The organism is Sphingobacterium sp. GW821-FHT03E03, from assembly GCF_059420745.1.
This window is the reverse complement of record NZ_JBWKUH010000014.1, coordinates 1-57671: the sequence shown is the minus strand read 5'-3', so window position 1 is coordinate 57671 and position 57671 is coordinate 1. Positions and strand designations below refer to the sequence as shown.

53 protein-coding genes (1 of these 53 running past the window's edge) are annotated in these 57671 nt (G+C 37.2%); 31 read left to right on the top strand and 22 right to left on the bottom strand.

Annotation, left to right across the window (positions count from 1 at the left end; all coding sequences use genetic code 11):
• The 8 genes from AC07UV_RS15985 to AC07UV_RS15950 all read right to left on the bottom strand — a co-directional run.
• Positions 1 to 2779, bottom strand: partial view of a glycoside hydrolase family 2 TIM barrel-domain containing protein gene (locus tag AC07UV_RS15985; protein ID WP_495184470.1) — the 5' portion only. Its footprint begins 95 nt before the window's first position; only the first 2779 of its 2874 coding nucleotides appear in the window; its start codon is at positions 2777 to 2779; the stop codon falls past the left edge of the window.
• Between the two features lie 211 nt (positions 2780 to 2990).
• Positions 2991 to 4577: a RagB/SusD family nutrient uptake outer membrane protein gene (locus AC07UV_RS15980; RefSeq protein WP_495184469.1), complete on the bottom strand. Its 1587-nt coding sequence runs from the start codon at positions 4575 to 4577 to the stop codon at positions 2991 to 2993.
• An 18-nt stretch (positions 4578 to 4595) separates the two neighbouring features.
• Positions 4596 to 8018, bottom strand: coding sequence for a TonB-dependent receptor (locus tag AC07UV_RS15975; protein ID WP_495184468.1), 3423 nt, complete (start codon positions 8016 to 8018; stop codon positions 4596 to 4598).
• A 110-nt stretch (positions 8019 to 8128) separates the two neighbouring features.
• The gene (locus AC07UV_RS15970) at positions 8129 to 9274 is read right to left on the bottom strand and encodes a FecR family protein (protein ID WP_495184467.1); all 1146 of its coding nucleotides are present in this window, start codon (positions 9272 to 9274) and stop codon (positions 8129 to 8131) included.
• Between the two features lie 82 nt (positions 9275 to 9356).
• Entirely contained in the window at positions 9357 to 10004 is a 648-nt protein-coding gene (locus AC07UV_RS15965) for an RNA polymerase sigma-70 factor (protein WP_495184466.1), read from the bottom strand.
• 320 nt (positions 10005 to 10324) lie between these two features.
• Complete coding sequence (locus tag AC07UV_RS15960; RefSeq protein WP_495184465.1) at positions 10325 to 11980, bottom strand: hypothetical protein; 1656 nt, start codon at positions 11978 to 11980, stop codon at positions 10325 to 10327.
• 36 nt (positions 11981 to 12016) lie between these two features.
• Entirely contained in the window at positions 12017 to 12178 is a 162-nt protein-coding gene (locus AC07UV_RS15955) for a hypothetical protein (RefSeq protein WP_282253069.1), read from the bottom strand.
• Positions 12179 to 12508: 330 nt separating this feature from the next.
• Positions 12509 to 14023, bottom strand: coding sequence for a tetratricopeptide repeat protein (locus tag AC07UV_RS15950; RefSeq protein ID WP_495184464.1), 1515 nt, complete (start codon positions 14021 to 14023; stop codon positions 12509 to 12511).
• Positions 14024 to 14337: 314 nt separating this feature from the next.
• Between AC07UV_RS15950 and AC07UV_RS15945 the strand changes: the two genes are divergently transcribed.
• Positions 14338 to 14724 (top strand): helix-turn-helix domain-containing protein, encoded by a 387-nt coding sequence (locus tag AC07UV_RS15945; protein WP_495184463.1) that lies wholly within the window; start codon positions 14338 to 14340, stop codon positions 14722 to 14724.
• 69 nt (positions 14725 to 14793) lie between these two features.
• Here the strand turns inward: AC07UV_RS15945 and AC07UV_RS15940 are convergent, their stop codons facing one another.
• A complete protein-coding gene (locus tag AC07UV_RS15940; protein WP_282253072.1) occupies positions 14794 to 14973 on the bottom strand; it encodes a hypothetical protein in 180 nt (59 codons plus the stop codon).
• A 379-nt stretch (positions 14974 to 15352) separates the two neighbouring features.
• On the opposite strand from AC07UV_RS15940, the gene AC07UV_RS15935 reads away from it, so the two are divergent.
• The 4 genes from AC07UV_RS15935 (at position 15353) to AC07UV_RS15920 (ending at position 17384) form a co-directional block, all read left to right on the top strand.
• The gene (locus tag AC07UV_RS15935) at positions 15353 to 16108 is read left to right on the top strand and encodes an SDR family oxidoreductase (RefSeq protein ID WP_495184462.1); all 756 of its coding nucleotides are present in this window, start codon (positions 15353 to 15355) and stop codon (positions 16106 to 16108) included.
• Positions 16109 to 16200: 92 nt separating this feature from the next.
• Positions 16201 to 16557, top strand: a complete 357-nt coding sequence (locus tag AC07UV_RS15930; protein WP_495184461.1) for a DoxX family protein — start codon at positions 16201 to 16203, stop codon at positions 16555 to 16557.
• Positions 16554 to 16991 carry a hypothetical protein gene (locus tag AC07UV_RS15925; protein WP_495184460.1) on the top strand — a complete coding sequence of 146 codons (438 nt, stop codon included), beginning with the start codon at positions 16554 to 16556 and terminating at the stop codon, positions 16989 to 16991. The genes AC07UV_RS15930 and AC07UV_RS15925 overlap by 4 nt, the downstream gene beginning before the upstream one ends.
• 78 nt (positions 16992 to 17069) lie before the next feature.
• Positions 17070 to 17384: a hypothetical protein gene (locus tag AC07UV_RS15920; protein ID WP_495184459.1), complete on the top strand. Its 315-nt coding sequence runs from the start codon at positions 17070 to 17072 to the stop codon at positions 17382 to 17384.
• 396 nt (positions 17385 to 17780) lie between these two features.
• Here the strand turns inward: AC07UV_RS15920 and AC07UV_RS15915 are convergent, their stop codons facing one another.
• Both AC07UV_RS15915 and AC07UV_RS15910 read right to left on the bottom strand, forming a co-directional pair.
• On the bottom strand, positions 17781 to 19247 hold the full coding sequence (locus AC07UV_RS15915) for a S41 family peptidase (protein ID WP_495184458.1): 1467 nt from the start codon (positions 19245 to 19247) through the stop codon (positions 17781 to 17783).
• Between the two features lie 590 nt (positions 19248 to 19837).
• Positions 19838 to 20596 carry a type 1 glutamine amidotransferase domain-containing protein gene (locus AC07UV_RS15910; RefSeq protein ID WP_495184457.1) on the bottom strand — a complete coding sequence of 253 codons (759 nt, stop codon included), beginning with the start codon at positions 20594 to 20596 and terminating at the stop codon, positions 19838 to 19840.
• A gap of 355 nt (positions 20597 to 20951) precedes the next feature.
• On the opposite strand from AC07UV_RS15910, the gene AC07UV_RS15905 reads away from it, so the two are divergent.
• The 9 genes from AC07UV_RS15905 (at position 20952) to AC07UV_RS15865 (ending at position 27428) form a co-directional block, all read left to right on the top strand.
• Positions 20952 to 21122 carry a hypothetical protein gene (locus AC07UV_RS15905; RefSeq protein ID WP_282253079.1) on the top strand — a complete coding sequence of 57 codons (171 nt, stop codon included), beginning with the start codon at positions 20952 to 20954 and terminating at the stop codon, positions 21120 to 21122.
• Between the two features lie 30 nt (positions 21123 to 21152).
• On the top strand, positions 21153 to 21338 hold the full coding sequence (locus tag AC07UV_RS15900; RefSeq protein WP_282253080.1) for a hypothetical protein: 186 nt from the start codon (positions 21153 to 21155) through the stop codon (positions 21336 to 21338).
• 130 nt (positions 21339 to 21468) lie between these two features.
• Positions 21469 to 22455: a PDDEXK nuclease domain-containing protein gene (locus tag AC07UV_RS15895; protein WP_282253081.1), complete on the top strand. Its 987-nt coding sequence runs from the start codon at positions 21469 to 21471 to the stop codon at positions 22453 to 22455.
• 301 nt (positions 22456 to 22756) lie between these two features.
• The gene (locus AC07UV_RS15890; RefSeq protein WP_495184456.1) at positions 22757 to 23083 is read left to right on the top strand and encodes a hypothetical protein; all 327 of its coding nucleotides are present in this window, start codon (positions 22757 to 22759) and stop codon (positions 23081 to 23083) included.
• Positions 23084 to 23391: 308 nt separating this feature from the next.
• Positions 23392 to 24171 (top strand): hypothetical protein, encoded by a 780-nt coding sequence (locus AC07UV_RS15885; protein WP_495184455.1) that lies wholly within the window; start codon positions 23392 to 23394, stop codon positions 24169 to 24171.
• 670 nt (positions 24172 to 24841) lie between these two features.
• Positions 24842 to 25234 carry a hypothetical protein gene (locus AC07UV_RS15880; protein ID WP_495184454.1) on the top strand — a complete coding sequence of 131 codons (393 nt, stop codon included), beginning with the start codon at positions 24842 to 24844 and terminating at the stop codon, positions 25232 to 25234.
• 349 nt (positions 25235 to 25583) lie between these two features.
• The gene (locus AC07UV_RS15875) at positions 25584 to 25970 is read left to right on the top strand and encodes a nuclear transport factor 2 family protein (RefSeq protein ID WP_495184453.1); all 387 of its coding nucleotides are present in this window, start codon (positions 25584 to 25586) and stop codon (positions 25968 to 25970) included.
• Positions 25971 to 26351: 381 nt separating this feature from the next.
• Positions 26352 to 27113, top strand: a complete 762-nt coding sequence (ybiA, locus tag AC07UV_RS15870) for a riboflavin biosynthesis intermediates N-glycosidase (RefSeq protein ID WP_495184452.1) — start codon at positions 26352 to 26354, stop codon at positions 27111 to 27113.
• 48 nt (positions 27114 to 27161) lie between these two features.
• Positions 27162 to 27428, top strand: coding sequence for a hypothetical protein (locus tag AC07UV_RS15865; protein WP_495184451.1), 267 nt, complete (start codon positions 27162 to 27164; stop codon positions 27426 to 27428).
• 111 nt (positions 27429 to 27539) lie between these two features.
• Here the strand turns inward: AC07UV_RS15865 and AC07UV_RS15860 are convergent, their stop codons facing one another.
• A complete protein-coding gene (locus AC07UV_RS15860; protein WP_495184450.1) occupies positions 27540 to 27998 on the bottom strand; it encodes a macro domain-containing protein in 459 nt (152 codons plus the stop codon).
• Between the two features lie 314 nt (positions 27999 to 28312).
• Here AC07UV_RS15860 and AC07UV_RS15855 point away from each other — a divergent pair, with 314 nt between their 5' ends.
• Positions 28313 to 28759: a nuclear transport factor 2 family protein gene (locus tag AC07UV_RS15855; RefSeq protein ID WP_495184449.1), complete on the top strand. Its 447-nt coding sequence runs from the start codon at positions 28313 to 28315 to the stop codon at positions 28757 to 28759.
• Positions 28760 to 30060: 1301 nt separating this feature from the next.
• Here the strand turns inward: AC07UV_RS15855 and AC07UV_RS15850 are convergent.
• Entirely contained in the window at positions 30061 to 30633 is a 573-nt protein-coding gene (locus AC07UV_RS15850) for a hypothetical protein (RefSeq protein WP_282253098.1), read from the bottom strand.
• A 157-nt stretch (positions 30634 to 30790) separates the two neighbouring features.
• Here AC07UV_RS15850 and AC07UV_RS15845 point away from each other — a divergent pair, with 157 nt between their 5' ends.
• Positions 30791 to 31237 (top strand): nuclear transport factor 2 family protein, encoded by a 447-nt coding sequence (locus AC07UV_RS15845; RefSeq protein WP_495184448.1) that lies wholly within the window; start codon positions 30791 to 30793, stop codon positions 31235 to 31237.
• A 133-nt stretch (positions 31238 to 31370) separates the two neighbouring features.
• Here the strand turns inward: AC07UV_RS15845 and AC07UV_RS15840 are convergent, their stop codons facing one another.
• Positions 31371 to 31706, bottom strand: coding sequence for a hypothetical protein (locus AC07UV_RS15840; protein ID WP_495184447.1), 336 nt, complete (start codon positions 31704 to 31706; stop codon positions 31371 to 31373).
• Positions 31707 to 32908: 1202 nt separating this feature from the next.
• Between AC07UV_RS15840 and AC07UV_RS15835 the strand changes: the two genes are divergently transcribed.
• From AC07UV_RS15835 to AC07UV_RS15810, 6 genes are all read left to right on the top strand, one after another.
• Positions 32909 to 34087, top strand: a complete 1179-nt coding sequence (locus AC07UV_RS15835; RefSeq protein WP_495184446.1) for a putative Ig domain-containing protein — start codon at positions 32909 to 32911, stop codon at positions 34085 to 34087.
• Between the two features lie 157 nt (positions 34088 to 34244).
• The gene (locus AC07UV_RS15830) at positions 34245 to 34691 is read left to right on the top strand and encodes a nuclear transport factor 2 family protein (RefSeq protein WP_495184445.1); all 447 of its coding nucleotides are present in this window, start codon (positions 34245 to 34247) and stop codon (positions 34689 to 34691) included.
• A gap of 251 nt (positions 34692 to 34942) precedes the next feature.
• Positions 34943 to 35479, top strand: a complete 537-nt coding sequence (locus AC07UV_RS15825) for a DUF2975 domain-containing protein (protein ID WP_495184444.1) — start codon at positions 34943 to 34945, stop codon at positions 35477 to 35479.
• A gap of 1 nt (position 35480) precedes the next feature.
• A complete protein-coding gene (locus AC07UV_RS15820) occupies positions 35481 to 35687 on the top strand; it encodes a helix-turn-helix domain-containing protein (RefSeq protein WP_495184443.1) in 207 nt (68 codons plus the stop codon).
• Positions 35688 to 36234: 547 nt separating this feature from the next.
• Entirely contained in the window at positions 36235 to 36852 is a 618-nt protein-coding gene (locus AC07UV_RS15815; protein WP_495184442.1) for a hypothetical protein, read from the top strand.
• A 427-nt stretch (positions 36853 to 37279) separates the two neighbouring features.
• Positions 37280 to 37726, top strand: coding sequence for a nuclear transport factor 2 family protein (locus AC07UV_RS15810; protein WP_495184441.1), 447 nt, complete (start codon positions 37280 to 37282; stop codon positions 37724 to 37726).
• Between the two features lie 133 nt (positions 37727 to 37859).
• On the opposite strand, the gene AC07UV_RS15805 is transcribed toward AC07UV_RS15810, so the two are convergent.
• The 4 genes from AC07UV_RS15805 to AC07UV_RS15790 all read right to left on the bottom strand — a co-directional run bounded on the left by AC07UV_RS15805 (position 37860) and on the right by AC07UV_RS15790 (position 43500).
• Positions 37860 to 40631: a TonB-dependent receptor gene (locus AC07UV_RS15805; protein WP_495184440.1), complete on the bottom strand. Its 2772-nt coding sequence runs from the start codon at positions 40629 to 40631 to the stop codon at positions 37860 to 37862.
• Between the two features lie 3 nt (positions 40632 to 40634).
• On the bottom strand, positions 40635 to 41792 hold the full coding sequence (locus tag AC07UV_RS15800; RefSeq protein ID WP_495184439.1) for a hypothetical protein: 1158 nt from the start codon (positions 41790 to 41792) through the stop codon (positions 40635 to 40637).
• 427 nt (positions 41793 to 42219) lie between these two features.
• Positions 42220 to 42825, bottom strand: coding sequence for a hypothetical protein (locus AC07UV_RS15795; protein ID WP_495184438.1), 606 nt, complete (start codon positions 42823 to 42825; stop codon positions 42220 to 42222).
• Between the two features lie 246 nt (positions 42826 to 43071).
• Positions 43072 to 43500: a hypothetical protein gene (locus tag AC07UV_RS15790; RefSeq protein WP_495184437.1), complete on the bottom strand. Its 429-nt coding sequence runs from the start codon at positions 43498 to 43500 to the stop codon at positions 43072 to 43074.
• A 170-nt stretch (positions 43501 to 43670) separates the two neighbouring features.
• On the opposite strand from AC07UV_RS15790, the gene AC07UV_RS15785 reads away from it, so the two are divergent.
• Positions 43671 to 44117 (top strand): nuclear transport factor 2 family protein, encoded by a 447-nt coding sequence (locus AC07UV_RS15785; protein ID WP_495184436.1) that lies wholly within the window; start codon positions 43671 to 43673, stop codon positions 44115 to 44117.
• A gap of 111 nt (positions 44118 to 44228) precedes the next feature.
• On the opposite strand, the gene AC07UV_RS15780 is transcribed toward AC07UV_RS15785, so the two are convergent.
• Positions 44229 to 45260 carry a hypothetical protein gene (locus AC07UV_RS15780; protein WP_495184435.1) on the bottom strand — a complete coding sequence of 344 codons (1032 nt, stop codon included), beginning with the start codon at positions 45258 to 45260 and terminating at the stop codon, positions 44229 to 44231.
• A 390-nt stretch (positions 45261 to 45650) separates the two neighbouring features.
• On the opposite strand from AC07UV_RS15780, the gene AC07UV_RS15775 reads away from it, so the two are divergent.
• The 3 genes from AC07UV_RS15775 (at position 45651) to AC07UV_RS15765 (ending at position 48260) form a co-directional block, all read left to right on the top strand.
• Positions 45651 to 45800: a hypothetical protein gene (locus AC07UV_RS15775; protein WP_495184434.1), complete on the top strand. Its 150-nt coding sequence runs from the start codon at positions 45651 to 45653 to the stop codon at positions 45798 to 45800.
• Positions 45801 to 45901: 101 nt separating this feature from the next.
• The gene (locus tag AC07UV_RS15770) at positions 45902 to 47581 is read left to right on the top strand and encodes a tetratricopeptide repeat-containing sensor histidine kinase (protein ID WP_495184433.1); all 1680 of its coding nucleotides are present in this window, start codon (positions 45902 to 45904) and stop codon (positions 47579 to 47581) included.
• A gap of 13 nt (positions 47582 to 47594) precedes the next feature.
• Entirely contained in the window at positions 47595 to 48260 is a 666-nt protein-coding gene (locus AC07UV_RS15765) for a response regulator (protein ID WP_495184432.1), read from the top strand.
• A 235-nt stretch (positions 48261 to 48495) separates the two neighbouring features.
• Here AC07UV_RS15765 and AC07UV_RS15760 read toward each other — a convergent pair whose 3' ends face one another.
• Complete coding sequence (locus AC07UV_RS15760; protein WP_495184431.1) at positions 48496 to 48984, bottom strand: tetratricopeptide repeat protein; 489 nt, start codon at positions 48982 to 48984, stop codon at positions 48496 to 48498.
• Positions 48985 to 49216: 232 nt separating this feature from the next.
• Here AC07UV_RS15760 and AC07UV_RS15755 point away from each other — a divergent pair, with 232 nt between their 5' ends.
• The 5 genes from AC07UV_RS15755 to AC07UV_RS15735 all read left to right on the top strand — a co-directional run bounded on the left by AC07UV_RS15755 (position 49217) and on the right by AC07UV_RS15735 (position 53818).
• Positions 49217 to 51337: a phospholipase D-like domain-containing protein gene (locus AC07UV_RS15755; RefSeq protein WP_495184430.1), complete on the top strand. Its 2121-nt coding sequence runs from the start codon at positions 49217 to 49219 to the stop codon at positions 51335 to 51337.
• A gap of 12 nt (positions 51338 to 51349) precedes the next feature.
• Positions 51350 to 52303, top strand: a complete 954-nt coding sequence (locus tag AC07UV_RS15750) for a hypothetical protein (protein WP_495184429.1) — start codon at positions 51350 to 51352, stop codon at positions 52301 to 52303.
• Between the two features lie 5 nt (positions 52304 to 52308).
• A complete protein-coding gene (locus AC07UV_RS15745) occupies positions 52309 to 52869 on the top strand; it encodes a thermonuclease family protein (protein ID WP_495184428.1) in 561 nt (186 codons plus the stop codon).
• Positions 52870 to 53055: 186 nt separating this feature from the next.
• Positions 53056 to 53499 (top strand): hypothetical protein, encoded by a 444-nt coding sequence (locus AC07UV_RS15740; protein WP_495184427.1) that lies wholly within the window; start codon positions 53056 to 53058, stop codon positions 53497 to 53499.
• 31 nt (positions 53500 to 53530) lie between these two features.
• Positions 53531 to 53818, top strand: coding sequence for a DUF3892 domain-containing protein (locus AC07UV_RS15735; RefSeq protein WP_495184426.1), 288 nt, complete (start codon positions 53531 to 53533; stop codon positions 53816 to 53818).
• Positions 53819 to 54023: 205 nt separating this feature from the next.
• On the opposite strand, the gene AC07UV_RS15730 is transcribed toward AC07UV_RS15735, so the two are convergent.
• Complete coding sequence (locus tag AC07UV_RS15730) at positions 54024 to 55367, bottom strand: HlyD family secretion protein (protein WP_495184425.1); 1344 nt, start codon at positions 55365 to 55367, stop codon at positions 54024 to 54026.
• A 17-nt stretch (positions 55368 to 55384) separates the two neighbouring features.
• On the bottom strand, positions 55385 to 57604 hold the full coding sequence (locus tag AC07UV_RS15725) for a peptidase domain-containing ABC transporter (protein ID WP_495184424.1): 2220 nt from the start codon (positions 57602 to 57604) through the stop codon (positions 55385 to 55387).
• Positions 57605 to 57671 lie beyond the last annotated feature (67 nt).

Here is a 57671-nt window from a genome sequence, read left to right as displayed (position 1 = left end):
CCCCTAGTTGTTTTATGCTCTTGGAATTGTAATCTTGCCCCGACGAGGATAAATGTCTGTCTATTGGTGACCATATAAGCCCATCGATAGACGATTCCAAGGTATAAAGATACCAATCACTATCCTTCCCCCAATAAATCCGATAAGAATCTAAATCATACTTCTCTCCCAGATCAATAGAAATTGTAATCGGGAGTTTTAGCTTATCTGCTCGCCAGAAACTAGTGAGGTTTCCATCAGTTATTAGCTTTAGTGAGTCGATTGGGATTCCATCTATTTTAACGGTGGCAGTTGAAAGGTTTAGCTTTTCTCTTTTGTGCGCAAATGTTGCGGTATTTCTATTTTCAGTATGAGGATTATCATACTCATTCACCCAGGTATACCGCTTGCCGTCGGGGACCTGATTCTTATTTTTAGGAATACTTGCTATTATACCGGTTGCGGATTGTAATCCTTCACTGCTTGCATTAATAATAATTTGACCGGCTTCAGTCGTTGTACGAATAAGTACATAGGCTATGCCACCTTCAGTAAATTGTGGAGAAACCTTTGTATGAGGATTATTTCCACCTATCAGACGACCTTTTCCTGAGACAACCAACTTAATTGGAATTGCATCTGCTTGGTCAGGTGAGCTTACCAAATTTCCTTTTTCATCACAAATTTTAATATAAACCGGTATCATATCTGATCCTCCTGCATGGGGAACGATGCCTTGATCAGCGAATTCTATTTGTAGATGGTGGGGTGACCTGGCAGTTGAAACACGATGGGTACAAACGACTTTTCCGCCCAATATTCCCTCCGCTTCCAGTTCTCCTGATTCGTAATCTGTTAGTTCAAAACGAAAATACGAGCTGCCTCCCTTTTTGTAGATAAATGGCGCTGTTACCGAATTGTTTTCTCTGTTTTTTTCGCCCACAAGTTTGTTATTTCGAAAGAGCCTGACGGTGTCACAATTTGAGAATACGATGATATTAGCATCCAGATCTTTCCTTGCATTGTGACTTGCGATATGTACAACAGGACCATAAGCGGGATTTCTGGCATCCTGCATCGCTTTCATTTGATAATAGCCAAATTTTGGGTATCTATCCAAATCAACTACTCCACTGAACGCAGTGACCGGATCATAACCGCGGGTATAATCGTTGAAACTCCAAAGGAAATATCCACTTATTCGAGGGTTTGCGTCCAGACCTGCATGATCCCAATAGCCTCCGAGAGATTCTTCTTTTTCCCCATTGAGTGCATTCTGTCGTAATATTGATTGGTTGATTAATCCTTTATCGCCGTAAAGCCTCGAAGCACGGAGTCCATTTTCTTTACTTGGATCTGCAAACCATGCATCGCCCCATTCCCTTGTCAATGAAGGGCTTTTGGGGAATGGGTCAGTTCCATCAGGATCAACCACCTTATAAAATACGTCGTAGAAAGGTTGGCTTCTACTATTAAGGTCATCGGCTGTAAATAGTTGATCACCGGGTAACTCATCGTGAGCGATCTTTACCGCCTTCATCATCCAGGACGCTGGAGTAGGAGACTCGTTGAGCGATGTTTCCCATAAAAAAATAGAAGGATGATTACGGTCTCTCCTGATCATTTTGCGAATATCACGATATGTACGTTCGATAAATAAATCATCTTCATTAAAATATTGCCACCCCGGTTGGCATTCGATCACCAATAGACCTAGAGAATCACAAGCATCAAGAAATGCTGGCGATGGTGGATAGTGCGCGGCTCTTACCGCATTGAACCCTCCTTTCTTCAAAAGCATAACATCGCGATATTGCATCGAATTGCTTGCCGCATCCCCTACATAAGGGAATGCCTGGTGCCTGTTGGCACCCCGAATGTAAAGTTTATCGCCGTTTAAATAAAAGCCATCGGCTTTGCCGGTAGGAGAACGAAAGCTGAATCTCCTTATACCTATCCATGTATTTACCTCATCAATTAAAATATCGTTGTCATAAATGCGTGAAACCAGTTGGTATCGGAATGGATGATCGGGAGACCATAACTGCGGATTAAAAACCTCGAGCTTTTGGACAAAAGTAGAATCACCGGGAGAGATATTTGTTCTGCTATTGGTCTCTGAAACGATTTTCCCGGTATTATCTAATAGTATTGTCTCCAAACGCAATTTGGATATCAAATGGGTATTGCTGTTTACGATATGCGTTCGGCAGTTAACTGTTGCCTTTTCTTTAGTAACCGCCGGAAAGCTTACCAGAATTCCACCTCCAGCAATGATATCCGTTTCCATAGGATCCGAAATATAGGTTTTATCGGTAATGATCATTTTTACTTCCCGATAGATCCCTCCATAATAATTAAAATCTAGTTTCTGCATAGGTTTGCCGGGGGGCGTTGACCCGTCATCCTTATTGCTGACGCGTATTGCGAGCACGTTATCTTTATCATATTGGATGTACGGCGTTATATCAACCACAAAGCCTAGGTATCCGCCAGCATGTTCTGCAATTTTTTTTCCGTTAAGAAAGATTGTACAATTAGTTTGGACGCCTTCAAATTGAAGTACGGTTCTTTTATTTTGCAGTCCGCCGGAAAGACGAAAATAACGGCGATACCATCCCGTACCTTGAAATACGCCGCCGCCGTTGTGTTTTGCCTCCAAACGCATAACATGCGGAATATTTACCGCTTCCCATTTGCTGTCATCATAATCTATCTCCATCGCCTGGTCCATATCTCCTCGATAAAATGCCCAGTTGGTATTCATATCAAGTCGTGTTCTTGCAGAGTGTTTTTTCATTGCAAACAGCGATGAACATATACCCCACAATATTAAGGCAGGCAAAATGTACTTTGTTTTTTTCATGTAAAAAATATAGTCCACTTTAGTTTCTGCTAAAAGCTGTCAGCAAAGCACTTTATTAGTGGCGAAAAATGTAAGATTAGTCTATTTTTCTTTATAAAAAATTAGCCATCAGCACTAAATATTTTAAGCTGATGGCTACGATTTATTAATTTGGATAACCTGGATTTTGAGTTAGATTAGGATTTACATCAGTTTCTTTTCGAGGGATTGGCCAAAGGTAATCCCTTTCATTTGAAAATGTCCTAGACTCCACCTCTATATGGTCACCAGTAAGCATTATCGATCCGTTTTTGGAATCCACAGTACCGAGTCTAGTGCCATACACTTTCCCTTGCCGTACTTGTGGCCCTATTTTCCAGCGTTTTATATCAAACCAACGTAAACCTTCCAATGCAAGTTCAACGCGGCGTTCTCTTCTTACCAATTCGCGTAAAGTTGTTTGATTAGCATAAATAGATCTATCAACTTTGGGCATTCCGGCCCTTTGTCTTACGGCATCAATAGCGTCATACACACTGTTGTCGATGCTTGCACTTTCTATTTTTGCTTCAGCATATGTCAGCAATATCTCCGCATAGCGTATGAGAATCATATTTAAACCCGTATTCCATAAATCCGGATAGTCAGATAGATTAGACGTGTATTTTTTATATAAATAGCCCGTTTTAGAATTATTACTTCCGTTATAGTAGTCTCCAGAACTTCGTTCAATTGGATTATAATATTTTCCTTCGTAGAACTGTCCCGGATAGACGATAGATGCTGTAAGACGAGGATCCCTATCTTTATAAGGATCGTTTTTGTTATAATTGGCACCTGGATCATCGATCGTTTTTCCATTGGCCATTTCATAAGCGTCTACCAAAGATTGCGTCGGATCAATCGAGCCCCATCCACCAAAAGTTGAGGATGGCATAATGCCAATGTTGCCGTTGGAATAGTCATTTTCCTTATATTGTATGTCAAGGATAATCTCATTGTTATTCTCATTCTGTATTCGGAAAACGTCTTGATAGGAGGAGAAAAGGGAGTAGCCCATTTCCATGACTTGCTTGCTGGTAATGACACAATCTGCGTATTTACCGCTATACAGCTCTAAACGTGCTTTGAGCGACAAGGCCGCTCCTCGGGTAATTCTGCCCACATCGTTAGCAGAATATTTCACAGGAAGTTCTGGCGTGATCGCCTTCAATTCATCGAGGATATATTTCTGGATCTCAGAGACAGCTGTACGACTTACCGCATTTGCTTCATCTTGGCTAAGTGTTTTAGTGACAAGTGGGACATCACCGTAAAGTTGGGACAAGGTAAAATACTGATAAGCACGTAGGAAACGTGCTTCCGCTTTCATTCTGGTTTTCAATGCTTCGTCCATAGGGGTTTTATCCACGTTTTCTAGAAACCAGTTGGATTTCTGGATCGTGCTATATGACGGAGACCATCTATCAGTGATCCAAGTGTCTGAAGGACTCCCGGACCCATTTCCCAAGCTTGTATAACCTTCCCAATAATATTGGCTGTACACATTGTCCGATAAAGCATCCATGTAAAGCACATGGTATCCGTCGCTCCAGGAGTTATAACAACCATTAAGGGCTACTAGTGCATCATTCTCCGAAGACCAGAGCGAAGAATTGCTGTAGGCATCCTTGGGATTTCTGTCCAGAAAATCTTTCTGGCAAGCCGTAAATGTTATACTGAGAAAAAGAGATAATATTAAAGTTTTTTTCATGTCTAATGCGAATAAGAGTTAAAAAGTGACATTTAGGCCCAGCGTATGTACTTTGACCTGAGGATAATAATATATGCCACTGCTATAAGAAGCCTCCGGGTCGATCCAGTCTTGAAGTCCGCTGAAAGTCAATATATTTTGACCGCTATAATAGATACGGGCACGGCTGATTCCCAATTTTTTGATTGAGCTGGTGAAGTTATATCCTACCTGTAGATTTTTTAGGCGGATATAGGAGGCATCTTTGACCCAGAATGAAGAAGGATTGTCTATTGCATTATTCTGATTTTGGGAATAAAGGATCCTAGGAAGTGACGCTCCGGGATTTTCGGGGGTCCAAGTATCCAATAACGCAGATGTAGGCTTTCCTGCGGCGTCGCCAACTTCGCCTAGCTTTCCTTCCAGATACGTTTTTACACGAGCGGCCCCTTGAAAGAACAGTGTAAGGTCGATATTCTTATATGTACCGCCCAATGTTAGTCCGAAAGTGGTCTTGGGGTAGTAATTGCCTAAATATTGTTTATCGTCGCTATCAATTACTTTGTTGCCGTCAATATCACGGTATTTTAAATCCCCGGCTCCGGTCCGGTTGCTTTGAACAGCATGCTTTTCTACCTCTTCTTTCGTTTGGAAAATTCCGTCTGCAATATAGCCATATAGCGAATTGATAGGATAGCCTACCTCTTGTATCGTAGTATTTGTTAGGTAGGGACCAGTACCATACAGATCTGTGATCTTATTATCGATAAAAGAGATGTTGAACGAACCATTGTAGGCAAAATCTCCCTTATTGTCTTTGTATCCAAGTACAAATTCCCAGCCTTTGTTTTGTACAGCACCAGCATTTCTCGTTGGGGGTTTTAATCCATATACGCCACTGACGGGTACATTCAGTATAATGTCATTTGTTTTCCGATTAAACCAGTCGACCGTCAGATCCAGTTTTCCTTTGAAGAATGACGCATCGATACCTGCACCATAAGTTGTCGTGCTCTCCCAGCGCAGATCGGCATTGGCACCACTAGTCGGAGCTACGCCCGTTGCTATAATAGGGGAGGCTCCGCCAAACGTATAGTTTTGATCAGAACTGATCACGGTGATGTATGGGTAGTATGGCGCACTAGGAAAGTCACCATTCGCTTTGACTTCCTGATTACCGAGTTTTCCCCATGATCCACGGATTTTTAAAGCAGATATAGATTCCTTTACTGGCTCAAAGAAATTTTCTTTGTTCAGATTCCATCCAGCTGAGAATGAAGGAAAAGCACCCCAGCGGTGTTTTGGTGAAAAACGAGATGTTCCATCATACCTCAAATTAGCTTCAAATAGGTACTTACCTGCAAAATCGTAATTTAATCGACCAAAATAAGAACGCAATGCCATTTCATATCCATAACCAGAGGCAGTTTGTCCGGCGGTCGATCCGAGATTGATTTCACTCAGCTCATTGTTGAGAAAGCGCTGTCTGTAAGCACTATTTTCAGTATATTGTGTAAGCTCTTGAAAATAGCCTCCCAATACCTTTATATTATGATCTCCAAAGCTTTTTGTATAATCTAACAAGCCCTGGAGTGTTGTCCTTCGGAAGGTTGTATTTTTATCAGTAAGTTTATTTGGTCCTTGATAGAAGGTTTTGTCTCCGGCTGCATTGTAATACTGAATGTCAGCAATAAAAAACTTATTTTGTGCTATAGAAGATACAAATCCCAGTGTAGGTTTAAAATGGAGGCCTTTTAGGATTTCCCAGTCAGCACCAACATTTCCGGCAAAATCATAATAGTTTTCGCGGTTAAAAGACGGTGATTCAAGCCAGGCAAGTGGATTTCCATCGGCTATACTTCCATAGTGACCATTTTCATATTTATAAGGAATCATTGGAACAATTCGGTTAATTTGTCGCACCACCTGAGTGAATCCCGATACCCCTGGCATGCTTGATTGCGGTTCCAGTAATGGCGAGTAAGTATAGGCGAGATTGCCGTGAACTTTCAGTTGGTCATTGACTTTTGATTCTAGATTAAAGCGGGAAGTATAGCGCTTCGCATTTGTTTTTTTTATAAGACCATTTTGATCGAAATAACCAAGGGAGAGCATGTACCGGGACTTGTCGTTTCCACCATTTACGCTCAAGTAATGATTCTGTTGTATCCCGTTGCCCCTATAGGCTAGATCCAACCAGTCCGTATTGGGATAATTATAGGGATCAGATCCATTCTTAAATTTTTCAATTTCTTCTTCCGTATATCGAGGTTGTTTTCCTTCATTGCGGAGAGCCTGATTATAGAGTCCCGCGGCTTGCCAAGACGGCAAATAATCAAAAAGCCCGGTTGCACTTTGTTTGCCGACATAGGTGTTATAGGTCAGGATAGTTTTTCCCTTCTTACCTTTTTTCGTCGTGATTAAGATTACCCCGTTGGCTGCCCGAGATCCGTAAATAGCAGCAGATGCTGCATCTTTCAATACCGATATACTTTCTATATCATCAGGGTTGACATTGTTCATAGTAGAGATCATTCCATCAACGACAACCATCGCACCAGCATTGTTGAGTGTTCCAATGCCACGCACACGTATGGTGGCCGCATCACGTCCGGGTTGTCCAGAATTTGCAGCAGTAACTGTGACTCCTGCCATTGTTCCCTGTAATGCATTTCCAACGCTTGTAACAGGACGGTCGATCAGTTGTGAAGCACGAACGGTAGAAACTGATCCCGTTAAATTTTCTTTGCGCTGTTGGCCAAACCCGACTACAACTACTTCCTGAAGATTTTGCTGATCCGATAGCATCGTAACCTGAAGAGCGTCTTTGCCATCGGCTGCTACCTCTTGTGGTTTATAGCCTATATAACGGAAGATAAGAACACCTTCGTGAGGTATTTTCAGTTGGAATTTTCCGTTTGCATCGGTCGTTGTTCCAATTCCATTACTGCCTTTTAACATGACATTTACCCCTGATAAGGTTTTTACCGAATCACGTACGGTACCCGTAGCAATTAGTTGCTGAACCTTAGGTTCAAATGATGCGACTTCCCTCATTTGAATCACAATGGTATTGTTTTTTAATGTATATGTTATAGGCTGTAGGGCAAGACATTTGTCAAGCGCTTCACGAAGCGGCATATCGGTCACGTTGATATCTATTCGTTTACTTTTCTCCAATACGTCATTTTTGTAGACAAAGTCGTAACCAGTCTGCTGTTTAATCGCGTTGAATATAGTCTGCAGCGGGGCCTTTTCCATATAGAGTGTTACTTGCTGACCATTGGCAGCCAAAGACGATTGCAGAAAGGCAGCGGTTAGAATAATACAGGTTAGGTATATTTTCATAAAGCCTTTTTTTAAAATAGATCCAGATGTTCCATTTATTAGGTTATAGTAACCTGATGTGTTAGCAACATTGGAATAAGGGGAAAGATCTCCTTTGGTATTAGTAAACATCATTTTATTTTTAGGATTAATCAATTAAAATTAATTTGGTCAGGATTCTAACTGTCTAAAGGTATATGTAGTATTCGGTCACTATTTAGGAGAATCCATAGCTTGTTTTTTATCTACGGTTTGATCATAATCCTCCTTCCTTTTAGGTTAAAATGAATACCGGTCAGTTTGAGTACGTCCAATACTTCCTGTATATCTTTTGAGCGTGAGATTGACCCGCCGAATTTTATTTTACCAATATTTTCTTCGTAGCTAACCTCCACGTCATACCAGCGCGAAATCTGTCGCATAATTTCTTCCAAAGGCATATCATCAAATGCAAAATCGCCTTGCTTCCAGGCAATAGACTGTGAAGCACCCACCTGCTTGAAGGTTAGATTTTCATTATTGAGGATACTCTGTTGCCCGGGTTTTAATATTATCGAAGTATTTCGATCAGTTGGAGATACCTTTACGCTACCTTCTATTAATGTTGTTTTGACGGTTTCTTCGTCCTGATATGCATTAATATTGAAAGTTGTGCCTAATACCGTTACTATCTGCTTATCTGTCTCTACGATGAAAGGGAGTTTCTCGGCTTTCGTCACCTTTTTAGTAACCTCAAAATATCCTTCCCCCATTAATTTGACCCGTCTCTCTTTACCTGAGAAATTGGTTGGAAAGCTCAGTGATGAAGAAGCATTGAGCATTACTGAAGTACCATCTGCGAGCAGTAACTTAAACTTTCCACCTTTTGGGACTGTAATCGTATTTATTCCTTCGTCATGTGGTGTTCCGTTCCTAAGTGTGTAACTCAAGATTCCTTTTTCCAACATCTGGATAGCGCCTCCGGTAGCAAAAGATAGATTCTCCGATGTCGTACTGTCCAGGTACATTGTACGTCCATCTGCAAGCTGCAATATTGCCTTATCTGAACCCGGGTGAACGAGTATAGCTTGTGGTTCCCGAATTTCCAGTAGGTTTTGAAAGTTCATCATCAGGACTACAGCTAAAAAAATAGCAACAGCAGCAATCATCGATGGTCTAAAAAGAAATTGAAATGGCTTATCTATTTTTTGTTTATCAGCAATCGTTTTATCTATTTTTTTCCATATAATATATTCGCGTATTTTTTTATTTCCATGTTTAGTTTCGTCCCATTCTTCTGTTTGAGATTCAATATGCTTGTAGAATGAAAATAGTTGATCTTCTTCTTGCTTGTTTGTTTTCTTTTTAAGGTATTTGCTGATGATACGCTGTATGGTCTTTCTATCTTTCATGTCTGTATTATAATTGTATGTGCAAAAAAAAAGCACCAACCCCTAAGAGTTGATGTTTTTAATTTTTTTAGCTCAACGTGATCTATCGGAAAATATTGAGGATTGTTAATAAGAAAAGCGGTAAGGTCCATGGAGAGAGGTATTTTCTCATTTTTTTTATGGCAATGGTAATTTGGTTTTCTACGGTTTTTATTGAAATATTGAGGCGGGCTGCTATTTCCTTATTGGTGAGATGCTCCTTTCTGCTCAAGTAAAAAATTACACCGCATTTTTCGGGCAATTTTTCGATGCCTATTTTTAAAGCTTCTTCGATCTCTTTGTGATGCTCCTGAGAATCAAAAAATGCTGCTGGCAAATTAACTAACTCCATTACAAAGTTATTTCTACATTTTTTTTCGTTTATGCACCTGAAGACCTGAAAACGTACTGCTGTAAATAAATAAGATTCCAGATTCTTTATCGACAAGGCCGAACGTCTGATCCAGAGCTGCGAAAATATCTCCTGAACAATATCCTCACACAATTCCCTGTCACGGAGAATATTGTAAGCTGCTAGATAAAGCCTGTCCCAAAACAGGGTATATAATTTTTCAAACGCGACCTTCGATCCACCATAAAGCGCTCCTAACAGGATTGTATTTTCATGTTGTTGAGTAGCTCTCTTTTCCGAATCTGATAAATTAACATTATGGATAATTTCCATATTATTATAGTGGTAATTTTTTGCCATATCCGTTGGTTCGAAAATGCGTCATTATTGAGATATTAAATCTCTACGCAGGTTAAATTGGTAAGTAATTCTTTAGTTGAGTGGTAAACTATGGCTACATTGATACACTCCCTTTGACGTGAGGATTATTATTGGGCGTTCTGCTTTGTATAATTGGTTTAGGAATACCGTTTATCAGACTCAATATATTTTAATCTAATTGAGAATTTTAATAGCTAATAAAAAGCAACCTATTGATAAATAGGCCGCTTTTTACCATTATCTGTCAAGAACGCCTCCCCGTCAGATAACTATATTATCCATAAAAAAGAACGCACAAATTAATTTCTTACACAACGGACATTTTTCAACTGGGTTTCTACTAAATCCACGCCAATTACCGACACATTGAGTAAGCTAGCTGTAAGGTCGTCATTGTGAATATTGAAAGCGCCTCTTTCGGCATGATAATACCATGCGCCAAAACCAAAAAGCCCACCAAGGTTTACTCCTGATGTACCCGTCCATAATTCGGCACGGTTACCATAATTGGCCAGATTGATCTGTAAGACACCATTTACAAAAGCGAATGAATTACTACCGCCGTTAAAGTTGAAATGAAGCTTGTTGCTCGGATAAGGAGCCGCTGTTCCGCTGGCATCATATTCAAAGTAACCACGGTTATTGACTGACCCGTAAGTTGTTTGCTTACCGCCAACCCCTAATACTCCAGTGAGTTTTCTAAAGTCGCTTTCACTCGCTTGGCGCCAAACGCCAGTAGGATACACCTGGGCACAAGGGTCACTATTTACGCCAAATTGATCCGGAACCAGGCCTTTGAATGAGAAATATGTATTTCTTGCATTGGAGTGCGCGTACGTATGGTGAAAACGGTAGGGGTTGTGTCCGGCTTGGTAATAAATATTTTGTCTAGCCCATCTCGTTCCTTCAACAGTCAATGGTGATTCTATTAAATTGACTAGCAAATGGTGGCTATTTCCTAATACAGGCGTGATGTTGAATGCGAAATTGACAGGAGTAGCTGAAAATTGGCGGGTGGAGTTGTCATCAATCTTTAAAGCTAAATTGGAGACACTCACTTTGATTCCGCCTGATACCGCTGCCGGATCGGCTGTGTAGGTATAGGCAATTTTAGCATCTTGATAGAGTGCATTGATGTCCTTAAAATCGACAAATGGAATTTCGTGATCTGCAGCTATAAGATCACTTAAGGCGCCGCTGGCGATATCAATCGAAGCCGTTTTTATTCCGGCTACAGCGACTTTTGCACCTGTCATATTTGCAAACATACCTTGTGTATTCAATTCTATCCCAAGTCGTGAAAATTTGTGACTGAACATGATATTAATAGGCACGTTTACGCTACTGCCACCAGTAGGCACCGATACCTCGCCCGAAGTATATAAGATATCTTTTCCTCCCGGAAGGCTGATTTTTGTATTTGCAGAAGTCACGTCAGGGACATCATCAGTTGTGTTGTAAGAAAGGGCCACCCATTTATAGGTTTTCCCTTGCGTTACATCAATAGTTCCTTGCGTTCCGGCAATAAATTGCTCAGATGAAATTAATTGTGTTCCATCTTGCGAAAACAAGTATAGACGGTATTTTACACCATTTTCTATAGCGGCAGCTCTTGTAGAGCTACCGTTATTTGAAGCTGCTTTCGTTAAAGATTGTGCTGCCGTGAATGGTACGATGTTATCTGTCTGTAGGACCGCATCAAATTCTGGAAATTCTAACACTTTTGTATTCCCTGAGCTTGATTCAGCTACTTTTGCTTGCGAACCTTTTGTCGATATATTTTGATTTTCATTAATTCCCGACACGTTCAACATTAATTTTGTCCCCTCGACTTTGGCTGTTTCTTCGATTTGTTCCCTGTCTTTCGAGCAACTCGAAAAAGTGCCGCTCCCTACTAGCAACAATGCAATAGAAACGGCCGTCCAGTTTAATTGGTTTTTATATAATACTTTCATAAGAAATCTTGATTTTTAGTTCTTTAATAGCCTATTTTACAAATCTCCATTACCACTACCATCCGAACCATCGCCCCAGTCACCCACCCCTGGGTTGGGCGTTCCTGTTCCTCCCGAACCTGCAGCAATCCCTTGCTCTAGTTCAATAGTAAGCACGTTAATAGCTGGTGCTTCATAATTTTTCTTTTCTGTTTTCATTTTTAATTTTATTTAAGTTTAAATCACTATTAAATGATTAGTGTTCGGACTACCTGACATTGACCCAAGCTTTTCAGAGAGCGAGGAAAGTCATAATAGAATCCGATACAAACTTGAATATTTTGTGAAATAGAAAAGAAAATTTATCCCCCCCAAGAACTACTCTTGTGTTTTTAAGGTGTTGATTTTAAGTGTTTTAATTTTGTTTTGAATATTCTAGGTAAGCTTTAAATTACAGTGTTTTTTATAGATTTCATGAAAATAGCATTATCTGTTATGACAATAAATGTTATAGAAAAAAAAGATAAATTGATTTTTAAGAGGTGCTTCTTAACTTGTGGTTGGTTGGCTGTCGTCCACATGGTTTCTCAGCCAGAGGATGAAATCCTCTTCCGGAGCGAGTCCTAGCTTTTTTCTCAGGTTATAGCGATTGTTTTCAATTGTTTTTGTTGCTTTGAACGTATAGTCAGCAATCTCTTTTGTTGAGAAGCCAAGATAGATATAAGCACATAGGATTAACTCAGATGATTTGAAATTTGCGTCAATGCATAACATCCTTTTTAAAAATTTAGGGTGAACCTCTTGGAAACGAGCCCAAAATGTTGGTGAATTTTTTTTCGCTAAAGCTATAAGGTCTGAAAATGATTCATTTACTTTCAATTCCAGTGTCTCGATGAGCTGTTTGTTTTGCGCTATTTCAATTTCCTTTGCAGAGAGTAGTTTCTTCTTCTTTAATTTGTATTTCCTGTATTTCCATAACAATAGTAGTAGTGTGACCAAAAAAGCTATGGCGAGCAACATGTTTAATAGCTCGTCTCTATTTTTTATTATTAATTCTTGTTTTTCAATATTGTCTAATACTGCTTGTACCCGTTTTCTATTCTTGTTTTCGTCAATTAATCGTTCAGAAGCAGATAGCTTTAGGTACTTTTCCTCGTTATCGTACTGTTGCAATTTGCCATAGCTTTTCGATATTTTTAAATACAAGTCCGCAGATGTAGATCGGTTGCAAGTTCTTTTTTGTTTGTCAGCTAGGGCAAGTAAATAATACTCGATGGCTTTTTCCGTGTCTCCGGTCTGCATATAATAATCGGCATACAATTCCAGAAAAAGGGTACGTTGCTTATTATCTATTAGAGCCTGTTTGTAAGCAAGCTGGATAAAAGGAAAAGCTTCATTAGGCTTAAACTGTTCTATGTAGATCATCGCCCTATAATAAAATAGATTTGCTTTTACTTTATAGATTTTTTTTAAGCGATTATAAATAGAGTCGGGGACTGTTTCTACATGTTCCAGAGCTAATTCACTATAATGTTGGGCGGGTGGATAATCGTTGATTATGGTGTAAGAAATTCCGAGGGCAGCGAGACTCAGTGCTGCAGTCATCGCAGATTCAGGATCTTTTCTTGATAATGTCAGATCAATTACTTCCTGGTGCTGTTTAGCTTGCTGTTTATAGAGATGAAGTCGAGAATAATGAAATCCTTTCAAGGCCAGCAGACGCGCTTTTAGCGGCTTGTACGTCTTTGATGCATTTTCGTTGAGCCCTTTTTCGATATATGGATATGATTTTTCATATTCTTCCAGCATGTTGAGGCAATAAGCTATATAATAATAAGTTTCTGCTTTACGTCTAGAATCTGTTGTTTTATCGGCGATGATACTGGCCTTTTTTGCATATTCTAAAGATATGAGGTAATTATTTTCGAGTGACTGATCTGCTTGCCGCAGGAGAGAGTCAATTGTTGATTTGTTGGCCTTATCTCGATCACAGGAATGTAAATTGACGATACAGAAAAATAATGATAGAAATTTCAAAAGGGTCCCTAAAATACTGTTTAACATAATTAGTAGATTAATATTCTCAATATTATATAATACTTAAGAAGAGAAATTAATAATTTTTATTCCTAAGACGTGTCAAGTGTAAGAAGCTAGGTTTCGTTCGGAAAGTAATTATTCAAACGTCGGTCAATTATATAAAGATATAAAAAAGACCGTTGTAGAAATCTTTCATTTTACAGCTTACTAACAAGACCTTGGCCACTATGTTGTATTAAAATTTCAATAATGGATTACATTTTTTTGTAAATTGTTGTCATTATGGGTGGCGTAGGTTTTAATTTTTTAATATTATTTAGTACATCTTAGAAAATCAGATGCAAGAAAACAAAAATGAAATCCTCAAACGAGGTACAGAAATTACCCAAAGATATTTTGAGTTTTTGAACCAACATATTGATGACGTTGTGTCGGGTAGAGTCATAGAATTTATGGAAATTAACGAGATCGCGAGCGCATTGTTTCTTTCGCATACCCATTTAACCGATACAATACAAAAAGAAACAGGAAATCATCCTTGTTATTATTATGATTTAAAAATTATAGATAGGGCAAAGGAGCTACTTTCATCATCCGCTACCCCTATAGCGGAGATTGCACGTATACTGACTTACGATCCTTCTAATTTTTCCAAGTTCTTTAAAAAGTTTGCAGGGAAAACCCCTGGACAATACCGCAAGAATCTAAAAAACAAAGAGGCATAAAGACTAAGCATAAAATTTAATAACTCGTTGCTATTAAAGTACCCTGTCCTATCGTTGAACTAAATATTGCTAGTTCAAGTCATTTGCACTATTTCTTACATGCTCTCTTAACCACGTTATAATTGTTCGCCTATCGAGAATATTATATTTTTCCATTGCTTCTTCGAGGAATAGTTCCCCTTTTACGATAGAAAGAACAATAAGTTCTTTATACTCTTTGGAATAGCGGTTAGCAGAATTCTTTTTCATAATTTTTAGTTATAGTGTTAAATAATCAGTTAAGCCTTCATATCAAATTGTAAGAAGACGGAAGTTTGAAAAATTCCGGGAAGTATCACATACCTACTACAAACTTGAAAAGTATTTTTTAAGAATTGAAAAAACTTACCCCCCAAGAACTACCCTCTAAGCTAATTAATCATTTAATATTTGGTTATTTAAGACTATATATTAAAAAAATGTAGTGTACTAATGATCGTAAAGAGTGAAGGATGATTCACAAGGAATAACGGAGGGAGCAAAAGTTAAAATCAGCGACAATTGAAATTCCGAAAAGCTCACCATAAAATCTACAAATGGGATGAACATCTTTGTACTAACAATTTTAAAACATTAAATAACGAGAAAAATGGCAAGAAACGATTTAAATGGAAAAGTAGTTTTAATTGCGGGTGGCGCAAAAAACTTAGGGGGCTTATTAAGCCGGGATTTTGCTTCAAAAGGAGCAAAAATTGTTGTTCATTACAATAGTGAAAGCACAAAAGCGGACGCCGAAAAGACTTTGGCAGATATCAATAACGCAGGCGGTGAAGCATTTTTATTCCAGGCCGATCTGACTGATGTCAAGAATATCGTAAAGCTATTTGATGCCGCAATCGAGCGGTTTGGAGGAGTTGATATCGCTATTAATACAGTTGGAAAGGTTTTGAAAAAACCATTTGCCGAAACGACAGAGGAGGAATACGATAGTATGAGTAACATTAATTCCAAAGTGGCCTACTTTTTCATACAGGAGGCGGGCAAGAGATTAAATGATAATGGAAAGATCAACACAATCGTAACCTCCTTGCTTGCGGCATTTACTGGATATTATTCAACCTATGCCGGAGCCAAAGCACCAGTAGAGCACTTTACACGAGCAGCATCCAAAGAGTTTGGCGCCAGAGGTATTTCGGTTACAGCAGTTGCGCCGGGACCAATGGACACCCCATTTTTCTATGGTCAAGAAACAGATGATGCGGTAGCTTATCACAAATCAGCTTCAGCATTGGGTGGACTAACAGATATTAAAGATATCGCGCCACTTGTGGAGTTTTTGGTAACTGATGGTTGGTGGGTGACAGGGCAGACTATTTTCGCAAATGGAGGTTACACCACACGATAATAGAAGATATAGCGGCAAGTAATTTAGTTATTTGCCGCTTTGTTAATAGAAAGATAAAATTGTTTTTGCTTTAATACTAAATAGTGGGATATATGATTCTGAAAATTATCAATTCAATTTTAATCCTTGTTGCCATATTTATGGGATTGAAACAAGGGTATGCCATGTTTTCAGGCAAAGCTGAAATGATGGAAATGTTTGGTAAATGGGGCTTTACCAGAACAGGGCTAACAGTCAATGGCATAATCACCATACTCGGATCCGTACTGATTTTATTTCCCAAAACATTTATGTGGGGCAATTTTATCATGGCTGCTGGGATTTTGTTGATTATTTGTTTCCATCTGTTAGATAAAGATATAAAAGGAATAATGATAGAAGTCCCATTTCTATTGTTAAATCTGATTATAATCTATTTGCAGCATCCTTTAAAATCCGTGTCATTATGAAATTAAAACATTTTATGACCATTGGAGCTGTAATATCAACATTATCTGCATGTGGACAAAAACAGGATAGCACAACCCCATCATTATTAATTCATAAAAACGAACAGAAAATGGATTTATCAAAACTAACAAATACACAGGTGAAGCAAGCTATTGAATCCTGGCAACAGGGTGATAGGGAGTTTTTTATTTCTTTCTTTACCGCCGATCCGACATTGACGGACGACGGTAACCCGCGTGATTTTTCAAATTTTGTAAAAATTGCCTGTGGTCATGAGTGGTTTACAAGCATAGACAAAGTTGAGAACAATGGGCTGGATATCTATGGAAAGTTTCATACTGAAAGCTGGGGGGATTTTAAGACATATTTTAAGTTCCATTTATCTAAAGAAGGTAAATTTGATGGCTTGGACATTGGACAGGCGAAGTATTAATAAATGTAGAATTAGTGCCGGGGAAAATTCTTTTTATAAAAGTTTCTGCCTTATTGAAATGAAAAAAATAAACTGATTATGCACCACAGTTTGCTACTTATCCTCGGCTTATTGTTCGCCGTATTTTTACTGGTGATGGCCATCAATATGGAAAAGATAGCTTTTACAGTGGATATGGATCTCAATGCCGGACAACCATTGCAACGACTAATAAATTATATTGATACAACATTGGACGTAGGCAATTATGGAGATCCGATTGCGTATAAGGCCACTTATTTAAAGAACCATCAAATTTTTATAATTCATGTTAACCATTTCTTTGTTTCTTATTTAACCTATTTTTTAATTCGTCGACAAACGGAACGTGCCCAGACAGAATTTTTATTGTAATAAAAATATATAAATGTTGTAAGGCTGCGTAGTGAGATGTGACTTTTTTACGTCAAAAGGGCCTGATTCTCATCAGACCCTTTCTCTTAGCGTTTATTTGTACAGTAATTTTTATGTTTCTTATCGTTTCCTCTTTTTTGTTTCGTCATCCAACGTACTTTGAATACTATTGGATTTTCACTGTACGACGCCAATTTTTATGTTGGTCCTTTCTTTCGAAAGGTAGCTTGTAGCCGTTTTGTATAATAAGAACAACAGCCGATTTGAAATAGTTTTATAAAAAATATCTTTTTTCAAATCAATTGTTGAACGGATTTTTCTCGTTTATATATTCCTTATTATACAACAAGTAGTTCTGATTCCAAGTGGATTATCTAATATCTCAGACATAGACCATCATTTTAAATTTTCCACGACAAATCCAACCCAATCTTTTTGGGGTATTGAAGGGTCGAGGTAGTGATCTGGCTGTAGGCCCACATTGTCTATTGCCATTTCTGGGATCCGGTAGCTTTTCGACCTGCAGTACCACAGCTGAAATTCACCACTTGGCGAATTTACATGGTGCATATTTGATATATCCAGAGCACCATAGGTGCTTTTCCCATAAAGTTTGACCTTGGCACTCTGTTTTGCCTCGAGCAGAAACTGTTCGGTAGTACTACCACAATATTCGTTTATCAATATGGCTACCTTTTGCGGAAACGGAAGAATTCGATCCATGCTATCAATAGAGATAATATTTTCTTTAACCCGAACGTATTTGCCAAGGTTTAAGTTCAGCTTGTCATAGATATCTTTAAATTCTTTCCTTGACTTTTCATCATATAAGGTATCCTTAGAGAGCGCCAACAATGCAGCGTTGTTCAACTCTGTGGAAAGCAATTCCAAACCTACCGTTCTAATGGGATTAGTATATAGGTAGGGAATCAATGAAGAATATGCATCATCAGATCCCCCTCCGTTGTTCCTTAGGTCAATGATCAGATTTGGCGCGCGAATAATTTTTTCATGGTTTACACGCAGAACGCTGTCGATGGACCTTTTATTAGACATATCGAAACTTGGTATACGGACATATACTGTCTTGTCTGAAATTTGTTCAAAGTAAGGACCACGGGAATATAAATAGTTTATATAACTTTTGACTAGAGGTGTATCTTTAAATGATTTGGACTTACGTACAAAAAAAGCCATACCATTGATATGGATCATATTGTTTCCGATAAATTCCACGGATACATTCTCTCTCGCGTTAAAATTTCTCATCCAGATTGTAGCTCGATAGTTTTCTCCATTCTTATATAGCTTGAATTTTACCTGACCCTTATTCCAAGGGGTCTCTGGAGCATCCAGCACAATACCTGTATAGCCACTATCGGTAGGAACTATACCAACTTTGTAAGGGGCGCTTTCCCATATGCCAATGGGTGAGGGCTCGCTTTCCTTATCAATTAGACGATTGAGCTCTTTTTCCTTTAAGGTTAATCTTTCATGCTTTCTGATTTTATTTTCATCTGGTTCAACGATTTGTACGGGTTCAGGTTCCTTTTTTAGATCAACAATTCCAAGATGTCCCTTCCTAAAGAATTTAAACCATTTATAAATCAAATTTATACAGTCAGCTTTGTTCTTGGCTGCTTTAGCCATTTTCATTATTTCATCTGTGTGAAGGTCGTAGGCTTGTTGTCCTTTTTCCTTCAATATGTACTCAAATCCAGCGTCGTTTTTTTCGAAAGTGTTCTTGATCCATGTAAATTCAGCATGGCAATCGCATTGAGATCCGCCTCGTACCTTATTAATAGAGAGCAAAAAGGAATTGCACAGAATAAACCAAAATAAGAAGTTTTTAATGACTTTCATAATGACTATAAATATTAGGTTATTGGATGTAAATTTTTATTTCGTTTCAATAATACACGATGTCCAATAGTCGATCCATTTTGGTAACATGCTGATTTTAAGTAGTGAAATACAATGGATTGATACGGGAACTGTTCGGAAGCGGACATAATTGTTCGATAATGATCAGTAATAAAGGGATTCCACTCTTTGGATCGTTTGGTCAGATGTGAGAAACTAGTTGATCGCGAGCGTAGAGCACCGACATCCTTGAGGAGTCAACAGATTATAGGTTTGCTAAAGTAACTTTGAAATTTGAGAATTTTACCAAGGCTACCTGGTTAACTTGCGGCGTTTGGGCAATGAATGGAAGGTATCCAAATCGATCAATTCGTTTAAAAAATCTTAATAACTAGTGGTCTGCCAAACTAAGTTATAGGCAGACTACTAGTGAATTAAATATTTATTATAGCCACCTCGGGAGATCTGGCTTTTTTACGTCAAAGGGCCTAATGATGATCACTTACTTTCTCTTCACATTTTCTTGTACAGCAATTGTTGGATAGCCCTAGGGTTTTCAAAAGCCAATGTTATTATCTTGGGGGGACACCTTATTCACCTAATACCTTGACGATGGCCAAGCCTACAGCCTTGGCTGATTGCGGATTTTGGCCAGTGATCAATCTGCTGTCAACGGTAACATGCGACTGCCAAGGTTCGGATTTTTCATAAATCCCACCCATTGCCTTTAGCCTATCTTCCAGTAAAAAGGGGACTACATTGCTGAGCTTTACAAGCTCTTCCTCTTCATTGCTAAAGCCGTTGACTTTTTTTCCTTTTATCAAATATTCACCGGTGCTCAGTTTGATGTTGGTTAAGCCAGCAGGTCCATGACATACAGCTGCAACAACGCCATTTGCCTCGTATATCTTGCTGGCAATCTTGGCGATTTCCGAGTCGAAGGGCAGATCCCACATCGTACCATGTCCTCCGGCGTAGAAGATGGCTTTATATTCTTCAGGTTTTACCTGAGAAGGTTTGAGTGAATGAGTGATTTTATTGTGGTAGTATTTATCCTCCCAGAATTTTTTGTTAACGGGATCATTCAGGTCTAATCCATCCACAGGCGGATTCCCGCCCTGTGGGCTAAGGAAATCAATCTCATATCCAGCCGCTGTTAAGACCTCCCAGGGATGTGAGACTTCACCCAGATAATAACCTGTTTTTTCGCCTGTATTGCCTTTTGTATCGTGGCTAGTAACTACAAATAAAACTTTTGGTTTTCTATTTGTTGCATAGGAATGCATCACCACTAGGGTTAATAAAGCTGAAAATATTCCTATTTGTCTAAAGAGTTGTTTAGCTTTCATATCGTTTTGATTTTCTTTTTGTTGGAACAAATTTCCTGATTTCGTATGGTAATTTGCTGTGACCTACATCACAAAATTAAAATTCGCCTCCCCATTCCTGCTATCCGCCGAGTTTTCCTGTCCGTTGGTCTAAAGCCCATAGGCTAGGGGCGTATTGTGTCGTAGTTTTGAGTCAACAAATAAGAACAGATAAAAAAACTAACACAATAAAATAAAGACATTATGAACCATCATGAGTGTATTCAAAAGACACTCATGATAGCTTTATCATCAAATAAAAAACAAATAATTTCGATAAAAAACTCTAGTAAAAACATTCGCAGCAGCAGCTTTAATCGCAGTATCCACTTTTGCTATGGCCGCTGAAGGACCGGGTTCAAAATCAGCAAAAGCAAACGTTAACCTTTCCACAGCAGACTTTGCCCTTGGGCATTATGTTGCGGTCACTACCGAAGGTGAATCGGCAGGGGTGGAGCAGTTATTTGCCGAAGATTTCAACCGAAAGATCCAAGCTTCCAATAGGTAAAATCACAGCCGTAGCGCCGTAGTTAAACTATTGAAAAAGCAAAAAGGAGAGAAACTGAACTATGAGGTAAGCACAGACATCTTAGAAGAATCAGCTGCCTATATGGTAGCGAAAGTGACAATGAAATTTGAGAACTTCACCAAGACTGACCTGGTTACTTTGGAGCGTGTGGGAAGTGACTGGAAAATATCTAAATCAATCAATTCGTATAAATAGGAGCCATCTTAAATAAATATATGTTATGACACCACATCGATTGATGTGGTGTTTTTTCTGATAATAAGATTTTCTTTTGATTGCTAATTTTTTTTAGATTTTCATATATTTGAGAAATAAACCTTTATACATGGAGCAGCGTTTTGTAGAAATTATTCAGCTTATTAAAGAATCTCAATCTAAAGCTATTAAGGCGGTAAATACCGAGTTAATGAATTTATATTGGCGTATTGGAAAGTATATTAGCGCGAGGATTGAAACTTCCGAATGGGGACAGTCGGTCGTCAAAGAATTGGCTTTTTTCATTAAGCAGCACGAACCTGAATTGAAAGGTTTTTCAGATAAGAATCTTTGGCGAATGAAACAGTTTTACGAAACTTATCGCAGCAGTGAAAGACTCTCGGCATTGACGAGAGAGTTGAGTTGGACAAATAATGTTTTAATTTTTAGTCGTACCAAGACAGTTGAAGAAAAGGAATTTTATTTGAAGCTAACTATCGAGGAAAAATATAGTTCCCGGGAGTTGGAGCGACAGATTAATAGCTCCGTCTTTGAACGCACAATGATTGGAAATGTAAAACTCTCGTCACTGCCGAGAGAATTTGAAGTCGACATTAATAAAGCGTTTAAAGATAGCTACGTTTTTGACTTTTTAAATTTACCAGAATCCTATAATGAAGGAGATCTTCAAAAAGGGCTGCTTCGTCAGATGAAAGATTTTATTCTTGAGCTAGGGCGAGACTTCCTATTTATTGACCAAGAATATAAAGTACAAGTGGGAAACTCTGACTTTTATATCGATCTACTTTTTTTTCATAGAGGATTACAGTGCTTAGTGGCATTTGAATTAAAAGTAGATAAATTTAAGCCTGAGCATCTTGGTCAATTGAATTTTTATCTAGAGGCTCTTGATCGAGACGTTAAGCGATCCAATGAGAACGCGAGTATTGGTGTTCTATTATGTAAAGATAAAGATAGTGAGGTGGTTGAGTATGCTTTGAGCCGTAGTCTTTCACCAACGGTGGTGGCGGAATATAAAACACAATTACCGGATAAAAAGCTACTTCAACAAAAGTTACACGAATTATTTGAACAGGCTGATAATAGTGATATTTAGATTGTTATTTGCATACTATATATCTTCGGTGCAATCACCTCCCCATTCCTGCTATTCGCCGAGTTTTCCTGTCCGTTAGTCTAAAGCCCATAGGCTAGGGACTGATTGTGTCGTAGTTTTGAGTCAACAAATAAGAACAGATAAAAAAACTAATACAATAAAGACATTATGAACCATCATGAGTGTATTCAAAAGGCACTCATGATAGCTTTATCAGCAAATAAAAAACAAATAATTTCGATAAAAAACTCTAGTAAAAACATTCGCAGCAGCAGCCTTAATCGCAATCTCTACATTCGCTATGGCCGCAGAAGGTCCAGGTTCAAAATCAGCAAAAGCAACCGTTAACCTTTCCACAGCAGACTTTGCATTAGACCACTATGTTGCGGTCACAACCGAGGGAGAGTCGGCAGGGATCGAGCAGCTATTTGCAGCTGATTTTAGCCAGAAGATCCAAGCTTCCAACGCACAAACCCATAGTCGTAGCGCGTTGATCAAATCTTTGAAAAAACAAAAAGGCGAAAGCTTGAATTGTACAGTAACTACCGATATCATCGAAGAGTCTGCAGACTATATGGTGGCCAAGGTGACGATGAAATTTGAAGACTTTACCAAAAAACTGATCTAGTGACTTTTGTTCGTGAAGGCAATGTGTGGAAAGTATCCAAATCGATCAATTCTTATAAATAGTACCTTATCACCAGTGGTTTGCCAGTCATAAAAAGGCAAACCACTAGTGAATCATATGTTTATTTAAGGCCATGTCGTGAGATGTGGCTTTTTTGTTGTCAATTAATTCTGAAAATTAAGTTTTTTGTATAATTTTAGCTAGTATGGGGCGTAAATGTCAATTGACTGATTGCTGTCTTTATAAAAAATATCTGGTGTATTATTAAAAAATTAAGATAACCTAAAATTGATCTTAAATACTATTGTATGTGGTTTAAACATATCATTATTGGATACTGGATTTTGTCTGTTTTATTTTTAACCGCTGTAAACGGCCAAAGTATACACACAAGATTATCTCGCGACGGTGACCTTGTTTTTAACAAAAAGAATCTCGTTGATCACGTAGAAATTGAATCTATTCTCTATGGTCTTTCAGGAAATACTGAAACCAGAAAAGAGGTTCATTATTTCAATGAACAACAGAAAGCTATTAGGGGTCAGAGCTATTTTGTGGAACGCGGCTATCGCGGATCATATCAGAATGAGTTTAGAGATGATACTTTGCTGGTGAAAAAAAATGTATTTAACAATGGCCCCTATAATCAGAATGATAAGTCTGTTATAGCATATCACTATGATCGAAATAACTTTTTGATTAAACAGATCAAAACAGAAGGTGCGACAGATATTTATAAAGAAATAGAGTACTTAAATGATGAGAAAGGCAACCCGATCAAATTAGTAATAGATGGAGGGAAATATGGCTATGAAGCAGCATCGTATGATTATCCAAATAACATCCTCCATACATCAATAAAAAATACTCAGAATGAGATAATAAGCACCTCAAAAGGTCTTATCGACTATACCGTTAAAAATGCGAAATACAAGTATAACGAATATGGTGATGTTGTGGATGAGGATGACTATAAATTTAGCTATAAATACGATGATAAAGCTAATTGGATAAAACGAACAAGAAAGAATAAACAACGAAATAAAACCGATCAGGTCGTTACGCGTAAAATAATTTATCGGTTATAAATTTTAGATGTTATGAATGTTTTAGAAACAATTAAATTTTTGGAAAATCCAGAGCGAATGCTATGACCACTGGATTTGTGACAAATTTTGAAATTAGAAACGATTCTTTGCGGATTTGGGACCTTGAAAGAAAAGGTTGGCATACCTATTTAATAAAGAATGTAACAAAAGATAGTTTGGTCCTCTTTGATCTAAATATGCAATATGACCTCACTTATTTCTATTATAAAAATAGTGAGGTCATATTGCCAGTTATCAGGTTAATCAGGATATTGGAAAAGATATTTTTCTTGGTTTTAATCATTTGGATATAAATTTATTGAAGTCCGAATATATTGGTGGAGGCACTGGTGCATCTGGACATTACGCGATATCTTTTGTTAAAAACGGTGAAATAATCAAAAGAGTGATTGACCATCAGAATACAGCACCGGATGAACCTTTACAAGGTTATATAGCTATGATTAGCAAATTAAGGCAATCAAAGGGGTAAAATATAAGTGTTAATAACAATGTGTCAAGGTTGGTGAGCGAGGAGTATCGTTTTTTCTATCAAAAAATGGGGATAAAATAGATTACTAATTTCTGCTGACAAGGGAGTTGATTTCATGGGACTCAAGGTCGCTAAGACCGGAAACCCAGAAAATATGTTTATAAAAAAAAGTTATAAATGGAAGAGGTTAATCTAAAAGCGAGAATAAAAAGGAATATGTTAGATATCCTGTCCGGAAAATCATTTAGAGACGAAACTAGTGAAATAATTCAACATCTAAATAAAAGCGATGCAAATGCATTCGTTGGCATTCAAAGAGAAGATGGAATCTATACAATTATTGGCGCCGAAAAGATTTATTATATGACGCCTTTAATGACTAAAGGCGATATTCCGATCGGTGAATTTCTAAGTATTTTAACAAAAAATGTAATGACGCTCGGCAAAACTTCAACCTATGAGTTTGTCAAAATTAACGAAAACAGTGCCGTTTGGGTTATGAACGCCGAAACGATGAATGCTTTATGGAATACGATACTTTTGCTGGATAGCGTGCATAAATCATGCTGAAATCTCCTGCTTCTGGTTTTGCAGATCCTATAATTTTATCATTTGAATAGATGTTAGCAGTTGGATGTCTAGTTTTTTCACCTCCCCATTTCTACCATTCACCGAGTTTCCCAGATCGTTGGTCTAAAGCCCATAGGCTAGGGACTGATTGTGTTGTAGTTTTGAGTCAATAAATAAGAACAGATAGAAAAACTAACACAATAAAATAAAGACATTATGAACCATCATGAGTGTATTCAAAAGGCACTTATGATAGCTTTATCATCAAATAAAAAACAAATAATTTCGATAAAAAAATCTAGTAAAAACATTCGCAGCAGCAGCCCTAATCGCAGTATCTACTTTCGCTATGGCAGCTGAAACATCAGTAAGTAAATCGGAGAAAGCAAGCGTTAACCTTTCTACAGAAGATTTTGCACTTGAACACTATGGTGCGGTAACAATCGAAGGCGAGTCAGCAGGAGTGGAGCAATTGTTTGTCGAAGATTTCAGCCAAAAAGTTCAGGCTTCAAATGCAACTACCAATAACCGTGACGAGCTGGTTAAACTCTTTAAAAAACAAAAAGGGGAGAAACTAAACTGTACAGTAAAAACTGACATCATCGAAGAGTCGGCAGATTATATGGTCGCCAAAGTAACCCTAAAATTTGAGAACTTCACCAAGACTGATCTGGTGACCTTGGTACGTGAAGGTAATCACTGGAAAGTATCCAGTTCAGTCAACTCCTATAAATAGTCTCTAATAACTAGTGGTCAGCTCGATTACAAAAGTTGACCACTAGTGAATCATATGTTTATTTAAGGCCACGTCGGGAGATGTGGCTTTTATTTTTTTCGTATTATTGTGAGTTGATAGCCATGCCTATGGAAATGAGAGTATATAAATAATTAAAATGAAAAAAAATCAAATGCTATGGGTTGTTATAAAGTGTTGTTTGTTTTTATTTTCCCTTTATACTCTTGTAAACCTTTTTACAGGTGAAATTAAGTTTTCTGAAATTCCATTGTATGTACTAAGTCTCGTAATACGACTTTTTGTAAGTTTTTTTATGATCTCAATTATATATTTTATAATTGTTAAAGTATTCCGAATTAAATAGATTTTTAGTTGAGTAATATGGCACAATACGATATCAAATGGCTAACAGATAGATTTGAGAATGGAGATACTTCCAAATTTATATTCTTTTGGGGACATACAAATAAGCAAAATCAAGAGGTTGGGAAATTTGTGTTTAGTCAATGGTATGAAAGCCCGTTTACGGTTAATAATATAACCTATAAGACTGCCGAACATTGGATGATGGCCCAAAAAGCATTACTTTTCGACGATATAAAGAACTTTGAGAAAATCATAAACTGCAATAGACCGGGAGAAGCTAAAGAATTGGGAAGACAAGTTGAAGGTTATGACGATCAGATTTGGAACGAACGAAAGTTTGAGATCGTTAGGAACGGAAATATACACAAGTTTAATCAACATCCAGCGCTAGCAGAATATCTATTAAAAACAGAACATAGAGTTCTTGTTGAAGCAAGTCCCGTTGACGCCATATGGGGTATTGGACTGTCACAGGATGACGTTGATATTCAGAATATATATTGTTGGCGAGGTCAAAATTTATTGGGTTTTGCACTTATGGAAGCACGGGATTTTATACGTCAAATCGGACATTTTGAGCCTCTTAACAATGCCCTACATCCCCCCTGGTCTAAGTTTCCGAGTAAAGATGCTATGGATATGTTTTGGAGAATGGGTACAGGGGAAGAATATATCATCGAATTCTCTAAGTATTATGGTGATTTGAATGAGCGAGAAAAGACAATTTATCAATTAACCAACCCTCAACCATATCAATGGGAAGGTTTTTATTCCTGACGAGTTTAAGTACATTTCGAAAGATTTTTTATTAAAATACAATAAAAGATGTCCCAGTATTTAGATCTATATTATACCTCAGTTTCTGATTTTGTCTATCAGACCTTTTATTCAGATAATCACCTGCTTGAATATCTGGAGGGGCATGCTGATTGTGGTGATGGTAAGATGATTGTAGGTATTAAGGTAAAGGGTACAGAACCGTCAGACACCAAGGTTATTACCATCTTTAAAAAAATGAAAGATTATTTTAACGCCTATTTTGGATGTATTACTTCGGAAAAAGCTCCTCAACCCATTTACAAGCCTCTGTAAAGGTTTCAATTCCTAAATTGTTGAATATCCTGGAAATTATTCCATTATTGCTCGATATTTCAAAATCAATTACTTTCATCCTTTATCTCGATTTTATTGGCCATTGCATTTTTAGCTGTGGTTTTTGTAATTTTCTACAACGATAAGGTCAATGTCCGCATAGTCTTTACCAAGTCGGTCAATTATAGATTTTACATCTTCCCAATTCAAATCTCCTAAGCCAGCACCTATTTTAGGCAGCGCTATTTTATTGATGTTATTTTGTCGGGCATACATAAGCATCTTGAGAAGGGAATCTTCAATTGCTTTAAGTTCAGCTTTGGTTTTCCAGGTTTTTTGGGTGCCTAAATTGAAAACAGTGCCTTCACCATAGTTATAAGTGAAAACATCGCCAAGGTTAAAACTCCCATCTTTACAACGCTTTTTATATTCCAGATACATTTGACCATATTTTTCCCTGAATTGTAAAGCGATACCTTTTCCCATTGCTCCTGCACAATTACAACCGTGCGCATAATTTTTTACATCTGGCAAATTGAATATATTTCCAAATTCTATATATGTAACCATTCTATTTTATTTTAAAAGCTATTTAAAATCGGTTTTTCAGTCCTAATTTATTGCAGATTATTTTAATACCGTTATCCCAACTGCAATTTAATGCTATGTTTGTATACAGCGATAAAAATAGCTGAAAATTACTCTTGTTTCTCATGTAGAGGCAAAAAAAATGCTTATTTGCTTTTAAACTCCCCATTCCCGCCATTCACCGAGTTTTCGTGTCCATTGGTCTAAAGCCCGTAGGCTAGGGGCGTATTGTGTTGTAGTTTTGAGTCAACAAATAAGAACAGACAAAAAAACTAACACAATAAAGTAAAGACATTATGAAAGCATTAGTAAAAACATTCGCAGCAACAGCCTTAATCGCAATCTCTACATTCGCTATGGCCGCAGAAGGTCCAGGTTCAAAATCAGCAAAAGCAAACGTTAACCTTTCCACAGCAGACTTTGCTCTTGAACATTATGTTACGGTCACAACCGAAGGAGAATCAGCAGGAGTAGAGCAATTATTTGCTGAAGATTTCGGCCAAATAGTTCAAGCTTCCAATGCACAAAGCCATAGCCGTAGCGCGTTGATCAAATCTTTGAAAAAACAAAGATGCGAGAAGCTAAACTGTACGGTAAGCACTGATATCCTCGAAGAATCCGCCGACTATATAGTTGCTAAAGTAACCTTGAAATTTGAAAATTTCACCAAGACAGATCTTGTGACTTTGGTACGTGAAGGTAATGATTGGAAAGTGTCTAAATCGATCAATTCGTATAAATAAATACCAACAGCCAGTGGTCTGCCATAGTATTCGGAGGCAGACCACTAGTGAATCATATGTTTATTAAGGCCAGGTCGAGAGATGTGGCTTTTTTACGTCAAAAGGGTCTGATTCTCATCAGACCCTTTCTCTTAGCGTTTATTTGTACAGTAATTTTTATGTTTCCTATCGTTTCCTCTTTTTTGTTTCGTCATCCAATGTGTTTTGAATACTATTGGATTTTTACTGTACGACGCCAATTTTTATGTTGAACCTTTCTCTCGAAAGGTAGCTAGTAGCCGCTTTGTATTGTAAGAACAACTGGCGATTTAAAATAGTTTTATCGAAGTAAATTATATTTGATAACTTGAGTTGACTTATTCTATAGCGCACGTTAGATGTATGAATTAGAGAGTAAATTAATAATATGAAAAAAAATACAACACTATGGATTATTATAAAGTATTCTTCAATACTAGTTGCTTTTTATATAGTTTTGGACCTTATTAGTGGGGAAATTAAGTTTTCTGAAATTCCGCTACATATACTTAATCTTATCATACGCCTTTTTGTTACTGTATTTATTTGCTATATTTTATTTTATATGGTTGTCAAATTATTTCGGCTTAAATAATGGAAAAATAGAAAGCTCCAAAAATCTGAGAGAATTTATTAAATGAACTCGATGCAGATCAAGCTTCAGATAAGAAAACAACAAATTTTATAACAAATATTGACAGCAAATGATTTGGGGATCTATAGTTGTAAACAGAATTGGTAAGGCTACACATTTCATTTTTAAAAATTTATACTCTATTGTGGTGTATAGAAAGGTAATTTCATGGAAGGAAGTGACTAAACCGGCTTCAGAAGATTTTTTTGATGTAATTCCTCTTGAAATATTTTATAATATTTTGGGTGGAGCTGTCTTGGTCGCTTTGCTTATTTTTTTGGAACAGTACTTATAAAAGACAAGAAGTCCTAATATTCATAATCGTTTCATCAGTTACTGAACAATTTTGAAGAAAACACCATTTTGTAGTGCCCCCAAAAAGTTAGACACTTTTTGGGGGCATTTTTATGAATTCGCGGCAGCAGCCCTGATTATAGTTCTAACTTCGCTATGGCAAGTATTAAAACAATATCAAAATCTGAAAAAGCAAATGTTAAGCTTTCCACTGAAGACTTTGCCCTGGAGCATCTCGTCATACGACTTTTTGTTTGCATTTTTATTGCCTTTATTGTCCATTTTATTATCGTTAAACTAATTCGATTTAAATAGATTTTAAGTTACAATATAGGCAGAATACGATATCAAATTGCTAATAGATGCTCTTTAAAAATGGTTGTTTTCTCAATTGCTGTTCGTATTGTTCTTTGCTTATAAATGGCCATAGTTCATAATCTCCAGAACGCTTAAATTCTTCAAACTGCTCTTTCCGCTCATTTAGTTTTACATTATAATGTTGTCCCAAACTCAGGGCAGTAAATAACAAGTCTTTAAATGAAAACCGTAATAGCGGATTTATATGATCAAAATAAGGCCACTCGTACTCAAAATCTGAATTTAGAAATAAAATAAATCGAGCAATGTCTTTCAGTTCTTTATCAGAAAACTGGTATTTGCCAGAAAGTTTATGATTTTCTAAGTCGCTATATAAACACCAGCTTAATTCGAGCATTGGTCTTATGATAGGATCATCAAATTTGGCTTGTTTTGAAGAATAATAATGTTCAGGAAGATAACCAAAGGAAACATTATCTAATATCTCCTCTTCAAACTCATCATTGCTAATAAGCCCGATGGTTAAATGTCTTAAATGGTACGCAAGTACCTTTCTGCGTGCTAAGTCAACCATATCAGAACGTTTTCTTAAAGATAAGCAAATATTCATTTGTTAAGATGTTAAGCAAACTTCACCTTCCCATTCCCACCATTCACCGAGTTTTCCTGTCCGTTGCTCTAAAGCCTGTATGCTAGGTGCGTATTGTGTTGTAGTTTTGAGTCAACAAATAAGAACAACAGAACTAACACAATAAAATAAAGATATTATGAACTCATTAGTAAAAACATTCACAGCAGCAGCCTTAATCGCAGTATCCACTTTCGCTATGGCAACTGAAGGCCTTGGTTCAAAATCAGCAAAAGTAAACGTTAACCTTTCTACAGCAGATTTTGCCCTTGAGCATTATGTTGCGGTAACAACCGAGGGAGAGGCAGCAGGTGTAGAACAATTGTTTGCCGAAGATTTCAGCCAAAAAGTTCAATCGGCAAATGCACAAAGCCATAGCCGTAGCGCATTGATCAAATCTTTGAAAAAACAAAAAGGTGAAAAGCTGAACTGTACAGTGACCACCGATATTCTTGAGGAATCAGCAGATTACATGGTTGCCAAAGTAACTTTAAAATTTGAAGACTTTACCAAGACTGATCTTGTGACTTTGGTCCGTGAGGGGAATAGCTGGAAAGTATCCAGTTCGGTCAACTCCTATAAATAAGTATCCAATAATTAGTTGTCAGCTCGGTCATATCTGAAGCTGACAACTAGTGAATCAGATGTTTATTAAGGCTACGTCGTGAGATGTGGCTTTTTTATAGTTTATGTTTTTTTATTTAAGTCGTTATCTTATCCTAAATAATTTTGTCAGGGATTTGATTTAATTGTGAAACTAAATAATTAATGGGGGCGGTCAATTCAGATTGGTTACAAATGTATTGCTCAATAACGCCATAGATTTCAAATGTTGATATATTAAAGCCATCTTCGATGTCATTATAATAAATTATTTGATTTCCAAATAAAGCAACAACCCAAAAACCGCCACCTTCATCTCCAAATGATTTTTCTTGCCACTTATGAGGAATTACTTTGATGAGATTCCAAAGGTTTAAAGCTTTAGAGTCCATTTTTTGTTCTGCCTCTAAAATAAGAAGTTCTATTTTGTCAATTGATATCGGTGTCCACATGCTCAAAAATAATGAAATTTTAAAGAGAATTATCTGAAATAGGTGTTCTTGTGCCAGGCGGGAGCAAAGTCGCAACGGGCCGGCATATTACCCATCTTTTTGAGATGCGACTTTTTCTTTTTTGAAATTCCGCTAAGACTTTTCGCTTGTTTTATTTTATCGATAACATCACCTTTCTTTTCCTTCGGGAACTTTTAGATGAAGGCTAAGTTTGTATAAGAATTAAAAACAACAGCATGATGGAAAATCAAATACAAGCAAAAAAAGGCTATCAAAATTTGCAGAGCAAATAAAACTCAGTTTTAAATCTGACGGGTTAATTAAATATTGTAATAATTATCTATATTAGAAGCTAGTCTATAATAACAAGCAATAATTATAGAAACAATCTAAATTTTATTTTATGTGGAGTTTAATCTTATACTTTTTATTCGGTATTGGTCAGCCTGCCAATAAACAGGTAACATCCGATAACATCACCGTTCATTCAGAAACTAGTGATACTGATGATGGAGATGGCGGTGATAAAGGAAACGTTAGACCTCCAAACCCGTAAAAATTAAGAATAAAACAACTAACTATGTGGAGCTTAATTTTATATTTTTTGTTTGGAATTAGTCAGCCTGCTAATACTGAACATTCGGAAATTCTGACAATTCAAACTTCGAGCTATGGAGACGGCGGAGATACGAGTACTCCTCGTCCTCCAATTCCACCTCGTCCAACAAAATCTTAAAAGATATGTGGAGTTTAATTTTGTATTTTTTATTACGGAATTGTGCGCTACCACTACTTTAAAAAAAATCTGGATAACTTAACAAAATTTCTATTGTCGACTACTTTGACAATGGGAATTTTGTCAAGTCACGAGTCAGTAAATGATCAATATGGATTTTTCTTCTTCTTCAAAGGGGTAGAAGGTCGATCTTAAGCAGAGATGTTATGAATTTTTCGAAAGTAATGAGTGTTATTACAAGGTATATCATTGATGTATTTGTTGATAGTGAACTAAATGGATAAAAGCAGTGTGCAAATTTTGCACCTTAGTGGTTCGGATAAACCTGTCAAGTAATCGCTAAAACCGTTGGAAGGAAGACGTTAATGTAAGAATAATAGAGGAGCATTTCAATTTGAAAGATTCGACAGCTGTGTCTATATTTAAGTAAGGCAGCACAAAAGGGTATATTAAACTAGTGAAACATATGATTAAAATAATCCTAACGCTTATTCACTTTCTTATATTGGTTGGCTGTAAATCGTCTATTGAATCGACTGACTATTTTGGGCAGGCCCCTCCTGATTCTATCCCTATAGTTTTTGCTCCAGGCATTGTTTCAGTGCAAGGCCGTTTAGAGCATGGTATTTCATTTACACCTGATACCCGAGAATTAGCATTTGGGGTACTCAACAAGGACGACTTCAGTGGGAAAATATTCTATGCTAAAAAGATTGATAAAAAATGGACTGAGCCTATGATTTTTGAACCATTAAAAAGTGAATGTGCCTATCTTCCTTATTTTTCGCCCAATGGTAAATCCCTGCTTTATACTCAAAATAAAGCTAGTAGGGACAACTTTCATACTGATATTTGGGTAATTGAGAAGGTTAATGATAAGTGGGGGGATCCAAAAATGCTACAAGCTCCGGTAAACTCGACAAGTAGGGAAGCCAATGCCTGTATGACATCTGATGGTACCATCTATTTTTCTTCTAACAGAAATTGTGCTGGAAAAGATAACTGCCACACCGCGGATTTGTTCTATTCAAAACTAAATGATGATAGGTATCAAAGTGTCGATATTATTCCTGAATTTGTCTCTTCGAATGATGAGGAAAGTGTATTCATTTCGCCAAAGGAGGATTATATCATTTTTTGTAGATATACAGACAATGAAAGCGGGGTGGACTTGTATATCAGTTATCGTGACATCAACAATCACTGGGTTGAACCTCAGCGAATCGATTCAACAATAAGTTCAAAAGATTGGGACAGAAGACCATCTGTGAGTATTGATAATAAGTTCCTATTTTTTACCCGACTGCAAATTGGAGAAAAAGGAATAAACGAATCAGATATCTATTGGGTCAATACGTCAAAACTTTTTAAGCCGTTTGTTTATAATGCTCTTTCTGATATAACGGTTCGAATAGGAGAGAAATTCGAGATATCCGTCCCTAAAGATTATTTTAAAGATATCGACGGTAGGCAATTGACCTACAGCGTTAACCACAACCAGTTTGACTGGCTAAATTTTAATAGTGAGCAAATGAAATTATCAGGGCGCCCAACCGTGGCTGGAGACTTAGAGCTGACTTTCACAGCAAGTGATAAGCATTCAAATAAGACAGACCATAAGGTTGTAGTAACCGTAAAAAAATAAGTATTGCTTTAGGGCTTTTGATTAACCTCCCCATTCCCGCCATTCACCGAGTTTTCCTATCCGTTAGTCTAAAGCCCATAGGCTAGAAGCGTATTGTGTCGTAGTTTTGAGTCAACGAATAAGAATAACAGAACTAACACAATAAAATAAAGACATTATGAAAACGCTAGTAAAAACATTCGCAGCAGCAGCTTTAATCGCAGTATCCACATTCGCTATGGCAGCTGAAGGACCAGGCACAAAAGCAACAAATGCAAACGTTAACCTTTCTACAGCAGACTTCGCCCTTAACCACTATGTCGTGGTAACGACCGAAGGCGAGTCAGCAGGAGTAGAGCAACTATTTGCCGAAGATTTCAGCCAAAAGATTCAATCTTCCAAAGCTCAGTCACATAGTCGCGATGCGGTAATCAAATCCTTGAAAAAACAAAAAGGGGAGAAACTAAACTGTGTGGTAAGCACCGATATCATCGAGGAATCAGCGGAATACATGGTTGCCAAAGTAACTTTGAAATTTGAAGACTTTACTAAGACAGATCTGGTGACTTTGGTTCGTGACGGCGACAGCTGGAAAGTATCCGAGTCGATCAATTCGTACAAATAAGCAGGTCGTTTAAAATAAAAATATATGTTGGAGAGCCATATCGGAAGATATGGCTTTTTTAATGTCAAAATAGCATGATGTTAATCAGACTCTTTATCTAACCTTTTGCTTATACAGTAGGTTTTACTTAGGTCCTCTCGATACATAATACTTGATAAGGCGTCTTGATTTTTTTTGTAATAAATAATAAATATTTAGTGATAATCGCTAAATATTTATTATTATTGCATTAAATATAAAACTTATCAATTATGAAAAAAATGGACAACATCGTTTTTAAAGGATTATTCGTAGTCGCCTGGATCATATTTGTTGGATTATCTATTGAAGCAGGAGCCATTATTGTTAATTTCGTTTTCAGTATTTTCAAACCGGAACTGGTTGGAAGACTCTATCAAAAACTTGATCTGTCGGCTATGTACAGGCAGAGCCAAATGTCTTTTTACACAATCTATTCTTTTATCATTGTCATTGCAGTATTGAAAGCACATTTATTTTATCTGGTGGTCGAAATGATGCACAAATTGGATCTGAATAAACCCTTCAATAATTTAGTTTCCAAACAGATTACAAAGATCAGTTATTTAACATTTTCAATTGGGCTGTTGAGTTATGTTGCACAAGAAACCGTGGGTAGAATTCTAAGGAAAGGCTACGAAGGCGGAAGCTTAAATCAATTCTGGACCGATAGCCAAGCATTTATTTTAATGGCTGCGGTAATCTATGTGATATCTGTTATTTTTAGCAGAGGAATTGAATTACAAAACGAAAATGATTTAACCGTATAAGATGCCGATAATTGTAAATTTAGATGTCATGATGGCTAAGAGAAAAATGTCATTGAACGAACTATCAGAGAAAGTTGATCTTTCACTTTCAAATCTTTCAATATTAAAAACTGGAAAAGCCAAAGCAATAAGGTTTAGCACATTGGAAGCAATCTGTAAAGTATTAGAATGCCGGCCGGGAGACATCTTGGAATTTGTAGAGGGTTGAGGAATGAAAGAGGGATTCTAAAAAGAAGACTTCCTAAAGTAGTTAATCATCAAATAACAAAAGCGATCTGATTGAGGGAAGGTACGATTAGTAAACAATTAAGTCAAAAGGGCGATATTAATCAGACCCTTTATCATAGCGTTTATCTGTACAGTAATTTTTATGTTTCCTATCGTTTCCTCTTTTTTGTTTCGTCATCCAATGTGTTTTGAATACTATTGGATTTTCACTGCACTACGCCAATTTTTATGTTGATCCTTTCTCTCGAAAGGTAACTAATAGCTGCTTTGTATAGTAAGAACAGAAGCCGATGTGAAATAGTTTTATTGGAGTAAATTATTTTTGATAACTTGAATTAACTTATTAAAATAGACAAGGCTTATATCATCAAAAACTTTTGGCGCCACTTTCGGTATGTCCTGCTTTGAAGATGAATTTTGCCCTCGAACTGCATATATTTTCCGATGAGCAAGATGAGACGATCATTAATAGTCATTGTAAAAATATCATTATAACAGGAGTAATTAAGTGAAGGATTAGAAAATTTATGGTAAATAGAAGTGTAATCAAAAAGCTCTCAGACAACGAGCTTGAAAAGTATATAAAACCAGATAGTAGATCAGTAGCGGATGCTGTTCAATATGCTTATGAGATTCTTAAAGATAGGGGACGAGATTTTGCTCCCGCTGAATCAGAGCAGATCGAATTGATGATCAATAAGAAACGAGAAGCAGAGTTTGCGGAGGAGAATTCTTGGGATGAGGGAGCTACAACTGATGAAGATGCTATCAAACTATATAAAAATAGCGCGATATTATTTTTTTGTCTGTTTTTTGGAGTTATTTTCGGCGCTGTGCTCCAGGCTTTAAATTTCGTAAAAATAAAAGATATCAAGGGGGCTGTTGTCTCTTTGTTATTTGCAATAGGCTTCACTCTGTTACAGATTTTTATTATCGATTATATAGGTGGAAACTATATGGACATCACCGATGGTAGTTTTTATATCAGGCTGTTTCTTTCAGGTATTGGAGTAGTCGGCTTATCTCTTATTCGCGGGCTTATGTTTCCGAAAGATCTTAAATATAGAAGCAGGTCTACTGTAGTCCCGGTCGTGGTATCATTTTTAATATTGGCTGCTATTTTTATAATGTACACAACAGGCTGATCTAAGTGAAAAGCAATCATGTAAATGAAATCAATATGTACGATAAGAACGGAATGATCGGAGGTTTTCTGACAAACCGATGGCTTTCAATCCCAGCCTGCTTAGAAATATAAAGGGGTATGATAAATAACAAAACCATTATTGCGCCAATAAATTGATAATCTGTATTTTGGTTCGCTTGAATTGCCAAAATTAATCTTGGTACACAGAGCATTAAGATTAGGGATAGACCAAACTCCCAATTGAAATCGATGTTCTTTTTAAGAAGCTTCTTAAATAATATTGAATTCTTTTATCTTCCCATTCCCACCATTCACCGAGTTTTCCAGATCATTGGTCTAAAGCCCGTAGGCCAGGGGCGTATTGTGTTGTAGTTTTGAGTCAACAAATAAGAACTAAAAAACTAACAATATAAAATAAAGACATTATGAAAACTCTAGTAAAAACATTCGCAGCAGCAGCCTTAATCGCAGTATCGACATTCGCTATGGCCGCTGAAGGACCAGGTTCAAAATCAGCAAAAGCAACTGTTAACCTTTCCACAGCAGACTTTGCCCTTGTGCATTATGTTGCAGTAACTACTGAAGGTGAATCAGCAGGAGTAGAGCAATTGTTTGCTGAAGATTTCAGCCAAAAAGTTCAAGCTTCCAATGCACAAAGCCATAGCCGTAGCGCGTTGATCAAATCTTTGAAAAAACAAAAAGGCGAGAAACTGAACTGTGTGGTAAGCACCGACATACTTGAAGAGTCGGCGGACTACATGGTTGCCAAAGTAACTTTGAAATTTGAAGATTTTACCAAAACAGACCTTGTGACGTTGGTGCGTGAAGGCAATATGTGGAAAATATCCAAATCAATCAATTCATATAATTAGTATCTCATTACTGATGGTTTGCCAGTCATAAAAAGGCAAACCACTAGTGAATCATATGTTTATTAAGGTCGCGTCGAAAGATGTCGCTTTTATTTTTTTGTATAATTGTGGGCAAAATGAACGCCAGCTAAAATTATAATCCAAACTTTCTTGGGTAATAAGATAATGATACCATAAAATATTGGGTTAAATTATTCAAATAGCCAGTGGTGAACTCTGAGCTGCTTTGTCGAAAATAAATGCCCTTATTTTGTTTCAAAAGATCATAAGCGGCTAATTTAAATTCCAAATTATTGCCTTTTAATACTCGGTATGAGGTATTGGCATTCCATATCAACACATGGTCGTTTGAAAACGTAGATCTGTTGTACCTACTGTTCGCATTGCTATTAATACTCCACCTTTTGGACAGCGCAAGGGTTGCACTTAATCCCGTACTAAGAAAATGGGAGGAATAATATAAGAATCCATTCTCTTTGTCACTTTGTTTGTTAAACTGCCAGGTATTAATAAAACCGAGAACGATATGATCAATATTTGTGTAATAAGTATTCAGGTTGAGATTGCTACTCCAATTATTGACTTCGCGTTTTATTCCATCCATGTACTGATAGTTATTACCTTTGCTTATATTTCCTCTAAGGCTGAAGTTAATGGACTGTTTCCTCCGTAGCGCAACCGCTTTTTCAACATTATACCCCACATTAAATACATAAGTTGGGGCTGTATTCTGGATCGCATAATACTGTATCTGATTGGTTTTGTTGGTGATACTGTCAGCAAATCCATTATGGACCCACGTAAATGATGGCGATAAAGACATGATTAGCCCATATTGTTTGGATTGCGAAAAACTCAACAATGCGGAAAGAACATGCTTGTTGACCTTCTTTAGCTGCACAGCTCCAAAATAACGAAAGGATGGATTGATATTATCATAAAACGGGCGTAACCGATCCAGTTCAGGATAATCCTCCTTGTATTTGTATGAAATACTTGCTTTTTGTTGGTAGAAATTGACCCGTGAAAAAAAATGTTCTACGCTTATTTCAGGTAATATGGTGACGAAATGCTGTTTAATATTCCTAAATGCTAAAGTAGACTCGTTCTTTTCGCCTTGCCAGTGTGTACCCAATTGCATATTTAAACTCAAATGACTATTTTTTCGCCCCACTAGATTTTGTGAATACAAGGAATGTTTATAGGTAAGGGAGGGCTGATATATCCATCGGTTAAATTTCGATTGATGGGTCAGTGAATCTTCAATTACCATGTCGTTGTCCCGAACCAAATTGTCGCTTGCAAGATGTTGAAGACTGAGGTGCTGTTTAAAACCAAAATTTTTATAATTGATATTGATCTTAATTATCTGATTTATTTCCTTCTCATGGGGCATGTAAGCACGCACCAGATTTCGGCTTTGCGCTGAATCAAGATAATTGGTAAATTGACTTCCTACCTCCCTGTGTCCTTGGTCTGTTTGTCTATTTATCTGGTAATCAATATAGAAAGAGAATTGGTCAAAAAAGTGCGTGACCGTTTTACCTTTTATCGGTGATGCAATTTTATTTTGTATACTTATACCAGTCTGAAAATTAATATAGTCTTTGTTATCGGCTGATTGGCGAGATTCTTTGTTAAACGATTTGTTATTGGTATAATCATATTGGGTACCGGATTGTCCTGAAGAGGAATTTTCTTCTCGAAAAAAATCAAGTGTACTATTCATGGAGATAGGCCGCTGACGAAAGTTGTTTGAAAATTGATGCGTGAGACTCCCGTTCAATCGTTTCGATGCATCATTATAGGCGCTTGTGGATGTACGGCTATTGTTGAGTGGGTTTTCTTCAGCAATAAGTTTGCTAATCGCTGAGTCTCTGATTTCGCGCTGGCTGTTATTATAAAATAGATTGGCTGTAAATATATTATTCCGGTTTGTTTGACCCGTTGGTAAAAAATCATGTTGATAACGTGCACCAGCTACTGTCTGTCTAGTTATCCCTGGACTTAGAAAGTCAGAGCTAAAATCATTATTTAAACCTACTCCCTTGAATGTGGTATTTTCTAAAAGCTGGTTAAGATCAACAATATTCTTGTTGCTATTATTTTTGGAAAAAGCCAAAGTGGCTTGACGCTGTTTATCGCCATAATTGGCCGTGAGGTAAGTGTCGTGTCGTTTATCAGTACCATAGCCAACTGTGAGATTACCAAAAAACATTTTTTCACGCCCATCTTTGAGTACGACATTCATAGCATAGCTTTTATCATCGGGATTTTGGAGCTGCTGAGTCTTTTCTCGGCTGTCATACACCTGGATTTTCTTTACAGCGTCTTTTGCGATATTTTGGAGAGCGATGGATTTGTCGGTTCCAAAAAAAGGTTTTCCATTGACCCAAATATTCTGAAGTTCTTTACCATTATAGGTAATCTTATCATCACCCCAAAGCATGAGCCCAGGAAGTTTGTGTAGTAAATCCTGGATAACAGCATTGCTGTCCAATTTGAAAGCATCGGCATTAAACTCCAGTGTATCTCCGTTCATCCGGACAGGAGGCAAAATTTCTACAGTATCCAATTGATTGTCTCTTACCGACATATTGATCTTACCCAAATCCAATACTGAGCGTGCGGATAACTGTACGATTTTCTTCATTTTTGAATACCCTTGATGTGTCCATTCGATCAAAAGATTTTTATGAAGAGGCAAATCCTCAATGACAAATTTACCATAGCGATCAGATAAAGCTATCTTGCTTACTTTGTCCTGACCCATTTCGAAAACAGATATGGATGTGGATTGTAAATAGGTGGTATGGACTGAATCGATCACAACGCCTTTTATAGACTGCGCATAAAGCGCGAGACCTGCAATTACAAATAAAAATGTTACCAACCACTTGGCCATATCTTAAAATGAATTCAGTTTAAACTTAACAAGAATAGGGTTTTTAGACTTGATCAAGTTCGCATGTTCTTTTTTCATCGTATGATTTTCTTCATCCGACTTGTTGTGGGCCGAGCTTGTTTCATTGGGATACAGAATACTATATAGATATTCTCCATCGCTAAGTAGATAATCATTCCATCCAATAATCGGTAGATAATCATTACTGGCATCCGGCATAATATTTTTAATAGCTAGCACTTCATGATTCTTAGTGTTAACAGCGATCCATGAACGATCCCCGCCATAGGTGATAAGCTGTAATAGTAAATAATCTTTGTAAGATAAAATCTGATTGAAGCCCAATAGTTTTTCTTTGTTCTCCATCATAAAATTATCAAAGCCAATTTGATCTTTAATATTATATAAGAGCGCCGTGTCGACAGAAATATCTTTTGGGAAAATAAATTTATAGACTTTTTGAATTCCTTGTTCACCGAGTTCAAACAACTCGTAATTATTGGGAAAATTGGCGAATGCGCTATGGTGTTGCATATTTGGCTGAGATAGTGTTCTATCTAGATCTCTAGAGATGGCATACGGATTTAATTTATGGTAAGTGATTACCGCTTGGCCATTATATTGTAAAGCTGTCAAATCCGAACTCTTTTCTTTTGGTTGCCAAAAGGACCAGACGGTGTTGTTAAGTGTGAGAGAATCATTTGCCGTATTTGTTGCCGCAGGGAGATCTATTACCTTATGTTGTCCTTGATTATTAAGCTTTACGGCGAAATGAACTAATCCCAAGATAAACCCACCATTGGAAGAAGTAAGCGTTTGCATAGGTTCTATTTGAGGAAGCTTAAAATCAGTCGACTTAAGCGTGTTGGTTATTTTTCCAGCATTGTCCATCAGGGAAACTTTTGTATTACCATTAGACAAAACAGCAATCGTAAGATCGGAAATCTGTACCGCATTGATATAATTTATAAGGTCAGCTTTCTTGTCTGCGGAAATGGGGAAATATTGCAGATCGGAAATATTGTGCTGAACCAGACCTCCTGAAGCATGTTTTGGTGAAATCCGAATCTCTTGGATGGGTATTTCCGATGAATATAATAATTGCTGCCCTTGTACGCTCATGACACAAAATAGCATACTCAGAAAACTGATAACTCTCATAATAGGTTAAATACTTGATTAACTTAATTTGGTTTATTTTTTATAATTATATGCGATAATTTATTGTTTAAGATACAAAAGTCAGCATGTAGATTCAAGTTATTTTACAACAAAAAGATAACGTTATCGATTGCGTAAAATTTTATTTAGGGTGGAAGTGAACCTTTCTTTACTTGCGCAACAATGTAAGTTGCTTTTTAATGTCAAAAGGGCCTGATTCTCATCAGACCCTTTCTCTTAGCGTTTATTTGTACAGTAATTTTTATGTTTCCTATCGTTTCCTCTTTTTTGTTTCGTCATCCAATGTTTTTAAAGACTATTGGATTTTCACTGTACGACGCCAATTTTTATGTTGGTCCTTTCTGTCGAAAGGTAGCTAATAGCCGTTTTATATTGTAAGAACAATAGTCGGTTTGAAATAGCTTTGTTAAATTTTGGAATATGTTATTTTTCTCTTTTCCAATGATTTTTTTTCTTTACCTTTTTTTTGAAAACGTGTTGTTGATATCCAATTACCGTATGTATCATAGACATTATCATCGCTTATTTTTCCGTTTTTGCTGATATATCCTTTTTCTGTTTTAACCGCGGTTCCTTGTTGATCACACTGTGTGCTTATTACTAAATCATTTGTGTAATCATATTCGGCTTTTGTAAAACCAAATTTGCCATCATTTTCCATATAAAGAATAGGATCTCCCTGTTCGTTGTATGCAATGTCTATTTTCCAGGTACATTCCCCAAGATCATTTAGGGTAATTTGCTTTGTTATATTCCCTTTACTATCTCTAATATAATATATGGTGTCTACTTTTAAAGGGAGGAGCGGATGCTTAACTTCCATTCTTCTTTCCACGAGTATCGTATCGTTTAGATATTTGTTTTCGAAAAAAAACGTTTGTTCTCTAGTCTGATTGTGTCTGGATTCGGATACAACTCGGTTGTGCTTGTTAAAAATATAGGTGGTTTTTATTTTTTCTGCACCATTCGAAGTATAAAAGACAGTTTCCTTCTCTATTTTTTCTACGGGCACATTTGGAAGTGTTTCAATTGTGAAATCTTTGTCTCTCGTATACCGTAAGATATTTTGGCTATAAACTGAGTTAGTATATGCAATCATCAGTATAAAGAAGAGGATTTTTACTGTTTTAAAGGTTAGGTTGCCTGACATTGTCGTTTATATATAAGATGAGTAGGGACAAAATTATGGAACATTTAGACATCAGTTTCGCCTCCTCAGATAATGTTGAACGTTAGTTGTGAGTGTTATTAATTCAAATCAATAGGTTGTATTTTTATTGCTCTTTTTTTTCATAGCTATCCCATAACCGATGAGACCTAATATAATTGAAAATGCAATCTGTAAAATGATGATAAATATCCATCCAATAATACCATATTGGTATAATTTCTTTTCAAATCCGCTGAAATTTGCTCCCAGCCATAATGAAAGGAATAATCCTACTATACTATCATAAAGCCCTAGCTTTATAACAGACCACAAGGTTGTTTTCAGATTTTGCTTCAATCCAATTAGATACGCTAGGCCGATATAAATAATTATCGATACGATGGAAAACCAACTATAATCAATTTTGAGCCATCTGGATAGGAGTGAACCCACTATCGCCACTAACGTGACAGTAAATATCCCCTGTTCTAAGATTTTATTATATGGTTTTTCTATTGGTGTTAACTGCCTTTCCATTAGTATTAATAAATAGTAAGACAAAGATAGAAATTTCACCTCTCCATTTCCACCATTCACCGAGTTTTCCTGTCCGTTGGTCTAAAGCCCATAGATCAGGGGCGTATTGTGTTGTAGTTTTGAGTCAACAAATAAGAACTAAAAAACTAATACAATAAAATAAAGACATTATGAAAACTCTAGTAAAAACATTCACAGCAGCAGCCTTAATCGCAGTATCAACATTTGCAATGGCAACTGAAGGCCCTGGTTCAAAATCAGCAAAAGCAAGCGTTAACCTTTCCACAGCAGACTTTGCTCTTGAGCATTATGTTGCGGTCACAACCGAGGGAGAGGCAGCAGGTGTAGAAAAACTATTTGCAGAAGATTTTACCCAAAAGATCCAATCTACAAATGCACAGTCTTATGGTCGTAATGCTGTGATCAAATCTTTGAAAAAACAAAAAGGAGAGAAACTGAACTGTCAGGTAAGCACGCAGATCATCGAAGAGTCCACAGATTATATGGTGGCCAAAGTAACCTTGAAATTCGAAAATTTTACTAAGACTGATCTTTTGACTTTGGTTCGTGAGGAGGATAGCTGGAAAGTATCCAGTTCAGTCAACTCCTATAAATAGTATCCAATAATTAGTTGTCAGCTCGGTCATATCGAGAGCTGACAACTAGTGAATCATATGTTTATTAAGGCCACGTCGTGAGATGTGGCTTTTTTTATGCAGCTAACGAACCTATTCCTTTTGTTTCTGCATGATTCCAAATTGAACATGTCGATTGCTGTCTGGTTTTATACGGACATATGTATCCCAAATATGTTTTGTCACAGCTTTTAATGATTTATTGAGTTGGACTGGGTGATATCCCGGGCCTGTAAAAAACTCAACTTCGTTGTCGATTTTCGAGTACCAGATATTCCCAATGTCTTTTACCGCTAGGCTGTCAGGTTGTGTGATTTTACGAAAATGCTCTAGTCTATCCTGATCTAATCCAATAACCTGATACGCTTGTGTTTTGTCTTGGCAATCGACCTGAATATATTTTTCGCCATTCCAGCACATGCAATCTTCGGGAGTCAAAAAATGTATTGTAATAAAAATAGCAACAATTAAAGATGCAGCTCCGGTAAATCTTAAGGTATGTTTATTTAGAAATGGTTTTTTCTGAGGGCCTGATTCATATTTATTTCTTTGGCTTTCATCAGCTCCTTCCGGAATAATTAGCTGACCATTGTCAACATGTTCTATATTCGCAGTAGTTTCCTCTTGATCTCCTTCCGAAATAACAAACTCATCTTGGCTAATACCTTTGGGGCTAACAGCTGCGGAGGGCACCTTTTTAGTACCATCTTCAACAGGCGGATCATCCTTTTCTTGCGGTGGGGCATTGTCAATTTGTCCAGGTATATTATCATAATTGTAGCGGAATGGTCGCGGTTGATAATCCACAAGTACAGCTAATAATTTGACAAGAAGCTCATCTGGGTTTTCTGTTTTACCTAAAATAAACTTCTGTAAAGCTCTTAACCATCCTGTTTTATAATTGTAAATAGCATCTTCTAAATTTTTTTCCTTTTTAAGTGGATCAAAGAATTTCTGTAAGACCTGAATATCGGCTTCTGGTAACCCTTCGGACAATCTAATTAAGCAGTAATCTCTCAAGTTTGCAGGTGAGGGGCTGGCCAATAATTCATCCATTTCTTGTTTTCTTTTCTTTTCCTCATAGAGGGAAAGAACCCCTTCTTTAAATATGTTAAACGTCGGCATGGCTACAAAATTAGGTTCTATTTCTATCGGTATTTACGGAATCCCGTAAGCAAATAGTCAATTTATACATCGGAATTTTCAGTATAACCGGGATTTGAAAAGACCTTTCGGACTTAGCAGTATCATTTGATAAAAAGGTTTTTAACGGCTATAACTTTGTTCTCGAAGTCAGATGATAGATCGATTAAAATTATAAGACTAAGATACTAAACTGATTTCACAATGAGAAGATCTCGCGGTAGACATTAGCCGGTTTGGGAAGCAGCTTCTGCCTTCCGCGAGTGACACTCTTACTTCCCAAAAAATTCAGAAGGCCTTCTGAAATCAATGCAGTAACCCCATGCGTGGTGCATGGGCCTGCCAAGGTTTTACATTCTAATTTTTTGAATTATGTGGAGTTTAATATTATATTTTTTGTTTGGAATCGGTCAGCCCTCTAATTCACAACCAAACACTGGTGCACCAACGATACAGACGGCAGATGAACCACCATCGGATGGTGATGGTGGAGATAAAGGCAACCCACCACCAGATAAATAATTGTTAATGTCTATAATTCAAAGAGCTGATGAATTCAGCTCTTTTTTTATTTGGAATTGTTTAGGTGGTGTTTTTTGAATAAATTCGAAAAAAACTTAGCCGTGCAAAAACCTGTTTTACTTTTGCTATTCACGTTGTTGATTTTTTCCTGTTCGAGAAATAAAGATGAAAAAATTATCAAAACCGTAAATAATGATTACGATAAAGCATTTGCTTTCTTCAAGCAGGGCCAAAAGGACAGTTCTTTCTTTTATTTCGAACTTGCCAAAGACCAATACTTGAATTCAAATGATAGTTTGGGTACTGCTAGATGTTTAGTTTTTATTGGATTACATCAATATGATGAGGGAGACTTTTTCGGGGCACAAGAGACGTCGTTATCGGCAATTCGTTTTATTGGTAATAAGCAAAAAGATTCATTATTATGTTATGCCTATAATACAATTGCAAATGCTTCAGATGAAATGAATCAATACGACCAGGCCATCCCATATTACCAATTAGCTATTAAGTATTCTTTTAAATCTATCAATACTCTAATCTATAAAAATAATCTTGCTGTCTGTCTCAGAAATGCTAAACGTTATTCTGAATCCATTAAATTATCTACGGAAATAATATCGAAGGTAACCAAAGGCACAAATGAATATGCGAAATTTTTAAACAATCTTGCCAAGACCAAATGGATGGCTGATCCTTCCTATAATCCAGTTCCTTGGTATCAAAAAGCCTTAGAGATACGTATCAAACAAAAAGACTTATGGGGACAAAACTCTAGTTATGCTAGCTTAGCAAAATATTATGATGGTAAAGACACTGATTCATCTATTTATTATTTAAATAAGCAATATAAAATTGCGCTGGAAATTAATAGTCCTGATGATGAATTGAATGCTTTACGTGGGTTAATTCAGTCCAATGCACTTTATTCTGAACGCTATTTACAGCGCTATTTGGCATTAAACGACAGCATCCAACAAGCCCGAGCCGCTGCCAAAAATCAATTTGCTCTTATCCGTTATGAAGTCGAGAAAAACAAGACCGAGAACCTGAGACTCGAAAAAGAAAATGCTGAAAAGCAGAATCGCCTCATTAGGCAACGCGTTATCACCGGTGCAAGCATCTTTTTGCTTGTTTTAGTTGCAGGAGGTGGTACCTTATTGTACAAACGCCGCAAGCAGCGGCTCGAACTTGAGGCGCATAACCGTGTCAAAGAAACCCAGCTCCACCTCTCCAAAAAGATCCACGATGTTGTGGCCAACGGCATCTATCGTGTCATGTCCGAGATTGAACATAACGAAGATGTGGATCGTGATGGTGTACTCGACAAACTTGAAAACATGTACCATCAGTCCCGTGATATTTCGCACAATGTCGAACAGCAGACCATTACAGAGATACCGTACAATGAACAGCTGGCCTCCCTGCTCAAGTCCTTTGCCGCTGATCACCGTCGTGTATTGATCGCAGGGAACGATGCTGAGCAATGGACTATTGTCAATAAGCGTATTAAAGAAGAGGTAAAACATGTTCTACAGGAACTTATGGTCAATATGAAGAAGCATAGCCAGGCCGAGCAGGTTGTGGTACGCTTTGAAAAATCAGATCAGCAGCTCACCATATATTATAAAGATAACGGAGTCGGGATGCCCACCGAAAAATCACAGGGAAAAGGTCTGGCGAATACGGTTTCCCGTATTGAAAGCCTCGGCGGCAAAATTATCTTTGTCAGTGAACCGGGAAAAGGGCTCAGCATTACGACCAATATCCCATTAGTATAAAAGACAATAATGTATGTTTAAAAAAGTACTCATTGCCGAAGACCACGAGATAGCCAACATTTCAGTGCAGAAAACCCTGCACGACCTGGGTATTCACAATACCAAATACGTGTACTATTGTGACCATGCCCTTACCTGGATCAAAAATGCCATCCGCGATGGCGAACCCTATGATCTGTTGATCACCGATATCGAATTTGAAGACGACGATAGTCCACAGGAGATCAAAGATGGTCTTTCGCTGATCAAAGCGGTCAAGACCGTGCAGCCCGATATCAAGGTTATTGTACTGACGGCCAAAGACCGGTCGGCACTGATCAATGAGATGTTTCGAAACAATCAGATTGACGGATTGGTACGCAAGGCTCGTCGTGACGGACAGCATCTGCGCGAAGCTCTACAGGCTGTCTATCAGCATCGTACCTATCAGTCGCCCGATAGCAAGAAGTTTATTCAGGAACAGAATTCACACGAGTTTACCCAATTTGACCTGCATATCGTGAAGTTGCTCTATGAAGGAATATCCCAAAAGGAAATGCCCGAATACCTTCAGCAGCGTGATATACGGCCATCGAGCCTCAGTAGTATCGAGAAACGGCTCAACCTGATGAAAGATGTGCTCGGGTTTACCAAAAATGAACAGTTGGTGGCCCATTGTAAGGAACTAGGTTTTATATAAATTATTTTTATCTCCTTACGGGTTCCCGTAAGCGATCGTTATTGTATTGCATTAGGTTTGTATGGACGGATTTATAGCAGGAATTATATTTTTCGTTACATAAAAATATCCAATGCATTCAGGATATTTAAAGCTATATGTTAATCAATTTTATGAACAGAAAAGGCTATCGGTGAATAGCCTTTTTTGTTTTATTACTACTCGTGAGTTTTTTCACTTGATAAACAAATACTATTTAATCTGCCTTATTCGAAAATGTATTAATTGAATTTAGGGAATAATAAGCGATCCCATTGTCAGGGTATTCTTCCAGAATTTCTTTGTAGAGTGCCTTTGCCTTTTCGGCTTGCTCAGTCTGAGAATAACAAAATGCGATATTACAAAGCCCCATTTCCCGATAGGACATTTTAGAGGCGCTCAACATTTTAAGTGCACGATATTTATCTACCCATTTGTATTTTGTAAAAAAAACAACGCTCTGCTTAAAGTGCTCGGTAGCCGTTTTGAAATCCTGCTGTTTGATCGCTTTCATCCCCTTGTTGTGGCTGGAAGGGATAAGCTGTTGCAATAAAATAAATAAAAGGGAAAAAAGCACTGCACCGATAAAAATCCCATGTTTTTGGAATAGAAATGCAAAAACAGCTAATAAAATGGCCCAGACCAAGATGATAATGATAACAGCAGGCCAGGATACTGACCGAACGATTGGAACATTTGCGCTCATTTGATTCAGAATGATTTGGTTTTAATCCATGCTAATATACTGAAACCCTCGCAAAGTCTTCCTTTTCAGTGTTGTTTTTATATTAAGTTTTGCACAAAGATCAATCTGACCAATTCTTAAGCTGCGCTTTACGGGAAACCGTAGAATCGCCATTACGGTTTTTGATAGTTTTGAATCGATGAATCAACAAACATTAGCAATTTCATATAACCGTATTTAACTGAAAATCACTATGAATACAGATCAATTGATCCAGGATACACTCTCAGATAGCAGAGTCATCTATGAACGTGTTAGGCAGGAGCTTTCTAAAGCCCGCACCGAAGTTCTAATTGCCATGGCTTGGTTTACCGATAATGAACTGTTCGCAACAGTCCAGGGATGCCTCGATCGTCATGTAAAAGTTTCTATTATAATATCCGATCAGCCCGATAATGAAAAGCTTGATTTTGCACTTTTGGAAAGACAGGGAGCTGAGGTGACCAAGGTCAAAAATGTTGGCTGGGGTATCATGAATCAGAAATTCTGTGTGATCGACCAAGGCGTTGCTATCACAGGCTCCTATAACTGGAGTAATAACTCCAAAAGCAATAATCATGTAAGCGTTATCGTCACCAATTATCCAAAGACTATCGCTGAACTCACTGATACTTTTCATGGGATCCGTACTAGAGCCATAAGGATCAATAACGGTGAATCATTGGAAGATATCATAGCATCCGAACAAATAGAAAAACCTATGCAGCTTAAACCCGAAAACCATACTCCCCAATATACTTTGTCTTCAGGAGGAGAACTCAGCTTTCAGCAGCAGTCTTTAAAAGAGTTCAAGGATGTACTGGATAATATTATTGCCTCTGAAGTAGGCGCCTTTGATAAGGACCTGGTCAAGCAGAGCGGCTATAATCGCGCCAAAGAAAACAGTGGCGATCATCAGATTCTTCATCAGGCCATGGATAGTCTGTACTCCAATTTCATCAATGAAATTGAAGTTATCGCAGAAAAGAAAGATCGTTTGAAAGTGCGCATTGACGAACAGCAGAAAGTGAGTTCGACCAATATGGAATTTCGTACAGAACAGGAAATTGAAAAAATTAAGGGCAATGCAACGGTAGACAAGCAAAATCTCGATTCGGATATCAATACTTTGACCGCAAAAATTGAAGAGAAACGTCTTCAAATTACCTCGAATAACAATACAAGAATCCCCTTTATCGAAAGTAAGATCATTGCCTTGAAGCAAAAGATCAAAGAATTGGAAGTTGAGTTTGTAAAGCCTGCAGTCAATAAACCTATTATGTCAATCCTAGCAGCTACGACTTTATTACTTGCTCTGTATATATTTGTTTTTTACTCCTCTGTGGCCTATATCTTTATTTTCTCAAAAGAAGAGATTAATGAAATGATGTTGCTAGGCTCAGCAAATACACAATCACCCGAAGTCTTCAATCCACACGCTATTACTAAGATAGGGGAGAAAGGGATGGGCGGTATACTATTTCTCTTTTTGTTTGTGGCTATTCCGCTCGCATTGGGTATGTACAAAGTTTTTAAAGATCTTTTTGATGTCAGTGAAAATAAGGAAGTCCAGCAACATGGTATTATTCAGAAGAGCAAAATGGCTTTCGTGAACCATTTGGGAATTATTCTTATCCTCGTTGTTGATATTTTTATTGCCTATAAAGTGTCAAAAAATATCAATGATATTGAGTTGTTGACCAATAAGACAGATCAACGACTGTCACTCTTAAATGTTCTTGCAGATAGCAATTTTTGGCTAGTCTTTATCCTAGGTGCGCTGGGTGTGTTTCTTTTTGGATTCTTTTTCGAAAAATTAATGGGCCAGATTAACGAACGTAATCTTTCTTTTCAACAGCAGAAGACTAAGCATATTGTCGAGAGCCACCAAAAAGAGATCGGCGAATACCAGGAACAGATCAATAAGATCCAGTTGGAGAACGATGCTCTACACGCTGAACTGTTTAGTTTGCAGGTAAACAAAGAAGAAAAAATAAGTCAGATCCAACAGCTTCCTATTCAGCAGAACGAGCGGGTAGGCGCCCTGCAACATCAATTGCTCACTTTCAAAGAACGGATCAGTAATATCGGACAGATTTACAAAAGCCAGATTGACAATGACAAGCTGCCTATTTCCAAAGCCGAGATGGAAAACCGGGTCAATATCTATATGGAAGGTTGGAGCAAATATCTATACGAAGTATATGCAATCTTAAAAGCAGAGACCAAAACTCGTGAGGCTGTAGGTGAATGCGAAGCCTGGCTTTCCAATTTAGGACTACAGTCTGACATTAAACACGAACTTTTAGAAGACATTACGGCTTTTAACAATTAACCAATCAACTAAATGAAAATCCCCTATATTTTTCCATTATTTATATTATCCTTACTAGTGAGTTGCCAGAATGATGACTCCAAAAAGCAACAGGTCATGCTCAAGGATTACAATATTATTATCGCGCCAGACCTTTCTAATAGGATCAACACACAGTTATATCCAAAACCAATCCACGATACTGTTTTGATCCAAGAAGTCATTGACCATAGTGATGAGCTATTAAAACTCCATAATAGGAGTTCTGGTCAATTAGATGTTTATAAACTTGATTTTATCAATCGGGGCATATTAAATACCTCATCATTCGATCCAAAGCGGATGACTATCGATTTTAATCGGTTTTCCAATAATCAGCTCGATAGGGTCAGCTATATTCGCAAGGGGCTGAAAAGCGATGTAAAGGCGTTTTCAGATGAGGTAAACCGGGTCTATGATTATGCATTGAAAAATCAGTCCGGCGCGGATGTCTGGAATTATTTTAACGAAACGATCAAGAGTTCGCTGGTAGACGTTTCACCAAAACGAATAGACGGGAGCAGCAAGATCATCGTGGATAAGAAAAATACCAATGTCCTACTCCTTTTGACCGATGGTTATATTGAGAGTACAAACAAGGGGATAGGTTATCGGCTGGGATCGGAGCTTGTGAGTAAGATCCGTAAAGATTATAATGCGAGTGGTAAGCGAGATTTGGCAGCCTTTATACAGGCTGACTCCAGCTATGCAATCAATAAAACTGATTTTAATCTAAAAGATGTGAATATCTTTATTGGTGAGCTTGTCGATCGCTCATTGGATCCAAGTGGCGCCGCTAAAGAACAACCTACCGATTTTCAGATCACCAAGGTTATCTGGGAGAAGTGGCTTAAAGATAGTGGCTGTACCAATGTCAAGGTTATACAAGCCGTGAATACAAAAGAACAGTTTTATCAAGAGTTTGAACAATTCCTCAAAACATTGTAGGCCGGATGAAAAAGTGGGTAAACATAATGATCAAACTGGGCGTAATCGCCCTGTTTTTTCTGCTTGTTTTTTTAATGAGCTGCGTGCGGTCCGAGCAGACCTCTCGGTCTTTCGGTTTTTTGGAAAAAAGTAATCTTACAAATTCAGATGAGGTAAGGGTGTTTAAGGTGGTCGATGGGGATACCTTCTGGATAAAAAACGGAGTTGGCAAAAATGTGAAGATCAGATTGATTGGCATTGATGCCCCGGAAGATCGAAATGTATTTAAAAAGAAGAAACATCCATTTGGCAAGGTATCCAAACGTTATTTGGACAGTTTGATCTTTGATAAAGAGATCCGCTTGGAATATGATGTGGATTCACTAGACCGCTATGGAAGAACTTTGGCCTATGCTTACTTGAACGAGATATTTATTAATGCAGATATGATTCAGCATGGTTATGCTCTTTTAATGACTATACCGCCCAATATTCGTTACGAATCGCAATTCGTTGTGTTACAAAAGTATGCAAGAGAAAATCGCCTAGGTCTTTGGAGCTTAAGCGATAAACCCATATTTGATTAAGTATTTAGTTCATAAAAAGTAATTTCTTGCCTGGCATTGGCTTATGTTGTTTCTATCCAATAGGATTCCAAAATAAGGCTGAGTACCCGTCTAAACTATTTAAATCACTCTATTATGGTTTTCCGTAAATAATTGAGTTTTGCTAGATCTAAATTTGTACAATAAACAATATTACATTGAAATTTTATGAAAAAGTATTTATTAATCTTATTTATTTCCTTCTTACTTATCGGATGTAAAAAAGAAGACGCCGAAAACGATACGTACGGTTATGAAACTGAATGTGAGCAGTGCGACATTAACTATGTTGATGATCTAGGGACTACGGTTTATGTGAATGGTCATAAAGGAACATGGAAGAAAGAGTTTCCACGGTCTATATTTTCAGATATGCGGGTGACAGTGACAGCGAGGCCATCGACTTCCAACAAGAATGTATCTGCTCATATTGTGAAAAACGGTAAACGCTTGATCTCACAGAGCGGAAGTTCCAGTATTACTGCTAAACATACGGTTATCAGTTCGGGTTCGAGCAAACCCATTTCGGGCATTTGCGGTGCTCCAACCCAAAAGGGAGGATCATGCCAGCGAAAAGTATCAGGTGGGGGAAGGTGTTGGCAGCATAAATAGTTGAATTTTATTAATTTTTAAATTTATAAATATGGCAGCAAGACATGAAATTAAGTGTATCAAAAAGACAAACCGTCTAAGCGCACACGAAAGAATTGAAGAAATTGGTGGAAAAAATGCAGATGGAACTTCATGGAGATTAACTCAACAACGAGCGATATCTGGAATTGAGGATGGGACAAGGAGTTTTTATGTAAATCGGGGGGGAAATGTTATCGACGTGATTGTGGCAACAAGTGCCTTAGGTAACAAATATATTAAAACTAGAAATGATGGCGAACAGCCTAACAATCTCCTATGTTTACCAGAATGCTCATAAGTCTATTTAAAGATACTTGAGATTAAAGATCAAATTTTGTCCAGATTGTTGAAATAACAATCTGGCTTTTTTTATGAAAAATAAACCTAATCGTCGCATCGACATCGCTATGGCTGTTGGCAAAACAGCGTTAAAACTAAAAAAGCGGTCGTAAACTAGATCTATGTATAAGTGGTTTATTTTTAAAGTTATAGATGTTTTGGGGTTATTTGGAATTTCCAATATATTCTAAGTTGTCAAAGAATCGTTCAATCAACCTTCTGTCTTTTGTAATGATTTCTACAGTGCCTTTTGCCTCAAATTTAAAGTCTAACTTAGTTCCATAATTGGTTGTCAAACCATTTGGAAAATCTAGCGTCACCATATAGCTTTCCTTTGCTTCTCCATTAACCTGTTGTGAAGTGCTTACAAGACCGATATCTTTTACTTTAGCTTTGATATAGCCATATTCCAAATAAGGATAATCCGCCATTTTGACGATTACGTCTTGATCTTCTTTTACTTTTCCAGCACCAGAGATAGGTAATAATACTTGTCCTAACAGGGTATTCCTTTTGGGTACAATGGAGAATAAAGGTTCTCCCGCTTGAATAAATTGATTTTGACTCCAAAATTTCAAGAATTGAACTTTACCTTCCATTGGGGAAATGATCAAATATTGCTTTTCCCACAGTGCAATTTTATCAATCAGATCGTTGTAGGAGGTAATTAGATCGAGCTCAAGTTGCAATTCTTTCTCAGTCTTGGTAATTCTATTTTGTTGAATCGAATTTTGCGTGTTGGATATTTGTTCTCGTACAGAACCTGTATTACGTAACGAAGTTTTATACTGATCTGTTGAGGTGATATTGGAAGCCAAAGACTGTTCATATTCTGCTTGACTGATGACTTTGCGTGCTAACAAAATAGAGTCTCTCTCCAAGAATTTTAGATTGAGTTTACTCTGCTCTTTGCTGAGATTTTCCTTTTCTGTTAATATGTGCAGAGCTTGACGTTGCTCCTGTAGGATATCTGCCAATGCGTGTTCTTGTTGGTCGTACAATCGGTGATCTTGATAATCAGCAAGCTGCTTAATGCCTGTTAGAAATGAGGAATAGGGAATAGTTAGGTCTCCCAAATTTATATTTTTAGGAAGAGAGTCATAAAAAACTCTGGCTTTAAAGTTCTCCAAATTAAAATCAGCAATATTTGTTTTTATTTTCTTGATCAATGCTGGAGCAGCAGGGTTGTCAATCCAGGCAATAAGCTGTCCACTATTCACTGTATCTTGTGATCGAATTTCATTAATCTTTAATTTTCCACTTTGCTCTGAAATTAATCGTAGTGGCGCTTGTTGGGCAGATACCGTAACTTCGCCTATTACAATATCCGGATATTTGACAATAAAGCCAAAGAATACTAGCAATGCGACAATACCTATTACTATATAAGTAATGTATTTAGCAAAGGTATTGGGCATACGCTCAATGATATCCCGCACCTCTTCTGTGCGGTTTGGGATAATTGATTTTTTCTGGATAGCTTGTTTTACTTCTTGAAGTTCTTGCATAATGATTTCGTTAATTATTAATTGGCTAAAACCTTTACTTCGGATTGGCTTTCTACCAATTGATAATATCGTCCTTGTCGTTGCATTAAAGATTCATGGCTACCGACTTCTATAATTTGTCCATCCCGCATTACGATAATCTGATGAGCTTTGCGAATTGTACTCAGTCGGTGGGCCACTACAATAACTGTTTTCGCATGAAATACTTCGTCAAGAGCCTGAGTGATTTTTTGTTCATTTATAGTATCCAAAGCATTAGTAGCCTCGTCAAAAAAAAGTATGTCAGGGTTTTTATATAGCGCTCTTGCAATGAGAACACGTTGTTTTTGCCCACCACTTAGACCACGACCGTTTTCCCCCATTTTGGTTTGATATTCTAATGGTAATTTTTCGATTTCATAACCAATATTTGCGGCTTTAACCGCTTTTTTTAATCTTTCATTGTCGGGTTTTTCATCATCTAGAATAATGTTATTTAGTATGGTGTCATTAAATATCTTTCCATCCTGCATCACAGCACCACATTTTTCACGCCACTGTCTCAAACCTATATTATTTATATTCATGCCACCAATTAAAATTTCACCATAACTTGGTTTGTATAACCTGAGAAGAAGTTTTAATAACGTTGATTTTCCAGATCCACTATCACCTACTATTGCTGTAATTTTTCCATCTGGTATGACCAAACTAATATTTTTTAATGTTAACGGTGCAATATTTGTGTATTGAAAGGATACATTGTTAAGTACTATGTCTTTATTGCTAGCGAGTTCAATATCATTATTACCGGTGTCTTCGTCTTCATCTTTTAATAGTTGGACCTCATTAAGTCGCATAAATGAAATTTGAGCAAACTGAAATCCTACCATAAAGGATATTAATTGTTGTACAGGACCATTTAACATGCCGATTATAAATTGGGTGGAAATCATGACCCCGAAAGTGATTTCACCCGCAATAACAGCTTTTGCACAGAAAAAGGTAATAAGTAAATTCTTTACGGAGTCAATAAAACCAGCTCCTAGATTTTGTATATTATTAATACCCAGCATCCGGAGATTGACCTTAAAAAGTCTTGCTTGTATACCTTCCCATTTCCAACGTTTAGCTTGTTCATAGTTATTGATTTTAATATCTTGAATACCACTTATTGTTTCAACCCAATAACTTTGGTTCTTTGCAGTCAATTCGAAATAGTCCCAATCTAGTTTTTTTCTAAGTTTTAAAAATCCCATTACCCAAAATATATACAGTGAACTACCGATTAAAAAAATCCAAAATATAGTCGTGTTGTAAATGAGTAATATAATTCCAAAAATTAAGAAAGTTAATGTAGAAAAAACAAGATTGAGTGAATTATTCATTATGAATGAACGTATACGTTCATGGTCATTTGCACGTTGTAGAATATCACCTAACATCTTGTTTTCGAAAAAAGCCACAGGAAGTTTCATTAATTTGATTAGGTAATCCGAAATCAAAGCAATATTAATGCGTGAAGACAGATGCTGCAATATCCAATCCCTTACGGCTGAGCTTAATGTAATGCTCACAATAAGAGCCAAATTGGCTATCAATACAATGTTGATAAAACTAGTATCTTGGGTTTGTATACCTACATCGATCACAGCCTTGGAGATAAAAGGGAGAACTGCCTGCATTCCCGTAATCAAGAGCATGACCAAACTAAGATATAGGAAGCTCTTTTTGTATGACATAAAATAGCCCAAAATGTTTTCCATATAACGGCCCCGCTCAGATTTTTCATGAGCATGGCGTTGTTTGAAATCAGCTTGTGGTTCGAGAATCAAAGCTATTCCGGACGTTTTATTTGCATTATATTTGATCCATTTATCTTCGAATTCAATCCCGGTATACTTAATATATCCTTTAGCAGGGTCTGCTATATTGTAAATGACTTTGCCATTTCGTTTTTCTATTATGTCATATAATACTACAAAGTGTGAATTGTCCCAGTGAATGATAATTGGCAATGGTACTTTATCAATGACGTCTTGAATAGAACAATGAGCTGCTAAGGAACGCAGTCCGATACGCTCTGCGCCATGGGATATACCGGCAAGAGATACACCTTCTCTCGTATTTCCACAAAGATCGCGTAGATATTGCATGGAATAATACTTGCCATAATATTTCGCAATCATTTTAAGACATGCTGGACCACAGTCCATTATGTCAAGTTGTCTTTCTAATGGAAAATTTTTTATACTCATAATGTCCCCTAAAAATTGTGTTTTTTATTTTCAATTTCAATAGACGTTAATTATTTAATGGAAAATT

Excerpts from the sequence above, each read along its gene's own strand:
- AC07UV_RS15980 (WP_495184469.1), bottom strand. The coding sequence starts at position 4,577 with ATGAAAAAAACTTTAATATTATCTCTTTTTCTCAGTATAACATTTACG.
- AC07UV_RS15975 (WP_495184468.1), bottom strand. The coding sequence starts at position 8,018 with ATGATGTTTACTAATACCAAAGGAGATCTTTCCCCTTATTCCAATGTT.
- AC07UV_RS15970 (WP_495184467.1), bottom strand. The coding sequence starts at position 9,274 with ATGAAAGATAGAAAGACCATACAGCGTATCATCAGCAAATACCTTAAA.
- AC07UV_RS15965 (WP_495184466.1), bottom strand. The coding sequence starts at position 10,004 with ATGGCAAAAAATTACCACTATAATAATATGGAAATTATCCATAATGTT.
- AC07UV_RS15960 (WP_495184465.1), bottom strand. The coding sequence starts at position 11,980 with ATGAAAGTATTATATAAAAACCAATTAAACTGGACGGCCGTTTCTATT.
- AC07UV_RS15955 (WP_282253069.1), bottom strand. The coding sequence starts at position 12,178 with ATGAAAACAGAAAAGAAAAATTATGAAGCACCAGCTATTAACGTGCTT.
- AC07UV_RS15950 (WP_495184464.1), bottom strand. The coding sequence starts at position 14,023 with ATGTTAAACAGTATTTTAGGGACCCTTTTGAAATTTCTATCATTATTT.
- AC07UV_RS15945 (WP_495184463.1), top strand. The coding sequence starts at position 14,338 with ATGCAAGAAAACAAAAATGAAATCCTCAAACGAGGTACAGAAATTACC.
- AC07UV_RS15940 (WP_282253072.1), bottom strand. The coding sequence starts at position 14,973 with ATGAAAAAGAATTCTGCTAACCGCTATTCCAAAGAGTATAAAGAACTT.
- AC07UV_RS15935 (WP_495184462.1), top strand. The coding sequence starts at position 15,353 with ATGGCAAGAAACGATTTAAATGGAAAAGTAGTTTTAATTGCGGGTGGC.
- AC07UV_RS15930 (WP_495184461.1), top strand. The coding sequence starts at position 16,201 with ATGATTCTGAAAATTATCAATTCAATTTTAATCCTTGTTGCCATATTT.
- AC07UV_RS15925 (WP_495184460.1), top strand. The coding sequence starts at position 16,554 with ATGAAATTAAAACATTTTATGACCATTGGAGCTGTAATATCAACATTA.
- AC07UV_RS15920 (WP_495184459.1), top strand. The coding sequence starts at position 17,070 with ATGCACCACAGTTTGCTACTTATCCTCGGCTTATTGTTCGCCGTATTT.
- AC07UV_RS15915 (WP_495184458.1), bottom strand. The coding sequence starts at position 19,247 with ATGAAAGTCATTAAAAACTTCTTATTTTGGTTTATTCTGTGCAATTCC.
- AC07UV_RS15910 (WP_495184457.1), bottom strand. The coding sequence starts at position 20,596 with ATGAAAGCTAAACAACTCTTTAGACAAATAGGAATATTTTCAGCTTTA.
- AC07UV_RS15905 (WP_282253079.1), top strand. The coding sequence starts at position 20,952 with ATGGCCGCTGAAGGACCGGGTTCAAAATCAGCAAAAGCAAACGTTAAC.
- AC07UV_RS15895 (WP_282253081.1), top strand. The coding sequence starts at position 21,469 with ATGGAGCAGCGTTTTGTAGAAATTATTCAGCTTATTAAAGAATCTCAA.
- AC07UV_RS15890 (WP_495184456.1), top strand. The coding sequence starts at position 22,757 with ATGGCCGCAGAAGGTCCAGGTTCAAAATCAGCAAAAGCAACCGTTAAC.
- AC07UV_RS15885 (WP_495184455.1), top strand. The coding sequence starts at position 23,392 with ATGTGGTTTAAACATATCATTATTGGATACTGGATTTTGTCTGTTTTA.
- AC07UV_RS15880 (WP_495184454.1), top strand. The coding sequence starts at position 24,842 with ATGGAAGAGGTTAATCTAAAAGCGAGAATAAAAAGGAATATGTTAGAT.
- AC07UV_RS15875 (WP_495184453.1), top strand. The coding sequence starts at position 25,584 with ATGGCAGCTGAAACATCAGTAAGTAAATCGGAGAAAGCAAGCGTTAAC.
- ybiA (WP_495184452.1), top strand. The coding sequence starts at position 26,352 with ATGGCACAATACGATATCAAATGGCTAACAGATAGATTTGAGAATGGA.
- AC07UV_RS15865 (WP_495184451.1), top strand. The coding sequence starts at position 27,162 with ATGTCCCAGTATTTAGATCTATATTATACCTCAGTTTCTGATTTTGTC.
- AC07UV_RS15860 (WP_495184450.1), bottom strand. The coding sequence starts at position 27,998 with ATGGTTACATATATAGAATTTGGAAATATATTCAATTTGCCAGATGTA.
- AC07UV_RS15855 (WP_495184449.1), top strand. The coding sequence starts at position 28,313 with ATGAAAGCATTAGTAAAAACATTCGCAGCAACAGCCTTAATCGCAATC.
- AC07UV_RS15850 (WP_282253098.1), bottom strand. The coding sequence starts at position 30,633 with ATGAATATTTGCTTATCTTTAAGAAAACGTTCTGATATGGTTGACTTA.
- AC07UV_RS15845 (WP_495184448.1), top strand. The coding sequence starts at position 30,791 with ATGAACTCATTAGTAAAAACATTCACAGCAGCAGCCTTAATCGCAGTA.
- AC07UV_RS15840 (WP_495184447.1), bottom strand. The coding sequence starts at position 31,706 with ATGTGGACACCGATATCAATTGACAAAATAGAACTTCTTATTTTAGAG.
- AC07UV_RS15835 (WP_495184446.1), top strand. The coding sequence starts at position 32,909 with ATGATTAAAATAATCCTAACGCTTATTCACTTTCTTATATTGGTTGGC.
- AC07UV_RS15830 (WP_495184445.1), top strand. The coding sequence starts at position 34,245 with ATGAAAACGCTAGTAAAAACATTCGCAGCAGCAGCTTTAATCGCAGTA.
- AC07UV_RS15825 (WP_495184444.1), top strand. The coding sequence starts at position 34,943 with ATGAAAAAAATGGACAACATCGTTTTTAAAGGATTATTCGTAGTCGCC.
- AC07UV_RS15820 (WP_495184443.1), top strand. The coding sequence starts at position 35,481 with ATGCCGATAATTGTAAATTTAGATGTCATGATGGCTAAGAGAAAAATG.
- AC07UV_RS15815 (WP_495184442.1), top strand. The coding sequence starts at position 36,235 with ATGGTAAATAGAAGTGTAATCAAAAAGCTCTCAGACAACGAGCTTGAA.
- AC07UV_RS15810 (WP_495184441.1), top strand. The coding sequence starts at position 37,280 with ATGAAAACTCTAGTAAAAACATTCGCAGCAGCAGCCTTAATCGCAGTA.
- AC07UV_RS15805 (WP_495184440.1), bottom strand. The coding sequence starts at position 40,631 with ATGGCCAAGTGGTTGGTAACATTTTTATTTGTAATTGCAGGTCTCGCG.
- AC07UV_RS15800 (WP_495184439.1), bottom strand. The coding sequence starts at position 41,792 with ATGAGAGTTATCAGTTTTCTGAGTATGCTATTTTGTGTCATGAGCGTA.
- AC07UV_RS15790 (WP_495184437.1), bottom strand. The coding sequence starts at position 43,500 with ATGGAAAGGCAGTTAACACCAATAGAAAAACCATATAATAAAATCTTA.
- AC07UV_RS15785 (WP_495184436.1), top strand. The coding sequence starts at position 43,671 with ATGAAAACTCTAGTAAAAACATTCACAGCAGCAGCCTTAATCGCAGTA.
- AC07UV_RS15780 (WP_495184435.1), bottom strand. The coding sequence starts at position 45,260 with ATGCCGACGTTTAACATATTTAAAGAAGGGGTTCTTTCCCTCTATGAG.
- AC07UV_RS15775 (WP_495184434.1), top strand. The coding sequence starts at position 45,651 with ATGTGGAGTTTAATATTATATTTTTTGTTTGGAATCGGTCAGCCCTCT.
- AC07UV_RS15765 (WP_495184432.1), top strand. The coding sequence starts at position 47,595 with ATGTTTAAAAAAGTACTCATTGCCGAAGACCACGAGATAGCCAACATT.
- AC07UV_RS15760 (WP_495184431.1), bottom strand. The coding sequence starts at position 48,984 with ATGAGCGCAAATGTTCCAATCGTTCGGTCAGTATCCTGGCCTGCTGTT.
- AC07UV_RS15755 (WP_495184430.1), top strand. The coding sequence starts at position 49,217 with ATGAATACAGATCAATTGATCCAGGATACACTCTCAGATAGCAGAGTC.
- AC07UV_RS15750 (WP_495184429.1), top strand. The coding sequence starts at position 51,350 with ATGAAAATCCCCTATATTTTTCCATTATTTATATTATCCTTACTAGTG.
- AC07UV_RS15745 (WP_495184428.1), top strand. The coding sequence starts at position 52,309 with ATGAAAAAGTGGGTAAACATAATGATCAAACTGGGCGTAATCGCCCTG.
- AC07UV_RS15740 (WP_495184427.1), top strand. The coding sequence starts at position 53,056 with ATGAAAAAGTATTTATTAATCTTATTTATTTCCTTCTTACTTATCGGA.
- AC07UV_RS15735 (WP_495184426.1), top strand. The coding sequence starts at position 53,531 with ATGGCAGCAAGACATGAAATTAAGTGTATCAAAAAGACAAACCGTCTA.
- AC07UV_RS15730 (WP_495184425.1), bottom strand. The coding sequence starts at position 55,367 with ATGCAAGAACTTCAAGAAGTAAAACAAGCTATCCAGAAAAAATCAATT.
- AC07UV_RS15725 (WP_495184424.1), bottom strand. The coding sequence starts at position 57,604 with ATGAGTATAAAAAATTTTCCATTAGAAAGACAACTTGACATAATGGAC.